The organism is Streptosporangium subroseum, from assembly GCF_900188345.1.
GTDB lineage: Bacteria > Actinomycetota > Actinomycetes > Streptosporangiales > Streptosporangiaceae > Streptosporangium > Streptosporangium subroseum.
The window spans coordinates 1-55,640 of the sequence record NZ_FZOD01000053.1 but is presented as its reverse complement, the minus strand read 5'-3'; the positions used below and the strand labels follow the sequence as shown (position 1 = coordinate 55,640).

Annotated in this window: 55 protein-coding genes (1 of these 55 running past the window's edge); 31 read left to right on the top strand and 24 right to left on the bottom strand. The window is 69.3% G+C overall.

Annotated features, from left to right (window positions below; all coding sequences use genetic code 11):
- Window positions 1-750 carry the 3' portion of a coiled-coil domain-containing protein gene (locus tag CHC08_RS35640; protein ID WP_089211780.1) on the top strand. Its footprint begins 450 nt before the window's first position, so the window shows 750 of its 1,200 coding nt (coding positions 451-1,200); its start codon lies beyond the left edge, outside the window; it ends in the stop codon at window positions 748-750.
- A gap of 70 nt (window positions 751-820) precedes the next feature.
- On the opposite strand, the gene CHC08_RS35635 is transcribed toward CHC08_RS35640, so the two are convergent.
- Window positions 821-1,765: a helix-turn-helix domain-containing protein gene (locus CHC08_RS35635; protein ID WP_089211779.1), complete on the bottom strand. Its 945-nt coding sequence runs from the start codon at window positions 1,763-1,765 to the stop codon at window positions 821-823.
- Between the two features lie 101 nt (window positions 1,766-1,866).
- Here CHC08_RS35635 and CHC08_RS35630 point away from each other — a divergent pair, with 101 nt between their 5' ends.
- Window positions 1,867-2,916, top strand: a complete 1,050-nt coding sequence (locus tag CHC08_RS35630; protein ID WP_089211778.1) for a saccharopine dehydrogenase family protein — start codon at window positions 1,867-1,869, stop codon at window positions 2,914-2,916.
- On the opposite strand, the gene CHC08_RS35625 is transcribed toward CHC08_RS35630, so the two are convergent.
- The gene (locus CHC08_RS35625) at window positions 2,913-3,773 is read right to left on the bottom strand and encodes a helix-turn-helix transcriptional regulator (protein ID WP_089211804.1); all 861 of its coding nucleotides are present in this window, start codon (window positions 3,771-3,773) and stop codon (window positions 2,913-2,915) included. The genes CHC08_RS35630 and CHC08_RS35625 overlap by 4 nt on opposite strands.
- Window positions 3,774-3,875: 102 nt before the next feature.
- Between CHC08_RS35625 and CHC08_RS35620 the strand changes: the two genes are divergently transcribed.
- On the top strand, window positions 3,876-4,796 hold the full coding sequence (locus CHC08_RS35620; RefSeq protein ID WP_089211803.1) for an SDR family NAD(P)-dependent oxidoreductase: 921 nt from the start codon (window positions 3,876-3,878) through the stop codon (window positions 4,794-4,796).
- Window positions 4,797-4,839: 43 nt separating this feature from the next.
- On the opposite strand, the gene CHC08_RS50920 is transcribed toward CHC08_RS35620, so the two are convergent.
- Entirely contained in the window at window positions 4,840-6,309 is a 1,470-nt protein-coding gene (locus CHC08_RS50920; protein ID WP_245878770.1) for a GNAT family N-acetyltransferase, read from the bottom strand.
- Between the two features lie 182 nt (window positions 6,310-6,491).
- Here CHC08_RS50920 and CHC08_RS35605 point away from each other — a divergent pair, with 182 nt between their 5' ends.
- The 5 genes from CHC08_RS35605 to CHC08_RS35585 all read left to right on the top strand — a co-directional run bounded on the left by CHC08_RS35605 (window position 6,492) and on the right by CHC08_RS35585 (window position 10,800).
- Window positions 6,492-7,037, top strand: coding sequence for an EXLDI protein (locus CHC08_RS35605; RefSeq protein WP_089211777.1), 546 nt, complete (start codon window positions 6,492-6,494; stop codon window positions 7,035-7,037).
- A gap of 115 nt (window positions 7,038-7,152) precedes the next feature.
- Window positions 7,153-8,124 (top strand): ATP-binding cassette domain-containing protein, encoded by a 972-nt coding sequence (locus CHC08_RS35600; RefSeq protein ID WP_089211776.1) that lies wholly within the window; start codon window positions 7,153-7,155, stop codon window positions 8,122-8,124.
- A complete protein-coding gene (locus CHC08_RS35595; RefSeq protein WP_089211775.1) occupies window positions 8,121-8,924 on the top strand; it encodes an ABC transporter permease in 804 nt (267 codons plus the stop codon). The genes CHC08_RS35600 and CHC08_RS35595 overlap by 4 nt, the downstream gene beginning before the upstream one ends.
- Window positions 8,925-9,070: 146 nt before the next feature.
- Window positions 9,071-9,982 carry a helix-turn-helix domain-containing protein gene (locus CHC08_RS35590; protein ID WP_089211801.1) on the top strand — a complete coding sequence of 304 codons (912 nt, stop codon included), beginning with the start codon at window positions 9,071-9,073 and terminating at the stop codon, window positions 9,980-9,982.
- An 89-nt stretch (window positions 9,983-10,071) separates the two neighbouring features.
- Window positions 10,072-10,800, top strand: coding sequence for an MOSC domain-containing protein (locus CHC08_RS35585; protein WP_089211774.1), 729 nt, complete (start codon window positions 10,072-10,074; stop codon window positions 10,798-10,800).
- Between the two features lie 27 nt (window positions 10,801-10,827).
- On the opposite strand, the gene CHC08_RS49960 is transcribed toward CHC08_RS35585, so the two are convergent.
- The gene (locus tag CHC08_RS49960) at window positions 10,828-11,250 is read right to left on the bottom strand and encodes an aldo/keto reductase (RefSeq protein ID WP_179282391.1); all 423 of its coding nucleotides are present in this window, start codon (window positions 11,248-11,250) and stop codon (window positions 10,828-10,830) included.
- A gap of 18 nt (window positions 11,251-11,268) precedes the next feature.
- Here CHC08_RS49960 and CHC08_RS49955 point away from each other — a divergent pair, with 18 nt between their 5' ends.
- The gene (locus tag CHC08_RS49955) at window positions 11,269-11,946 is read left to right on the top strand and encodes a helix-turn-helix transcriptional regulator (RefSeq protein ID WP_179282395.1); all 678 of its coding nucleotides are present in this window, start codon (window positions 11,269-11,271) and stop codon (window positions 11,944-11,946) included.
- 113 nt (window positions 11,947-12,059) lie between these two features.
- On the opposite strand, the gene CHC08_RS35575 is transcribed toward CHC08_RS49955, so the two are convergent.
- Window positions 12,060-12,869 (bottom strand): family 1 encapsulin nanocompartment shell protein, encoded by an 810-nt coding sequence (locus CHC08_RS35575; RefSeq protein WP_089211772.1) that lies wholly within the window; start codon window positions 12,867-12,869, stop codon window positions 12,060-12,062.
- Window positions 12,866-13,891 carry a Dyp-type peroxidase gene (locus CHC08_RS35570; protein ID WP_089211771.1) on the bottom strand — a complete coding sequence of 342 codons (1,026 nt, stop codon included), beginning with the start codon at window positions 13,889-13,891 and terminating at the stop codon, window positions 12,866-12,868. Before CHC08_RS35570 ends, CHC08_RS35575 begins: the two co-directional genes overlap by 4 nt.
- A 491-nt stretch (window positions 13,892-14,382) precedes the next feature.
- On the opposite strand from CHC08_RS35570, the gene msrA reads away from it, so the two are divergent.
- Window positions 14,383-14,904 carry a peptide-methionine (S)-S-oxide reductase MsrA gene (gene msrA, locus CHC08_RS35565; RefSeq protein ID WP_089211770.1) on the top strand — a complete coding sequence of 174 codons (522 nt, stop codon included), beginning with the start codon at window positions 14,383-14,385 and terminating at the stop codon, window positions 14,902-14,904.
- Between the two features lie 209 nt (window positions 14,905-15,113).
- Here the strand turns inward: msrA and CHC08_RS35560 are convergent, their stop codons facing one another.
- The 3 genes from CHC08_RS35560 to CHC08_RS35550 all read right to left on the bottom strand — a co-directional run bounded on the left by CHC08_RS35560 (window position 15,114) and on the right by CHC08_RS35550 (window position 17,955).
- Window positions 15,114-16,469: a serine hydrolase domain-containing protein gene (locus CHC08_RS35560; protein WP_089211769.1), complete on the bottom strand. Its 1,356-nt coding sequence runs from the start codon at window positions 16,467-16,469 to the stop codon at window positions 15,114-15,116.
- A 144-nt stretch (window positions 16,470-16,613) separates the two neighbouring features.
- The gene (locus CHC08_RS35555; RefSeq protein WP_089211768.1) at window positions 16,614-17,351 is read right to left on the bottom strand and encodes a sulfite exporter TauE/SafE family protein; all 738 of its coding nucleotides are present in this window, start codon (window positions 17,349-17,351) and stop codon (window positions 16,614-16,616) included.
- A gap of 103 nt (window positions 17,352-17,454) precedes the next feature.
- Window positions 17,455-17,955, bottom strand: coding sequence for a GNAT family N-acetyltransferase (locus tag CHC08_RS35550; RefSeq protein ID WP_089211767.1), 501 nt, complete (start codon window positions 17,953-17,955; stop codon window positions 17,455-17,457).
- Between the two features lie 337 nt (window positions 17,956-18,292).
- On the opposite strand from CHC08_RS35550, the gene CHC08_RS51915 reads away from it, so the two are divergent.
- From CHC08_RS51915 to CHC08_RS35540, 3 genes are all read left to right on the top strand, one after another.
- The gene (locus CHC08_RS51915) at window positions 18,293-19,207 is read left to right on the top strand and encodes a cellulose-binding domain-containing protein (protein WP_245878766.1); all 915 of its coding nucleotides are present in this window, start codon (window positions 18,293-18,295) and stop codon (window positions 19,205-19,207) included.
- Complete coding sequence (locus CHC08_RS51910; protein ID WP_245878765.1) at window positions 19,191-20,174, top strand: rhamnogalacturonan lyase family protein; 984 nt, start codon at window positions 19,191-19,193, stop codon at window positions 20,172-20,174. Before CHC08_RS51915 ends, CHC08_RS51910 begins: the two co-directional genes overlap by 17 nt.
- Before the next feature lie 491 nt (window positions 20,175-20,665).
- Window positions 20,666-21,589 (top strand): sigma factor, encoded by a 924-nt coding sequence (locus tag CHC08_RS35540; protein WP_089211766.1) that lies wholly within the window; start codon window positions 20,666-20,668, stop codon window positions 21,587-21,589.
- A 118-nt stretch (window positions 21,590-21,707) separates the two neighbouring features.
- Here the strand turns inward: CHC08_RS35540 and CHC08_RS35535 are convergent, their stop codons facing one another.
- Window positions 21,708-23,258 (bottom strand): hypothetical protein, encoded by a 1,551-nt coding sequence (locus CHC08_RS35535; RefSeq protein WP_143653470.1) that lies wholly within the window; start codon window positions 23,256-23,258, stop codon window positions 21,708-21,710.
- 146 nt (window positions 23,259-23,404) lie between these two features.
- Between CHC08_RS35535 and CHC08_RS35530 the strand changes: the two genes are divergently transcribed.
- Window positions 23,405-23,686: a hypothetical protein gene (locus CHC08_RS35530; protein WP_143653469.1), complete on the top strand. Its 282-nt coding sequence runs from the start codon at window positions 23,405-23,407 to the stop codon at window positions 23,684-23,686.
- Between the two features lie 24 nt (window positions 23,687-23,710).
- Here CHC08_RS35530 and CHC08_RS35525 read toward each other — a convergent pair whose 3' ends face one another.
- On the bottom strand, window positions 23,711-24,052 hold the full coding sequence (locus tag CHC08_RS35525; RefSeq protein ID WP_089211763.1) for a VOC family protein: 342 nt from the start codon (window positions 24,050-24,052) through the stop codon (window positions 23,711-23,713).
- A 149-nt stretch (window positions 24,053-24,201) separates the two neighbouring features.
- Window positions 24,202-24,624 carry a hypothetical protein gene (locus tag CHC08_RS35520; RefSeq protein ID WP_089211762.1) on the bottom strand — a complete coding sequence of 141 codons (423 nt, stop codon included), beginning with the start codon at window positions 24,622-24,624 and terminating at the stop codon, window positions 24,202-24,204.
- Between the two features lie 230 nt (window positions 24,625-24,854).
- On the opposite strand from CHC08_RS35520, the gene CHC08_RS35515 reads away from it, so the two are divergent.
- The 3 genes from CHC08_RS35515 to CHC08_RS35505 all read left to right on the top strand — a co-directional run bounded on the left by CHC08_RS35515 (window position 24,855) and on the right by CHC08_RS35505 (window position 29,250).
- Complete coding sequence (locus CHC08_RS35515; RefSeq protein ID WP_089211761.1) at window positions 24,855-25,328, top strand: GNAT family N-acetyltransferase; 474 nt, start codon at window positions 24,855-24,857, stop codon at window positions 25,326-25,328.
- A 71-nt stretch (window positions 25,329-25,399) separates the two neighbouring features.
- Window positions 25,400-27,616 (top strand): SF1B family DNA helicase RecD2, encoded by a 2,217-nt coding sequence (gene recD2, locus CHC08_RS35510; protein ID WP_089211760.1) that lies wholly within the window; start codon window positions 25,400-25,402, stop codon window positions 27,614-27,616.
- 431 nt (window positions 27,617-28,047) lie between these two features.
- Complete coding sequence (locus tag CHC08_RS35505; protein ID WP_245878764.1) at window positions 28,048-29,250, top strand: L,D-transpeptidase; 1,203 nt, start codon at window positions 28,048-28,050, stop codon at window positions 29,248-29,250.
- A gap of 65 nt (window positions 29,251-29,315) precedes the next feature.
- On the opposite strand, the gene CHC08_RS35500 is transcribed toward CHC08_RS35505, so the two are convergent.
- Window positions 29,316-30,278, bottom strand: coding sequence for a radical SAM protein (locus CHC08_RS35500; protein ID WP_089211759.1), 963 nt, complete (start codon window positions 30,276-30,278; stop codon window positions 29,316-29,318).
- Window positions 30,279-30,456: 178 nt separating this feature from the next.
- Between CHC08_RS35500 and CHC08_RS35495 the strand changes: the two genes are divergently transcribed.
- The 4 genes from CHC08_RS35495 (at window position 30,457) to CHC08_RS35480 (ending at window position 33,424) form a co-directional block, all read left to right on the top strand.
- Complete coding sequence (locus CHC08_RS35495) at window positions 30,457-30,783, top strand: DMT family transporter (RefSeq protein WP_089211758.1); 327 nt, start codon at window positions 30,457-30,459, stop codon at window positions 30,781-30,783.
- Between the two features lie 204 nt (window positions 30,784-30,987).
- Window positions 30,988-31,548 carry a GNAT family N-acetyltransferase gene (locus tag CHC08_RS35490; protein WP_089211799.1) on the top strand — a complete coding sequence of 187 codons (561 nt, stop codon included), beginning with the start codon at window positions 30,988-30,990 and terminating at the stop codon, window positions 31,546-31,548.
- A 178-nt stretch (window positions 31,549-31,726) separates the two neighbouring features.
- Entirely contained in the window at window positions 31,727-32,044 is a 318-nt protein-coding gene (locus tag CHC08_RS35485) for a DUF952 domain-containing protein (protein ID WP_089211757.1), read from the top strand.
- Window positions 32,045-32,383: 339 nt separating this feature from the next.
- Window positions 32,384-33,424: a helix-turn-helix domain-containing protein gene (locus tag CHC08_RS35480; RefSeq protein WP_089211756.1), complete on the top strand. Its 1,041-nt coding sequence runs from the start codon at window positions 32,384-32,386 to the stop codon at window positions 33,422-33,424.
- 201 nt (window positions 33,425-33,625) lie between these two features.
- On the opposite strand, the gene CHC08_RS35475 is transcribed toward CHC08_RS35480, so the two are convergent.
- Genes CHC08_RS35475 through CHC08_RS35465 form a run of 3 tightly spaced genes read right to left on the bottom strand, consistent with a single transcriptional unit; the run spans window position 33,626 to window position 36,111 of the window.
- The gene (locus CHC08_RS35475) at window positions 33,626-34,429 is read right to left on the bottom strand and encodes an ABC transporter permease (protein WP_089211755.1); all 804 of its coding nucleotides are present in this window, start codon (window positions 34,427-34,429) and stop codon (window positions 33,626-33,628) included.
- A gap of 3 nt (window positions 34,430-34,432) precedes the next feature.
- The gene (locus CHC08_RS35470) at window positions 34,433-35,191 is read right to left on the bottom strand and encodes an ABC transporter permease (protein WP_089211754.1); all 759 of its coding nucleotides are present in this window, start codon (window positions 35,189-35,191) and stop codon (window positions 34,433-34,435) included.
- Window positions 35,191-36,111: an ABC transporter ATP-binding protein gene (locus CHC08_RS35465; protein ID WP_089211753.1), complete on the bottom strand. Its 921-nt coding sequence runs from the start codon at window positions 36,109-36,111 to the stop codon at window positions 35,191-35,193. Before CHC08_RS35465 ends, CHC08_RS35470 begins: the two co-directional genes overlap by 1 nt.
- Before the next feature lie 248 nt (window positions 36,112-36,359).
- Here CHC08_RS35465 and CHC08_RS35460 point away from each other — a divergent pair, with 248 nt between their 5' ends.
- Both CHC08_RS35460 and CHC08_RS35455 read left to right on the top strand, forming a co-directional pair.
- Window positions 36,360-36,908, top strand: coding sequence for an NUDIX domain-containing protein (locus tag CHC08_RS35460; RefSeq protein ID WP_089211752.1), 549 nt, complete (start codon window positions 36,360-36,362; stop codon window positions 36,906-36,908).
- Between the two features lie 390 nt (window positions 36,909-37,298).
- Window positions 37,299-38,339 carry a LacI family DNA-binding transcriptional regulator gene (locus CHC08_RS35455; RefSeq protein WP_245878763.1) on the top strand — a complete coding sequence of 347 codons (1,041 nt, stop codon included), beginning with the start codon at window positions 37,299-37,301 and terminating at the stop codon, window positions 38,337-38,339.
- Between the two features lie 13 nt (window positions 38,340-38,352).
- Here the strand turns inward: CHC08_RS35455 and CHC08_RS35450 are convergent, their stop codons facing one another.
- The 3 genes from CHC08_RS35450 to CHC08_RS35440 all read right to left on the bottom strand — a co-directional run bounded on the left by CHC08_RS35450 (window position 38,353) and on the right by CHC08_RS35440 (window position 40,259).
- The gene (locus tag CHC08_RS35450) at window positions 38,353-39,363 is read right to left on the bottom strand and encodes a tyrosine-type recombinase/integrase (RefSeq protein WP_089211751.1); all 1,011 of its coding nucleotides are present in this window, start codon (window positions 39,361-39,363) and stop codon (window positions 38,353-38,355) included.
- A 219-nt stretch (window positions 39,364-39,582) separates the two neighbouring features.
- Window positions 39,583-40,023 (bottom strand): hypothetical protein, encoded by a 441-nt coding sequence (locus tag CHC08_RS35445; RefSeq protein ID WP_089211750.1) that lies wholly within the window; start codon window positions 40,021-40,023, stop codon window positions 39,583-39,585.
- On the bottom strand, window positions 40,020-40,259 hold the full coding sequence (locus tag CHC08_RS35440) for a hypothetical protein (protein WP_089211749.1): 240 nt from the start codon (window positions 40,257-40,259) through the stop codon (window positions 40,020-40,022). Before CHC08_RS35440 ends, CHC08_RS35445 begins: the two co-directional genes overlap by 4 nt.
- 190 nt (window positions 40,260-40,449) lie before the next feature.
- On the opposite strand from CHC08_RS35440, the gene CHC08_RS35435 reads away from it, so the two are divergent.
- The gene (locus tag CHC08_RS35435) at window positions 40,450-41,433 is read left to right on the top strand and encodes an aldo/keto reductase (protein WP_089211748.1); all 984 of its coding nucleotides are present in this window, start codon (window positions 40,450-40,452) and stop codon (window positions 41,431-41,433) included.
- Between the two features lie 126 nt (window positions 41,434-41,559).
- On the opposite strand, the gene CHC08_RS35430 is transcribed toward CHC08_RS35435, so the two are convergent.
- Window positions 41,560-42,207 carry a hypothetical protein gene (locus CHC08_RS35430; protein WP_245878762.1) on the bottom strand — a complete coding sequence of 216 codons (648 nt, stop codon included), beginning with the start codon at window positions 42,205-42,207 and terminating at the stop codon, window positions 41,560-41,562.
- A 1,792-nt stretch (window positions 42,208-43,999) separates the two neighbouring features.
- On the opposite strand from CHC08_RS35430, the gene CHC08_RS35425 reads away from it, so the two are divergent.
- The 3 genes from CHC08_RS35425 to CHC08_RS35415 all read left to right on the top strand — a co-directional run bounded on the left by CHC08_RS35425 (window position 44,000) and on the right by CHC08_RS35415 (window position 45,490).
- Window positions 44,000-44,344 (top strand): DUF1801 domain-containing protein, encoded by a 345-nt coding sequence (locus CHC08_RS35425; protein WP_089211747.1) that lies wholly within the window; start codon window positions 44,000-44,002, stop codon window positions 44,342-44,344.
- A 145-nt stretch (window positions 44,345-44,489) separates the two neighbouring features.
- The gene (locus tag CHC08_RS35420) at window positions 44,490-44,951 is read left to right on the top strand and encodes a hypothetical protein (protein WP_089211746.1); all 462 of its coding nucleotides are present in this window, start codon (window positions 44,490-44,492) and stop codon (window positions 44,949-44,951) included.
- A 71-nt stretch (window positions 44,952-45,022) separates the two neighbouring features.
- A complete protein-coding gene (locus CHC08_RS35415) occupies window positions 45,023-45,490 on the top strand; it encodes an SRPBCC family protein (protein ID WP_089211745.1) in 468 nt (155 codons plus the stop codon).
- A gap of 87 nt (window positions 45,491-45,577) precedes the next feature.
- Here the strand turns inward: CHC08_RS35415 and CHC08_RS35410 are convergent, their stop codons facing one another.
- From CHC08_RS35410 to CHC08_RS35400, 3 genes are all read right to left on the bottom strand, one after another.
- Window positions 45,578-45,796, bottom strand: coding sequence for a hypothetical protein (locus tag CHC08_RS35410; protein WP_245878761.1), 219 nt, complete (start codon window positions 45,794-45,796; stop codon window positions 45,578-45,580).
- A 259-nt stretch (window positions 45,797-46,055) separates the two neighbouring features.
- Window positions 46,056-46,673, bottom strand: coding sequence for a dihydrofolate reductase family protein (locus CHC08_RS35405; RefSeq protein ID WP_089211744.1), 618 nt, complete (start codon window positions 46,671-46,673; stop codon window positions 46,056-46,058).
- 75 nt (window positions 46,674-46,748) lie between these two features.
- A complete protein-coding gene (locus tag CHC08_RS35400) occupies window positions 46,749-47,591 on the bottom strand; it encodes a helix-turn-helix domain-containing protein (protein ID WP_089211743.1) in 843 nt (280 codons plus the stop codon).
- A 338-nt stretch (window positions 47,592-47,929) separates the two neighbouring features.
- Here CHC08_RS35400 and CHC08_RS51905 point away from each other — a divergent pair, with 338 nt between their 5' ends.
- On the top strand, window positions 47,930-49,612 hold the full coding sequence (locus CHC08_RS51905) for a recombinase family protein (protein WP_245878760.1): 1,683 nt from the start codon (window positions 47,930-47,932) through the stop codon (window positions 49,610-49,612).
- A gap of 147 nt (window positions 49,613-49,759) precedes the next feature.
- On the opposite strand, the gene CHC08_RS35390 is transcribed toward CHC08_RS51905, so the two are convergent.
- Window positions 49,760-52,201: a CehA/McbA family metallohydrolase gene (locus CHC08_RS35390; protein WP_089211742.1), complete on the bottom strand. Its 2,442-nt coding sequence runs from the start codon at window positions 52,199-52,201 to the stop codon at window positions 49,760-49,762.
- Window positions 52,202-52,567: 366 nt separating this feature from the next.
- Here CHC08_RS35390 and CHC08_RS35385 point away from each other — a divergent pair, with 366 nt between their 5' ends.
- From CHC08_RS35385 to CHC08_RS35375, 3 genes are all read left to right on the top strand, one after another.
- Window positions 52,568-53,470, top strand: a complete 903-nt coding sequence (locus CHC08_RS35385; protein WP_089211795.1) for an AraC family transcriptional regulator — start codon at window positions 52,568-52,570, stop codon at window positions 53,468-53,470.
- Between the two features lie 165 nt (window positions 53,471-53,635).
- Window positions 53,636-54,721: a tyrosine-type recombinase/integrase gene (locus tag CHC08_RS35380; RefSeq protein WP_089211741.1), complete on the top strand. Its 1,086-nt coding sequence runs from the start codon at window positions 53,636-53,638 to the stop codon at window positions 54,719-54,721.
- Window positions 54,722-54,883: 162 nt separating this feature from the next.
- Window positions 54,884-55,621, top strand: a complete 738-nt coding sequence (locus CHC08_RS35375; RefSeq protein WP_089209253.1) for a response regulator transcription factor — start codon at window positions 54,884-54,886, stop codon at window positions 55,619-55,621.
- Window positions 55,622-55,640 lie beyond the last annotated feature (19 nt).

Here is a 55,640-nt window from a genome sequence, read left to right as displayed (position 1 = left end):
CTGGCCGACGCCGAAAACGCCAGGGAGCAGGCACTGGCCGCGCTGCACGAGGCGGCCAGCACCGAACGCCTGGCCAGACATGCCGAGCAGGAGGCCACTCGGCGAGCCGAGCGGGCGGAGGCGGCCAGGGACGCGGCGATGCGGGAGAGGGCCGAGAAGGTGGAGGCGGCCGAGACCGAAGCGCGGCAGGCCCGGGCGCAGGCCGTACAGAATCGGCAGCAGGCCGAGCAGGCTCAGGCCGAGCGAGACCAGGCGCGAAGCGCGGCCGAAGCCGACCAGAACGCCAAGGTCGAGGCCGAACGCGCCGCCGCGGCGGCGGCGGCGCGGGCTCAGGCGGCCGAATCCGAGCGAGATCGGGCGCTGGCGCGAGCCAACGCCGAGGCCCATGCGCGAGGTCAGGCCCTGGCCGAGACGGCCGAGGCACGGGCCCGGGCGGCGCGCGTGGAGAAACAGGCGGCCGAGCTCGAAAAGCGCACGGCACGCCAGCTGGCCAGAGCCGAGGAACGGGCCGCGGAGAAGATCTCCGAGGCTCAGGATCGCGCCGCGGAGAAGGTGACCGAGGCCCACGCCGAGCGGGACCAGGCGCGGATGCAGCTGGCAATGGAGCAGATGCGGCTGTCTGACCTGCGTGAACAGGTGGAAGTGCTGCGCGCGGAGGCCGCTCGGCTCCAGGAGCGCGCGATCACCGCGGAGTTGCGGGCGAAGGCGGAGGCGGAAGGGTCCGGGGGGCCGGGAGCAACGCAACGGTGAGCGGGGATGGGTGTCGCCCTCGTCGGATACGGCCAGATGCTCGGATACGGCCAGGTGTGAGGTGGGGAGTTCAGCGGGTCCGTGAGCGGAAGGTGCGGCGGTAGGTGTCCGGGGGTACGCCGACCGTGCGGTTGAAGTGCCGTCGCAGCGTCGTGGCGGTGCCCATGCCGGTGGCCGCCGCGATGGTGTCGACGCTGTCGTCGGTTTTCTCCAGGAGTTCCTGGGCGTGGCGGATCCGCTGGGTCAGCAGCCATTGCAGGGGGGTGGTGCCGGTCGCCGCTCTGAAGTGGCGGCCCAGGTGGCGCGAACTCATCCGTGCCTGGCGAGCCAGGTCCTCCACGGTCAGCGACCGGTCGAGCCGTTCGATGATCCAGGGGAACAGGGCGGCGAGCGGGTGGTCGTCCTGGGCGGGCACCGGGGTGGTGACGAACTGGGCCTGGCCGCCGGCCCGGTGCGGTGGTACGACCAGGCGGCGGGCGACGGCGTTGGCGACCGACGCGCCGTGGTCGAGGCGGACCAGATGCAGGCACAGGTCCAGCGCGGCGGCCTTGCCGGCGGAGGTGAGCACGCTGCCGTTGTCCACGTAGAGCACGTCCGGGTCGACCTCCACCCGGGGGTAGCGGGCGGCCAGCGCCTCGGTGTGCGCCCAGTGCGTGGTCGCGCGCCTGCCGTCCAGCAGGCCGGCCGCGGCCAGCACGAACACGCCCGTGCAGAGGGAGACCACGCGCGCGCCCGCCTCGTGAGCCGCGCGCACCGCGTCGACCAGGTCGGCGGGTGGATCCTCGTCGACGTCGGCCCTTCCGGGGACGATCACGGTGTCGGCGTGCCGGAGCCGGTCGAACCCGTGGTCGGGCTCCAGCCGGAATCGGCCGACCCGCACGGCGACCGGCCCGCAGAGGGTGACGTCGTACCAGGGGACCGTCACGCCGTCCGGGGCAGCGGCGAAGACCTCATGCGCCAGGGACAACTCGAAGTGCAGCATGCCGTCGGTGACGGCCAGCGCGACGGTATCCATGTCCGAAATTGTACGGGACGTGGCGTTCCGGACACTCACGGCTAGACGCCCGCCCCCGCCAGGATGTCCGTAGCGGATCATTCAAGCACAGGGGAGAGCTCATGGGATCAGGGCAGATGGTGGCGGTGTTCGGCGCGTACGGGCACACCGGGCGGTTCGTGGTGGCGGAGCTACGGGAGCGCGGATTCGTCCCGGTTCTCTCCGGCCGCGACGCCGGCAAACTGCGGGCGTTGGCGGCGTCCCATCCCGGGCTCGAGGCCCGGCCGGCGTCGGTCGACGATCCGCTCTCGCTCGACCGCGCGCTGGCCGGGGTGGCGGCCGTGATCAACTGCGCCGGGCCCTTCGCCACGACGGCCGCCCCCGTGATCGAGGCGGCGCTGCGCGCCGGGATCCCGTATGTGGATGTGGCGGCCGAGATCGAGGCCAACGTCGACACGTTCGCGCACTTCACCGATCGCGCCCGCGCCGCGGGAGCGGTGATCGTCCCCGCGATGGCCTTCTACGGCGGCCTCGGCGACCTGCTGACCACCGCCGCGATGGGCGACTGGACGTCGGCCGACGAGGCGCACATCGCGTACGGGCTGAGCGGCTGGCAGCCCACGGACGGGACGCGGGTCGCGGGCGCGGTCTCCCGGCAGCGGCGGGACGGCGCACGCGTCGTGTACAGGAACGGGCGGCTGGACTACCGCCGGGACGACGCGACGACCCTCCAGTGGCCCTTCCCCGAGCCGATGGGCCCCCGGGCGGTCATCGGGGAGTTCACGATGGCCGACGTCGTCACCGTTCCCAGCCACCTGTCCATCCCCGAAGTGCGCACCTACATGACGGTCGAGGCGGCCAGGGACCTGTCGGCCCCGGACACACCGGCGCCGGCCCCGGTCGACGAGCGGGGCCGGTCCGCGCAGACCTTCCTCGTCGACGTCGTCGTGCGCTCCGGCGGCAGTGAACGGCGTGCCGTGGCGAGCGGTCAGGACATCTACGCCGTCACCGCGCCGCTCGCGGTGGAAGCGGTTCACCGCATCCTCACGGGACAGACCAAGACGGTCGGCGTCGCCTCCGCCGGCGAGATCTTCGACGCGCCCGGCTTCCTCCGCGCGCTGTCCTCGCACCTCTCCCTGGAACTGCGTCCGTCGAAGGTTTTCGGCGGCTAGCGCGGCGTGCTCGCCGCGGCGCTCTGGCCGGGAGAGGGCCGCGGGGCCAGGTGCGCGAGAAGCTGAAGCCGTTCATGCGACGGGGATCCGCGCTCGGCGTGGTAGGTGACCAGCATCTGACCGGGTGCGCCGGGGAGCGCCAGTTTCTCGTAATGGAGATCGAGGGAGCCGATCTGCGGATGGAGCATGCGGACGGATCCGCTCGTCTTCTGGCGCACGTCCTGGCGGGCCCAGAGCATCCGGAAGCGTTCGCTGCGCAGGCTGAGCTCGCCGATCAGCTCGGCCAGCCGGGGGTCGTCGACGGCGCCTCCGATGATCGACCGCAGGTAGGCGACGACCTTGGCGGTCATCTCGTCCCAGTCGCGGTAGAGCTCACGCATCTCCGGTTCGAGGAACGCCGCGCGCAGGGTGTTGACGCCCGGCGCGAAGAACGGGCTGAGCGCGACGGCCATCGAGTTGGCGGCCAGTGTGGTCATGTAGCGGCCGTGGACGAGGGCGGGTGTGGTCGTCCAGTTGTCGATCAGGCTCTGCACGCTCGCGCTGACCCGCTCCGGCCGGGAGGGCCGGCGACGGGCGGATCGCGCGGGGCGGGCCAGCTCGCGCAGGTAGGTCTCGGCGTCGGCGTCGAGCTGCAGGGCGCGGGCGATGCTGTCGAGGACCTGGTCCGATGGGTGCTGGTCACGTCCCTGCTCCAGGCGCAGGTAGTACTCCATGCTGATGCCCGCGAGCAGCGCGACCTCCTCTCGCCGCAGGCCGGGCACCCGCCGGCGGGCTCCGGTGGGCAGGCCGACATCGTCGGGGCGCAGCCGCTCACGGCGAACCCGCAGGTAGTCACCGAGTTTGCTTCCCGTCGCCATGGCCTCCATGGTAGGTGCCGGTGAGCGGTGCATCCTGTCCCCGCGAGTACCAGTGTCAGCAGGGACTTACTGTCGGTGACGGTCCGCCGCATCATCGACGCCATGACGCAAACCTTGCAGACACCGTTCGGATTCGCCTCGACCGCGAAGGAGGTCCTGGCCGGCGTGGACCTGTCCGGCACCCGCGCCCTGATCACCGGCGCCTCCTCCGGCGTCGGCATCGAGACCGCGCGCGCCCTGGCCGGCGCCGGAGCCGGTGTTGTGCTGGGCGTGCGCAACGTCGACGCGGGCAAGGAGATCGCCGCCCGGATCTCGGAGTCGACGGGCAACCAGGACGTCGGCGTCGGCTATCTCGACCTCGCCGACCTCGGTTCGGTCCGCGCGTTCGCCGGCTCCTGGCGGGGACCGCTGCACATGCTCGTCAACAACGCCGGGATCATGGCGCTGCCGGAGCTCACCCGCACCCCGCAGGGCCGGGAGACGCAGTTCGCGGTCAACTTTCTCGGGCATTTCGCCCTGACCGTCGGGCTCCACGACGCCCTCGCCCGAGCCGAGGGCGCCCGTGTCGTCTCGCTCAGCTCCAACGCCCACCTGTTCTGCCCGGTGGTCTTCGACGACCTCGACTACCGCTTCCGGTTCTACAACCCCATCGGGGCGTACGGAGAGTCGAAGACGGCCGCGGTGCTGCTGGCGGTCGAGGCCGGCCGGCGATGGTTGGGCGAAGGCATCGTGGCCAACGCGGTCCATCCCGGGGCCATCGCCACCAATCTGCAGAAGCACACCGGCGGGCTGCAGACACCGCCCGAGCGCCGTAAGAACGTCGCCCAGGGCGCGGCGACGTCGGTGCTGCTGGCCGCCTCCCCTCTGTTGGCCGGTGTGAGCGGCCGCTACTTCGAGGACTGCAACGAAGCCCCGCTGCTGAGCGAGAAACCGGCGATGTTCGGCGGCGGGGTCGCTCCCTTCGCCCTGGATCCCGGCAACGCCGAGCGGCTGTGGACCGTCGCGACGAGTCTCGTGTCCTGAGGTCCCCCAGGGCGTCCGCCGACTTTCCGAGGGGGAGAGGGCCTCAGGGGGAGGTGCGGTAGTGGTAGGTGTGTGAGCACGTGAACCCGGCCCGCTCGTACAGCCGGCGGGCCGCTTTGTTGTCCTGTTCCACCTGAAGGTAGAGCCGGTCGGCTCCCTGCCCGGCCGCCCAGCGGGCGCCGGCCCCCAGGAGGGCGGTGGCGATGCCCCGGCGCCGGTGCTCGGGTCGGGTCGCCATGCTGAAGATCCCCGCCCAGCCCTCGTCGGCCACGAACAGTCCCATGCCGGCGACGCGCCCGCGGTCGGAGACGGTCAGGAAAGCGGCGGGTTCGGCGGTGTGGGGGAGGACGGCCCCGCCGACGGCCGCACTGTCGAGGTGATCGTCCAGGTCGGTGAAGATCTTCGGCCATGCGTCGCGGTCGGTCACGGTTTCGACCGTGACGGCGGAGGCTGTGGCGGCGATCACTTCCCCGGTGGAGGCGGTGAGCACCGACGTCTCGCCCTCGATCCGGTAGCCACGGGCGGCCAGGAACGCGTCCAGGTCGCGGTGGTGTTCGGCGGGACTCACGTGGACGCGCAGGGGGGTGTCACGCTCCCGGTAGAACTCCTCCACCCGTTCGACGCCGGTCGCGCGGTGGATCGGGGGCAGCGCGGAGTTCCAGCGCTTCCGTTTCACGCCCGGTGTGTGGCGGAGCAGCCAGCCCTCGTGCTCTTCGACGTTCGACGCCGGCCAGACCCGGGCGGCGCGGCGCTCGACCTGCCGGGCGCCCGAGATCCGGCAGAGTCCCGCCAGCCGGGGAACCAGCGTGGTGAGCAGGTCGTGGTCTTCCGGACGGGCGGGTTCGTACTCGGTGAGGCCCAGCCCGACGATCTCGAACCGCTCGGCGAGGGCGGCGACCTGATCGATGAGCTCTCCGGGGAGCAGGCCTGCGGGCTCCGGTGTGCCGACGGAGCCGAAGGAGCCCGGGTCCAGGACGTCGAGGTCGATGTGGATGTACAGCGCCGTGGCGCTCTCACCGAGCGCGGGCAGGTCGGCGATCCCCGCCACCCGGATGAAGTCGGACTCGGCGGGATCGAGCGCCCGGACCCCGGCCAGGACGACCTGTTCCGGCCGGAGCACCCGATCGGGCATCAGGTCCGGCGGGCCGTCGCCGAGCAGTGTGCGCAGCACCATGCCGTGGAAGGCGCCCGAGGGGGAGGAGGAGGGGGTGTTGAGATCGGCGTGCGCGTCGAACCACACCACCGTCAGCCGCTCGCCGTACCGGCGCAGTACCGCCGCGATCGGTTCGAGTTCCACGCCGCAGTCTCCGCCGACGGTGATCACGAATCTGTCCCGTGCCCGTTCCAACGCCGTACGGGTGCGCTCGGCGGTCTCCTTCAGCGTCCCGGCGACCTGCACCCGCGTCCGTTCGGCGTCGGGAATGAGGGCGGCCAGCAGGGCGGCCCCCTCCGTCAGCCGCGTGGCGGTGGCCGAGCCCGACCCCTGCCACTGCGGCACCTCGATGACCGTCACCTCAGGCAACGTGTGCTCCTCTGGTCGCGAGGTCACAGTCTTGCGTGCTCCCCTCGCCGGGGTCCACTCGAATATGTCCCAGCGCCCGCCACCATACGGACGGGATGGGGGCGGTGCGCGGGTCTTGCCATCCGCTCCGCGCTATACGTATTCTTATACGTATACGGGATGAGGATGGAACGATGCCCAATAAAACGATCTACGTCTCGGACGAGGACCTGCCGCTGTTCCAGCGGGCGCAGGAGCTCGCCGGGGGCAAGCTGTCGACGGCGATCAGCGTGGCGCTGCGGCGCTACGTCGAAACGGAGGAGGGCCGAAAAGAGGGCTACGACGAGATCATCGTGCAGGTCGGCCAGGGCACGGGCCGCAAGCAGCGCTTCTCCGGGGTGCTGCTCGGCGAGTGGGGACGCACGACGGGCAACCGGATGGAGATGTTCCGGGTGTACCGCTCCCGCAAGGACAAGTACGTCCTGCACGTGGACCGCTCGCCCGACTGGACCGACAGCCTGACCTCGGGAGCCGACAACTGGCTGGAGGGCCTCCTGTCCCGCGGCGCGTGGCGGAGCTATCTCGGCCTGGCCGACTCGAGCTGGGGCTTCGTCCAGGGCGAGGCCACGCTTGAGGTCGTGGACACCATCGAGATGCTGCGCGGCAAGGTCCCCGACGAGTTCTACGACCTGATCGCCGAGCTGGCCGAGCGTCCCACCGTGGAGGACCTCGACATCTAACTCCATCCGACGAAATCCGACGAACGCCACCGGACGGCCGACACGCGACCGCCCGCCATCCCGTCATGCCCTCGTTCCCCCTCATCCCCCCGACACGAACGAAGGAGAAGACCGCATGCCCCCAGCGATCATGGCCGAAGGACTGGTCAAGAAGTACGGCGACGTGGTCGCCCTCGACGGGATGGACCTGTCCGTCCCCGAGGGCACGGTGTTCGGCCTGCTCGGCCCCAACGGCGCGGGCAAGACCACCGCCGTGCGGATCCTGACCACCCTGCTGAAACCGGACTCCGGCCGCGCCACGGTCGCCGGGTTCGACGTCGTCGCCGACGCGCGCCGGCTGCGATCCCACATCGGCGCCTCCGGCCAGTACGCCGCCGTCGACGACCACCTCACCGGCGCCGAGAACCTGGAGATGGTCGGCCGCCTCTACCACCTCGGCGTCAAACGCAGCAGGCAGCGGGCCCGCGAGCTGCTGGAACGCTTCGACCTGACCGAGGCGGGCGACCGCCCCGTGCAGGGCTACTCCGGCGGCATGCGCCGCCGCCTGGATCTGGCCGGAGCACTGGTCGCCGCCCCGCCGGTGCTGTTCCTCGACGAGCCCACCACCGGCCTCGACCCCCGGGCTCGCATGAGCCTGTGGGACGTCATCTCCGAGCTCGTCGCCGACGGCACCACCGTGCTGCTCACCACGCAGTATCTGGAGGAGGCCGACCGGCTGGCCAGGGCGATCGCGGTGGTCGACCACGGCCGCGTGATCGCGCTCGGCACCGCCGACGAGCTCAAGGACCAGGTCGGCGGAGACCGCATCGAGCTGACCATGACCAGCGCCGCCGACCTGCACACCGTACGGAGCGCGCTGGCCCCCCTGGCGGTGGGGGACATGCGGGCCGACGCCGCCACCTTCCAGCTGACGATCCCGGTCAGCGACGGCACGGCCTCCCTCACCGCGGCCCTCGGCCACCTGGCCGCCGAACACGTCGTCGTACGCGACGCTGGCCTGCGGCGGCCGACGCTGGACGAGGTGTTTCTGACCCTCACCGAACACCGGACCGGCGAACCGGTCATGACGAAGGAGCCCACCCGATGAACGCCCTGCAGATGGCGGTCGCCGACGGTATGACGATCACCAGGCGCAACGTCCTCAAGATCAAGCGAGCGCCCGACCTGCTGGGCGGCGCGATCATCCTCCCGATCGTGTTCGTGCTGCTGTTCGCGTACGTCTTCGGCAGCATGATCGACCTGCCGGGCATGTCGTACCAGGAGTACATGATTCCGGGGATCTTCGTTCAGACGATCGTGACGAGCGCGCAGATCACCGGCTACACGCTCACCCTGGACCTGCAGAAAGGCATCTTCGACAGGTTCCGCACGCTGCCCATGGCCCCGTCGGCGGTGCTGACCGGCCAGACCTCCAGCGACGTCGTCATGAACGCCGCCAGTGTCGTCGCGATGACCCTCGTCGGGCTGGCCGTCGGCTGGCGCATCCACTCGGAACCGCACCGGGCCGTGCTGGGCTTCCTGCTGCTCCTGCTGTTCGCGTACGCGTTCTCGTGGGTGACCGCGACGGTCGCGCTGGCCCTGCGCAAACCCGAGGTCTTCAACAACATCGCCACCATCGTGTCGATGCCGCTGGTCTTCCTGTCCAACGCCTACGTCGACAGCACCCGCCTGCCCGGGCCGCTGCGGGCCGTCGCCGAGTGGAACCCCGTCTCCACGGTCATCCAGGCCGCTCGCGAGCTCTTCGGCAACACCAACGCGGCCATGCCGGTGCCCGGCGCCTGGCCGCTCCAGCACGCGGTGCCGGCGGCGCTGCTCTGGTCGGCGCTGCTCCTGGCCGTGTTCGTGCCCCTGGCCATCCGGCTGTACAAGAGGGCGGTCAGCCAGTGATCCGGCTCACGCACACCCTCCGCCGTGATCGCCTCGCCTCCTGGCGCGGAGGGCGCGTGGCGGCTCACCCCTGCTGAGCTGCGGGCGGTGTGATCATGGACTCTGCGGCTTGACTCTCGAGTGGCTCGAAGGTGCAGATTCTTCTCGTGAGTGACAGCACAGAGCTTTACACGATCGGCCGGCTCGCTCGCCGTACCGGCCTGTCGGTGCACACGATCCGCTTCTGGTCCGACAGCGGGGTGGTGCCACCCACCGTCCGTTCCACCGGCGGGTACCGCCTGTACGACGCGACGGCCGTCGCCCGGTTCGACCTCGTCCGCACGCTGCGCGAGCTCGGCATCGGCCTGGAGACCATCCAGGAGATCCTGGCGCGGCAGATCACGGTGGCCGAGGTGGCCGAGACGCACGCCCGGGCGCTGGACGCGGAGATCCGGACCCTGAAACTTCGCCGCGCCGTGCTCCGTACGGTCGCCAGACACCGCAGCACGACAGAGGAGACACTGATCATGCACAAATTCGCCCAGTTGTCCGCCCAGGAGCGGCAGCAGGTCATCGACGACTTCGTCGAAGGCCTCTTCGCCGGGATCGACCTCGACGACGACGCCATGATCGTCGCCGGGTGGATGCGGGAGCTGCCCGGTGAGCTGCCCGACGATCCGACGCCGGACCAGGTCGACGCCTGGGTGGAGCTGGCTGAGCTGGTCGCCGACGAGGACTTCCGGCTGCGATTGCGGAAGATCGTGCTCAGCGGATCGTCGGAGCCGCAGGTCGAGGCCGGGTTCGACCTGCGGCGGCTGGTGCTGGAGAAGGCAGGCCGGGCCCTGGCCGACAAGATCGCGCCGGAGTCGGCCGAGGGCGGGCTCATCCTGGGCCGCATCATCGAGCCCCGCCTGTCGGCCGGGGAACGCGCCGAGCTGCGCGAGCGGCTCCGGATACTCGCCGACGCCCAGGTGGAGCGCTACTGGCTGCTGCTGAGCGTCCTCAACGACCGCGAGCCGTTCCCCTCGGTCATTCCCGCCTTCAACTGGGTGATCGCCGCCCTGCGCGCCCACGGCTGACCCTGCGGCCGCGGGCCCGCCGGAGCGGCCGTCCTCATCCACCGGCGGACCCGGCGACGCCCCTCCGATCCGGACCGTAGGATCGGGGCATGTACCGGGGAATCGTCGACAGTCTCTATCGCTGGCCTGTGAAGTCGCTGCGGGGTGAACGCGTCCCCGTGGCTCTTCTCGATCATCGCGGACTGGCCGGCGACCGGGCGTACGCGCTCATCGACGAGCGGCCCAGCCACGCGGGCAGGCGGCTGACCGTACGGCAGTCGCCCGGCATGCTCGCCTGGGAGGCGTCCTACCCCGCCACCTGCGACGGTTCTCCCGAGCCGCCGGGCCTGCCGGTGCTGTACTCCGCCGGCGGCGCGGCGTGGGCGTGGGACGATCCCGATCTGCCCGCCGCGCTCTCGGAGTCCTACGGCATCCCGTTGTCGATGCGCGCGGCCGACGGCCAGCAGGATCGTGGCCCGACCGTGCTGGTGACCTTCGAAGCGTCCCGGCGCGCTCTGGAGGCCGAGCTCGGAGCGGAGGTCGATCTGCTGCGGTTCCGCCCGAACGTGCATCTGGATCTCGATGCGCCCGCGTTCGCGGAGGAGTCCTTCGGCGAGGGGACCACGATCACGGTGGGCGAGGCCGTCCTGGAGGTGACGGGTGATCATTCGGGCCCGTGCATCCGGTGCGCGGTGCCCAGCTGGGATCCCCACGGCCGCGAGCGCTGGCCGCAGCTGCAGAAACATCTCATCGTCGAGCACGACAACAAGTTCGGTGTGATCATGCGGGTGACCGGCCCGGGAGTCGTGCGCGTCGGCGACGCGGCCACGATCGGCTGAGATCGCGCCCCGGCCGTCGCGCCGTCATCACTCCTGGATGCCGATGTCGGCGGGAGCGCGGCGATCTCCCGCGACGGCGTCCGCCGGCACCGCCCGATCCAGATCGCGGAGCGTCTCCTGCCGCAGGCGCAGTGCCGCCGCGGCGACGTTCTCCTCCAGGTGGGTCCGCACGCGCGTGCCGGGGATGGCGACGACGTCGTCACCGCGCGACAGGACCCAGGCGAGGGCGACCTGTCCCGGCGACGCCCCCGTCGCGGCGGCGATCGTCTCGACCTTCTCCAGCAGCGTGAGGTTGCTGTCGAGCGTTCCGTCCTGGAACCGCGGGAAGGCGTGCCGCAGGTCCGTCTCCGGGATCTCGCCGGCCGACCGGACGGTCCCGGTGAGGAACCCACGGCCGAGCGGCGCGTAGGCGACGAAGCCGATGCCCAGCTCCCGGACCGTCGCGAGCACGCCGTTCGTCTCGCCGGGGTGAGCCCCGACTACTACACGCGGCTTGAGCAGGGGCGTCAGCGGACGGCTTCGCGAGCCGTGCTCGACGGCGTGGCGGGGGCGCTGCGCCTGACCGCCGACGAACGGTCACATCCGTACACCCTCGCCGGGATCACCGACGGGACCTCGCCCGGCGCACCCGCACGCAGGACCGTCGACCGCAAAGTGCAGCGTGTACTCGACCTGCTGGACGACACTCCCGCCATTCTGTTCGGCCCGTTCATCGACGTCGTCACCGCGAACAGGGCGGCGGCGTTCCTGTTCGCCGACTTCAACACCATGCCCGCGCGTGAACGCAACGGCCTCAGATGGATGCTCCTCTCGCCGGCGGCGCGCGAACTCTACGGCCGAAGCTGGGAGGAGGCGGCCACCGAAATGATCGGCATGCTGAGAATCGACGCCGGCCGCACCCCGGATCATCCCCGTCTCGCCGAACTCGTCGCGGAGCTGAATGACAGAAGTGCGCTGTTTCGCCGCCTGTGGCAGGAGCACCGGGTCTCCACCTGGCTCCACGAAAGAAAGATCCTGCGACACCCGGGTTTCGGCGACATGGAATTCTTCAACGAACTGATCACACTGCACAGCGCCCCGGGTCAGACCCTTGTCGTGATGATCCCCGCAGACCCGGTCACCTTCCGGAAGGCCCTGCGAGCCTGAACGCGCTCATCCCGGTAAGACGGCGCTCTCGCACTGGAACACGGATGCCGAGACGGCGCCGGGGCATCCGTCCGGGCATCCGAGGCGCTCAGGTCTGTCCGAGAGTCCGAGGGTCAGGCGGAGCCGGGCGAGGTGAGCGCCACGCCGGCCTCACCGGTGTAGTCCAGGAAGGTCAGCGACTCCTGGAGGTAGAGCCGCACCCCGTCGGCGTCGTGTGACAGGTAGCCGATGGAGAGGTCCTGGCCCAGGTGCAGGGCGAAGTCGCCGCCGCGGGCGGACAGCAGGAACGCGCCGTCGATGGCGGGCGCCCAGATGATCTCTCCGTCGATCACCCTGGTGAGGTGCTCGTGGATCGGGTAACCGTGGTCGGAGGTCTCGTTGACGGCGGTGTAGGCGTCGGCGCTGAGCACCAGCGAGTACGGCCCGTCCACTCCGGCCAGCCGCAGGGCGCTCACCGCCCGGCTGACGGTGTTCGGGTAGGCCCGTACGTCCTCGGGCAGGCTGAGCACCGGGTTGGTGGAGGCCTGCCTGATCCCCTCGATCCCGGCCGCGGCGTATCCCTCGAACACCACCCGGTCCTCGGCGAACGCCATCTGCTTGGCGGCGTCCTTCACCGGCTGCCAGTCGGCGTCGCGGGCGCCGCGCTCGACGTCGTCGACGGCCCGCCGGTCCAGGGTGAACGGCACGCGCAGCTCGACGATCGGCATCGAGGTGCGGGAGTGGGAGATCACCCCCTCGGAGGGCGGCTCGATCGGGGCGAGATGGCCGGTGGGGACCGACGACAGGGTGATGCCCCCCGGGTCCGGCACGTCGACGACCCTGCGTCCGGCGAGGTGCCGCTTGAAGGTGCGCCGGGCCTCGTCTTCCAGGTCGGCCCAGGCCGCCGCGGAGATGGGCGCCAGTTCGCGGTGCAGATTGTTCATCGTGCGGGACTCCTCTTCAGGTCGCCGATGCCCAGCGACCCCTCGTACACGGGTGATTCGGGCACCTGGTGTGCCAGTGGCGCGGGGGCTTGGGGAAGGTCGTCGAGGAAGTCGGCGGTGGGCACGAAGAACAGGGTCCCGGTCACCGCGGTGGAGAAGTCCAGGAGCCGGTCGTGGTTGCCCGGCGGGTCGCCGATGAACATGTTCTCCAGCATCCGCTCGGTGACGCTCGGAGTGGCGGAGTAGCCGATGAAGTAGGTGCCGAACTCGCCCCTGCCCACCGAGCCGAAGGCCATGTTGTCGCGCAGGATCTGCCGCTCGGTGCCGTCGGGGTCGATGACGGTGTTCAGCGCCACGTGGGAGTCGGAGGGTTTGAGCTCGTCGGGCAGTTCGATGTTGGACAGTTTGGTGCGCCCGACCGCCCGCTCCTGCGCCTCCACCGGCAGCGTCTCCCAGGCGGTGAGGTCGTGCAGGTATTTCTGCACGATGACGTAGCTGCTCCCGGCGAAGCCGGGATCCTCCGCGCCGATCATGACCGCGGCCTGGGCGGCCGGGCCGGTGGGGTTCTCGCTGCCGTCGACGAAGCCGAGGAGGTCGCGGTCGTCGAAGTAGCGGAATCCGTGCACCTCGTCCCGCACGGTCACCGCGCCCGCCAGCCGGCGGGTGAGCTGGGCCGCCAGCTCGAAACACAGGTCCATCCGGGAGGCCCGGATGTGGAAGAGCAGGTCGCCGGGCGTGGAGACGGCGCGGTGCACGGCCCCCTCCAGCGCGCGGAAGGGGTGCAGCTCCGCCGGGCGCGGCCCGTCGAAGAGCCGGTCCCAGACCGCCGAGCCGATGCCGGTGACACAGGTGAGACCGGCCTCGGGGACCCGGAAACCCACCGACCGCACCAGAGCGGCCACATCGGGCAGCAGTTCTCGCACCACGGGCTCGCCGCCGGCGTCGACGGTCACCACCAGGAAGAGGGCGGCGTTGGTGAGCGGCTTGAGGACCGCCTGCGAGACGACGACCGGTTGCGTCATGCTCTTACCCGCCCCGCCTTTCTGGTGCCGGTGCCCGGAAACTCCGATGGTGATGTCCGGAAAGTGTAGTGCCGCGGGGGTAGGCCGCCCATCGGCGCGTCCTCGCCGGCCACGCGGCCGCACTCACCGGCGGCAGGCCGGTGACGCCGCACGGGGCCGGCCACCCCGGGATCGACGACGCGCCGCCCGCTCTCGCTCCGTGAGGAAGGGACGGCCTTCCCTCGTCTGAGGCGTGCCATGGCCGTGGCCACGGCACCGCCGTCGCCGAGCCGGGGTGCGTTATAGCATGGTTAGTCTCATACTGCGTGGTGGACGACGCGAGCGATCACCGCGTTCAGTACGGCCCGCAGTGAAATGGTATCTCGCCTGGTCTGAGGGAGACCGCAGCGGCCCGGCCACTCCTGGCTCCGTCCGGCTGGGCGGGGGCCGGAGGGCGAAGGCCACGGCGCATACCGCAGACTGTTCGGGCACTCAGACGAAGGAGCACAGTGATGACCGGAACGACTGAAGTCGCGATCCTCGCCGGAGGCTGCTTCTGGGGAATGCAGGACCTCATCCGTAAACGCCCGGGCGTGATCTCCACAAGGGTCGGTTACACGGGCGGGGACGTGCCCAACGCGACCTACAGGAACCACGGGTCCCACGCCGAGTCGATCGAGATCGTCTTCGACCCGGAGACGATCTCCTACCGGGACCTTCTCGAGTTCTTCTTCCAGGTCCACGACCCCACGACGAAGAACCGCCAGGGAAACGACATAGGGCTCAGCTACCGGTCGGCCATCTTCTACACGAACGACGAGCAGAAGAAGGTCGCCGAGGACACGATCGCCGACGTCGACGCCTCCGGTCTCTGGCCGGCCAAGGTCGTCACCGAGGTTGAGCCGGCCGGGCCCTTCTGGGAGGCCGAGCCCGAGCACCAGGACTATCTCGAGCACTACCCCAACGGCTACACGTGCCACTTCGTCCGGCCCAACTGGAAGCTCCCGCACCGGGACGAGAAGGTCAGCCACTAAAACCGCGGCCACCACCGCGGTCCGCGGCGGTGGCCGGAGCGCCCGTCGTGAACGGCTTCGGCGACCGGCGCCGTAGGGCCCATGCCGCGGTCAGGGCGACGGTTCCGGCTCGCCGAGCGCCGGAGCATGGCGGATGGAGACCGTCGCCTTCGCGGCCGCCGGCACGGTCCCTGCGGCGGGCCCGCGGGTCCGGCCGGGGCGCTCGCCGCTCAGCCGCGCCAGCCGCCGGGGTCCACCCCGCCGGGCACCTCGGCCGCGGGGTCGTAGGGGGTCCGGGTGAAGACGAAGGTGTTGAGGTCCAGGTGGCTGAGCGAGCCGTCGGCCCGGCGGACCACGCGCAGGATCTCACCGGCGTAGTAGCCGTCCAGCCCGAGCCAGGTCCCGTCGTCCTGGGCGGCGAACCGGGAGGCGCGGCCGGTGCCGACGACCGGATTGAGGCACACGTCTCCCTGCGGCAGCAGCCGCAGCGCGTACGCGCTGGGCCCCCAGTACCACGGGCCGGTCAGCTCCAGCAGGCCCGCGTCGGCTCCCGCGGGCTCCCATTCGGCGGGCAGGCGCGGCTCGTGCTCATCGAGGATGGCCAGCAGGTCGGTCAGCAGGCCCCGGCTCATCCCCGAGGTGGAGTTGGCCATGAAAAGCACGCCGACCCTGTCGGAGGGGTCGGCCCACACGGTGGCCAGGAAGCCCGGCATGGAGCCGGTGTGCCCGGCCAGGCGGCGGCCACCCGCGCGGGTGAGCTGCAGGCCCAGGCCGTATCCGCCGGTCCAGGCGTCGCCGTCGTCGACGGTCGCGGGCTCGCGCATCTCGGCCACGGTGGCCGGATCGAGGACGCCGCCGGTGTCTCCGGCCACGAACGCCGCCCACCGGGCGAGGTCGGCGGGGGTGGACCAGAGCTGCCCCGCCGGGGCCATGGCGACCGCGTCGTGCTCGGGCTCGGGCAGCAGCACGTCGGCCCACGGGTGCACGGCGTAGCCGGTGGCGTGCGGGGCGCGCGGCCGGGGCGTGGTGTCGTCCATGCCCAGCGGCCGCAGGATCTCCTGCTGTACGGCCTGCGCCCAGTTCATGTCCCTGTGCCGGGCGACCAGCTCTCCCAGCAGGCCGAATCCCAGGTTGGAGTAGTGGTAGCGGCGCCCAGGCCGGTGCCGGGCGGTCTCGGGGCCGAGCCGGCCGATGAGCTCCTCCACCGGCATGCCCGGGGTCCGCTCCCACCACGGGCCGGGCGACTCGGCGCTCAGTCCGGAGGTGTGCGACAGCAGCTGGGCGACGGTCACCTCGCCGACCGGGATGCCGGGGATGTGCTTGGCGATCGGGTCGAGCAGGTCCACGCGGCCCTCGTCGCGCAACCGCATGACCACGGTGGCGACCATGCTCTTGGTGATCGATCCGATCCGGTACTGGGTGGTCTCGGTGGGCGCGGCTCCCTCCACCTGGCCGCGCGAGCCGAACCAGGCGAGCCGCCCGTCACGCACCACGGCCACCGCCAGGGACGGTATCCGCGACTCGGCCTGCTCCACCGCGACCCTGCGCAGCAGCGCGCGAGCCGTACTCTCCAGAACCGGTGACATCAGCTGGCCCCTCCTTGGCACGACAAAGTGCACCCAGGGTAGTACCGCTGGAGTCCTGCCGGCATCGGCGGCCGGGGCCGCACCAGGCCAGGATGGCCGTCGGGCGCCCCGGCGGTGACCTGCCGATCCGTCGGGCCGCCGTTCTCACACCAGCAGGCGCACCGCCGCGACCAGGGTGAGCGCGACCGTGGTCCACTCGAAGAACTTCCGGTCGATCCGGCTGATGATCATGCGGCCGGCCACCGCCCCGGCGAGGACGGCGGGGGCCGTCAGCGCGCCGAACGCGAGCGTGGCCGGGGTGATGAGGCCGAGCGCGACGCTGAAGGGCACCTTGAACGCGTTGAGCGTGAGGAAGAACCACGCGCTGGTCCCGAGGAACCCCAGCATCGGCAGGCCCGCCGCCAGCAGGTAGAGGGCCATGATCGGCCCTGCCGCGTTGGCGGTCATGGTGGCGAAGCCGGCGAAGATCCCCGCGAGGGCGGCGATCAGCCGGTGGTGGGCGAGCGAGGCGTCGGGGCCGCGGCGCCGGTTCCACAGGTGGACGGCGAGGATGGCCAGCAGGATCCCGCCGATGAGCCGTCTCATCTGGGCGTCGTCGGCCCAGCCGACGACGAGGGCGCCGGCGACCACGCCCGCGGCCACCCACGGGGAGAGCCTGAGCAGCCTCGGCCAGTCCGCGTGGCGGCGGTAGACGGCCACGGCGACCACGTCGCCGACGAGCAGCAGCGGCAGCAGGACGCCCGTGGACAGCCTGGTCGGCAGGACAAACGCGAACAGGGCGACCGCCACCGTCCCCGCGCCGGAGACGCCGGTCTTGGAGAAGCCGACGAGGAACAGGGCCAGCAGCGCCACCGCCCACTGCAGGGCGTCGAGAGGGGGCATCAGATGCGCCGCCCACGGGCCGCCCGCGCAGGGAGCCCTTCGCGCCTCATTCCCGTGGATCTCACCCGATGCCCGGTGAGCGACCGACGGCCGTCGCGCGCGATCAGAGCGGCCGATACATGATGTGCAGGCCGACGTAGCCCTCGGCCGGGTGCTTGAAACCCTCCGGCAGGGTCGCCAGCACCTCGAAACCGAGCGAGCGCCACAGCGCCACCGCCCGGGTGTTGGTCTCCACGACGGCGTTGAACTGCATCGCGCGGTAGCCCTCGCCGCGCGCCCAGTCCAGGACGTGCTCGCCCAGGGCCCGGCCGACGCCGCGCCCGGCGTGAGCGGGATCGACCATGAAGCTCGCGCTGGAGATGTGGGAGGCGGGCCCCATGTGGTTGGGATTCATCTTGGCCGTGCCCAGGATCGCCTGGTCGGGGCCGACGGCGACGACCGTGCGGCTCGGAGGCTCCAGGAGCCACATCGCCCGGGCCCGCTCCTCGCTGACGTCGCGGTCCCAGGTGAAGGTCTCACCGGCGGCGACGATCTGGCGGAGGAAGGGCCAGATCGCCGGCCAGTCGTCGGACGTCGCGTCCCTGATCAGCATGACGTCCAGCATGCTGGCCGGGATGGGCGATCGCAAATCGCTTTAACGGGATAAAGGGTGATTCACGGGAGGCGGGTACGGCTCCGCGCGCCCGACGCGGGCGCGCCCACCGGAGGCGCGGGCCCTCCAGCACCCAGGGCGGTGACCGGCTGAAAGTTTCACCTGCGCTCACGCCCACGGGAGGGGCTCTGCGGCCGCGTGGGCGCCGGATCGTCGCAGCCTGCGGGAGCGCGCGCCGGACGCCGGCGCCTTTCGGCGAAAGGACGGCGAACTCCCCGCGATGGCGTGGTGGCCGGATTCCCGATATGTGATGGGAGTCGCGAAAGCGCTTTCCGGCCATCGTGACCAAGTGAAGCGCGCCGATTCGCTCACCATGGGGAAGAGCATGTCCGGATCATCAAGACCGTCCCTTCGCCGCCTACGCGTGATCTGCTCGGCGGCCGTGCTCGCGATCGCCGCGACCGCGACCTCGGTCGTCGTCGCGCAGGCCGCCGCGGCCGGCTGCCGCGTCGCCTACTCCGTCTCCACCCAGTGGGCGGGAGGGTTCAGCGGCACCGTGGCGGTGACCAACCTCGGTGACCCGATCAACGGCTGGAAGCTGGGCTGGGGCTTCACCGCCGGCCAGCAGGTGACCCAGGCCTGGAACTCCGCGATCACCCAGAGCGGCGCCCAGGTGACGGCCGCGGACGCCGGGTACAACGCCGCGCTGGCCACCGACGCCACCGTCTCGTTCGGCTTCAACGCCTCGTGGAACAACACCGCCAATCCCGTCCCGGCGGTGTTCACACTCAACGGCGTGACCTGCACCGGCTCGACAGGACCGACCCCGACGCCGACGCCCACCCCCACGGTGACCCCCACGCCTCCGGCCGGTGACGCCCGGCAGGTGGAGGACCTCGACCGGGGACTGATCAGCGCCCGGGCCGGCAGCGGCAACTTCGTCGCCTGGCGGCTGCTGGGCACCGACCCCGCGGACGTGGCGTTCAACCTGTACCGGGGCGCGACCAAGGTGAACTCCTTACCCCTCACCGCCTCCACCAACCACTTCGACGCGGACGCCGCGGCGGACGCCTCCTACACCGTGCGCCCGGTGGTCGGCGGCGTCGAGCAGGCCGCCTCCGAGTCCTCCCTGCGCTTCACCGGCGGCACCTACCTCGACGTGCCGATCCAGCCCCCGGCGGGCGGGACCACGCCGGACGGCGTCGCCTACACCTACGCCGCCAACGACGTGAGCGTGGGCGACCTCGATGGTGACGGCCGCTAACGGCAACCGGGTCGACCGGTTCCTGGCCGGGACCGCCTACCTCGACGGCCGGCGCCCCAGCCTGATCATGGCCCGCGGCTACTACACCCGGACCGTCGTCGCGGCCTGGGACTTCCGCGACGGCGCCCTGACCCAGCGCTGGAAGTTCGACTCCGCGGCCTCGGGGAACTCCGCCTACGCCGGGCAGGGCAACCATCAGCTCTCGGTCGCCGACGTCGACCGCGACGGCAGGGACGAGATCGTCTACGGGGCCATGGCCCTCGACGAGGGCGGCAGGGGCCTGTGGAACACCGGCCTCGGCCACGGAGACGCGATGCACGTCGGTGACCTGGACCCCTCCAGGACGGGCCTTGAGGTGTTCAAGGTCGACGAGGACGCCTCCAAGCCCAGCTCGTGGATGGCCGATGCCCGCACCGGGCAGATCCTGTGGCAGACCGCCGCCGGCGGCGACAACGGCAGGGGAGTGTCGGCCGACATCTGGTCCGGCAGCGCCGGAGCCGAGTCGTGGTCGGCCTCGGGCGGGGACGGGATCCTCAACACCCGGGGCCAGAACGTGGGCCGCAAGCCGTCCTCGATGAACTTCCTCACCTGGTGGGACGCCGATCCGGTGCGCGAGCTGCTCGACGGCACGCACATCGACAAGTACGGCACCGGCGCCGACAACCGCCTGCTGACCGCGAGCGGGGTGCACTCCAACAACGGCACCAAGTCCACCCCGGCGCTCTCGGGCGACCTGTTGGGCGACTGGCGCGAGGAGGTCGTCTGGGCGACCGCCGACAACACCGCGCTTCGCGTCTACTCCACCACCGCGGTCACCGACCGGCGGATCTTCACTCTCATGCACGACGTCCAGTACCGCACCGCGATCGCCTGGCAGAACACGGCCTACAACCAGCCGCCGCACCCGAGCTTCTTCATCGGCTCCGGCATGGCGGCCCCGGCCCGGCCCAACGTCTACACGCGCTAGCCGCCCTCGCGGGGTTTTCCCGCGAGGGCGCCGAACCGGCACGGTCAGGGTTCGCAGAAGTCTCGCCGGCCGTGCCCGTGCCGGCTCACCCGGGGATCTTGGAGGAGGTCCCCGGGCGAGCCGGTGAGCGGCGCGTCCCTCGCCGGCCCTTGAGGAACAGTGAAGAGAGAACGTACGCCAAGGAATGATCTTGAGGATGGCCGAGATCATCGCTTGGCGAAGCCGACACCGAACAGGACGCATGACGCCGGCCGGGCGCTGTCGGCAGGTTGCCGCCATCTGGAACCGAAAATGGAATGGGGCCTTAAGGCCGACAAGAACTTGATCTTGACTTGTCGAGAACAGGGCGGGCGGCGCGATCCTCTGCGATCAAGGGCAGGAAAAGCTCGCCATAGCAGCCGACCAGCGAATACCGCCGGACTCCCTGCACCGTTATGCGATGGTGAAGGATCCCTCGGGAACTCTGTTGAACATACGGACATAGGCCGGGTGTGGATACAGATCTCGAGTTGTGGTCGCGCGCGGCCGGCGGCGACGGCGGGGCCTTCGGGACCTTGTTCGACCGGCATGCCCGCAGCGTCTACAACCACTGCTTTCGGCGCACTGCGGACTGGTCGGCCGCCGAAGACCTGACCTCGGTGGTGTTCTTGGAGGCGTGGCGACGACGCCGCCAGGTGCGGATCAGCAGTGATTCTCTGCTGCCCTGGCTGCTCGGGGTGGCCAACCGAGAAGCAGTTCCGCAGGTTCGTCGACTGGTGCGCGCGCACGTCCACCTGCGCGCTGCATGGGGAGGATGCGGAAAGGTCTGGCGCAAGCTGCTCAGGGACGCCGACCGCTCACCGATTCCGGTCACGTCGGCGCAGTTCGGTAAGGGGAAGCTGACCGGTTTCCATCTGCAGGTCGCAGTCGGCCTCTCGGCGGCGGACCCCGGGGCTTTCGCCAAGGCCGTGGACAAGGCCCGCCACGGTGACGGCTCAGCGTTCGCCGACAACGTCCTGGGTCTGCTGGCGGTCTACACCCAGCCGATCGTCCTGGCGCTGCGGTGTCCCGACGGTCTGGGCTACACCACCTACGCCGAGCACCGCGAAGCGCTGAGGGAGGCCCGGAGGATCTCGCCGGACATGCCCTACAGCGCCTTCGACGGCCTGGTCTGCTTCGGTTGGAAGATCCCGGTGGCCAACCCGGCCCGGCCATTGCCGGTCAAGGGACTGCCGCCGTTCCTGGGAGCCGGCAGCCAATCCGATTTCCCATGGACCGACAGCCTGACCCGCACCATCCCCGGCTCCACCTCGGTGCTGTACGACGGGCCTGGTCATGTCATGTATCTGACGGGATCCACATGCGTGGTCGAGCACGCCGATCGGTACCTCACCGAGTTGAAGCTGCCCCCGGCCGGAACCGTCTGCCGGGCCTGACCACACCCCGGCACCGCCGCCACATCCACGTCGCCGATCCCCAGACCGGCGACCTCGATCCCTGAGGGCCGATCCCCGCGTCTCGCGGGGATCGGCCCTCAGGTGACAGCGGGCGCGCTCAGGAGACGGGGATCAGGTCGGGGCCGACGACGTGTCCCTGGTGCTGGTCGGGCTCGTTCTGGTCGTGCCGGAAATGCCCGGCGTACCAGACGACGACGTTGGTGGCGCTGACGCTCTCGCCGTTGACGAAGCGGTTCAGCATGGCCTGGTTGTTGGTGCCGGGGTTGCCGTCGTAGAGCTCGGCCGGATGGTGACGCAGGAACCACAGGTCGGCGACGCCGTACGGGTCGGTGGTGTTGTCGTGCTCGCCGGGGTGGATCTGGTATCCGCGCCCGCTGGTCTTGTCGGTGACCTGCCAGAACCGGGCGGGCGCGCGCCGTTTGCGGGCGACCTCCTGCACGATCGGCACCGCCTCGGGAACGGTCGAGCCGGTGTCGTTGAACTGCTCGATCACGTCGTTGGCGGAGCCTTCCACGTCGAAGTCGAGACGCCAGTAGACGTGGTGGCGGTGGCGCATGCAGGTGCGCGGGTTACGCACCCCGGCGAAGCCGAAGCGGGGTTTGATCGTGCCGCCGTCAGTCAGGCGCCATTCCGAGGCGTACCGGTACCAGCCGGCGGCCAGCTCGCTGACGATCCGCAGCTCGCCGTCGGCGTAGTGGAAGGCCACACCCTGGAAGTTGCCCGCGTCGTTGTCGGGGCGCTCCAGGATGGTGCGGGGCGGCTGGGTGCAGATCCGCCAGCCCCAGCCCACCGGGTCGCTGCCGGTCGCCGAGAAACGCGTCTCCTCGTACTGCCAGTCGCGGTAGGTCTCGCCGTCCTCCTCGTACTGGACGTTGAGGATCGGCACGTGGGCCTGGCGCAGGACGATCCGGCCCCGGTAACGCACGTTGCGCAGCTCCACCCCCGAGCCGTCCCCGGGGTTCTGGGGCGCCGAGGCGCGGGGCCGCACCACGATCATGTTCCACAGCTCGGTGTCGCCGTCGACCACGCGCAGCTGTACCTGGTCGGGGCCGCCCCGGTCGCGCAGTTGCTCCACCGGGGCGGGCAGGTGCGACTCGCAGTCGCCGGGATGCATCAGGACGCTGACCCCGGCCGGAGACCAGTCGACGCTGCCCGCGGCGATGTCCACGGCGACGATCCGGTGCTTGGCCTCACCCGAGGGGGAGTAGACGCCGAGGGTGGGGCGGCGGGTGGTGGTGCCGTCGGGGTTCTCCAGGTCGGCCAGGGGCGGCATCGGCTGGTAGATCAGCACGTCGTCTCCGGCGGGGAAGCGCTCGTCGGCCCGCAGGACGGCCGCGGCGGCCTGGAGCTCCTCCGCCCGCGGGTTGGGGCGGTAAGCGCTGGGCAGCACCTGCGCCTCCTCGGGCCGGTCCAGGGTGCCGCGGAGCTCGACTCCCCGGTTGGAGAGCGGGTCGAACACGTTGGCCCGGAACTGCGCCCGCTCGTCCGGGTCGTGCCCGAGGGCCGCCGCGGCGCCGACGACCAGGGTCGCGGCGTCGGCGCTCTGCAGGTGTGCGAGCACGGCGGGATGCGCCCCCGCCACCTCGCGCACCCGTTCCGCTGAGAGCCCCGTTCGGCCCACAGCCTCGATGATCACTCGTACGGTCATGATGGTCTCCCCGTCGCAACGTCCGATGCCGCCCCCGACATATCCGGCGCACACCGTTCATATCGTCTTGTTCCGGCGCTGGGAAGGCCCTTGATCTTCCTGCGGTCTCCGAAGCCCGAAGCCGCCGCCCGGAGTCGTGCGGGAGCGTGGCCGAGGCGGGACGCGGGACGCCCTGGCCATGCGCGGGGTGGCAGGGGAGGTTCGGCCAGGAGTGGCACCGGGCGGCGATCGCGGAGATGAGCCGGGTCTGCCGTGGCGAGGTCCGGATCTTCCCGCTGGTCCGGATGACAGACGCCGAGCCGGTCGCCTTCCTCGACGCGCTACGGGCGGACCTGCGCGCCGAAGGGCTGGTGTGTGAGGTGCGCGAGGTCCCCTATGAGTTCCAGCGCGGCGCCAACCACATGCTCACCGTCGGCCGGCGACCCTAGAAGATCGGTTCTGAGCCAGGCCGGTCACAGCGGGGCTCCGCCGAACCCGATCTCGTTCCCATCCGGATCGCGGTAGGTGGTCTTGCGCACGCCGTTGGAGTAGGTCTCCCGCTCCGCGGGGTCGAGTCCCCGCTCGGTGATCTGCGCGACGATCGCATCGAGGTCGTCGACGAAGATCGTGTGCAGGGCGTGGCCGGCGCGCTCGGGCCGCTGTTCGATGAACACGTACCGATGTTCCGCGAGCTCCCACACGGCCTCCGTGTCGTTCGGGAAGAACGCCGGCGGGGAGCCCAGCAGCCGTTCGTACCACTTCAGGGCCGCCGCGTACTCGGTGACCGGAATTCCTGCGAACAAGTCCAGGGCCATGCCGCGATCATATGAACTTCGCCTCATCCCCGTACCCCCGCGAATCCAGCCGTTTCCGGTCACGGGCTCATCCGCTCGGAAGTCGACGCCACGGGCCCCACCTGGCGGCCGGGTCGGCGCGGGGGCCTGTCGGGCGGCCTCCGACGGCGTCACACCGGGGCCGCGTCCAGCACCTCGCGAAGGTGCACGGGAAGAACATCACCCAGCAGGGGCAGCCCGCTGTGCAGCACGTCGATGCCGTCCCGGCCGAGCAGTACCTTGTAATGCTCGGCGAGCTGCCCGGCAGCCGTGGAAACCTGCGTGGCAGAGGTGAGCAGGGTCCTGCCGGAACGACTGCGCGCCGGGCTGGTCCACCGGAAGGACTCGCCGTCGGTGTAGACCAGCAGCCCGCAGTACACGCTCACCGCCGCTTTACCGGAACGGAGCTCGTGGACGTCGGCGGAGATGCCGTAGACGATGTGCAGCTCGGCGGCCAGTTCCTTCGCGCGGCGCACGGCGGACATCACGGGAGATCGTTCGTGTGTCCGGGTGAGTACGGCGGCCAGTGCCGGGGTGAGGTCGCTGGGGGTCATGAAACAAGTGAACTCCCCCCGGCAAGGGCGGAGCGTGGGAAAGCCTCCCCGTTTGTGCGAGAGGAGGGATTCCTTCCTCCTCAAGGGGGAGAAATCCTCTTCTCCTTGACAATCAGATGGCAGGAATGAGCCCGATTTTGCGCGCCTCACCACTCGCCGGCGCTCCGGCCGGGATGGTTGACCGGGTTATCTGCTGGATTGTGCTTCGGATGTCCCTGTAGGTTCCCGCCGTGAGTGACGACGGCAAGGCAGAGATCCGGCTTGCGACCGCGGCGGACGCGGCGGTGATCGCTCGTATCCACATGACCTCCCGGGTGGCGACCATGCCGTACCTGCCCCCGCAGAAGCGCGATCACGACCAGGTCACCCGGTGGGCCGAGGACGTCCTGCTCACGACATGCCGCGTGTGGGTGGCGGTGCGCGGCGCGGAGATCCTCGGCTATGCCGCCCTTGAGGGTGACATGCTCGAACATCTCTATCTGCGACCGGACGCCCGACGCCGGGGCCTCGGCACACGGCTGCTCGACGAGGTCAGACGACACAGCCCCGGCGGGGTGTCCCTGCACGTCTTTCAGCAGAACACCGACGCCCGCGCGTTCTACGAGCGCCACGGTTTCACCGTTGCCGACACCAGCGACGGCCACCGGAACATGGAGAATCTGCCCGACATGACCCTTCGCTGGACACCGGACAGCGCACGGTGACGATCACCCGGGGCGCGCCGTGCGGCGCTGGCCTAGACTTGCGCAAGTGAATCCGGGCTGAAGGAGGTGGCGTGCAGCAGGGGGAACACGGCGGTTCCGGTACGCATCTGGACGCCGTTCTGGAGCGCATCACCTACGCCAACGAGGAGACCGGCTACACCATCGCCAGGGTGGCCGTCGAGCGCTCCGGCGGCGATCTGCTGACCGTGGTCGGGCCGCTGCTGGGCGCCCAGCCGGGGGAGTCGCTGCGGCTGACCGGCCGGTGGACCTCCCATCCCCGCTACGGCAAGCAGTTCGAGGTGTGGTCCTACGCCACCGTGCTGCCCGCCACCATCCAGGGCATCCAGCGCTATCTCGGCTCCGGGCTGATCAAGGGCATCGGGCCGAAGATGGCCGAGCGGATCGTCGACCACTTCGGCGTCGACACCCTGGAGGTCATCGAGACCGCCCCCGGGCGACTGGTCGAGGTCCCCGGGCTCGGTCCCAAGCGGACCAAGATGATCGGCGTCGCCTGGGAGGAACAGAAGATCATCAAAGAAGTGATGATCTTCCTGCAGGGGGTCGGGGTGTCCACCTCGATCGCGGTGCGGATCTTCAAGCAGTACGGCGACACCTCCATCACGGTCGTCAGGAGCGAGCCGTACCGGCTGGCCGACGACGTGTGGGGCATCGGCTTCAAGACCGCCGACACCATCGCCCAGGCCGTCGGCATCCCCCACGACAGCCCTGAGCGGGTCAAGGCGGGCCTGCGCTACACCCTGTCGCAGGCCGCCGACGACGGCCACTGCTACCTGCCCGCGCCCAACCTCATCGGCGACGCGGTGAAGATCCTGGAGGTCCCCGCCGAGCTGACCGCCCAGTGCCTGGAGGAGCTCGTCGCCGAGGAGGGCGTGGTCCGCGAGGAGATCCCGGCCGGCGACACCATCGTCCCGGCGGTCTACCTGGTCCCCTTCCACCGCGCCGAGCTGTCGCTGGCGGGCGCGTTGCGCTCCCTGCTGAACTCCTCACGCGACCGGCTGGGCGCCTTCGCGGCCGTGGACTGGGAGGTGGCCCTGAAATGGCTGCACGGGCAGACCAACACCGAGCTCGCCGAAGAACAGGCAGCCGCCGTACGGCTGGCGCTGAGCGAGAAGGTCTCGGTGCTGACCGGCGGCCCCGGCTGCGGCAAGAGCTTCACCGTGCGCTCCATCGTCACCCTCGCCCGCGCGAAGAAGGCCAAGGTGATCCTGGCCGCGCCCACCGGCAGGGCCGCCAAGCGCCTGTCGGAGCTGACCGGCCACGAGGCCACCACCGTGCACCGGCTGCTGCAGCTGCGCCCCGGCGGAGACGCCACCTTCGACCGTGACAACCCCCTGGACGCCGACCTGGTCGTGGTCGACGAGTCCTCGATGCTGGACCTGCTGCTGGCCAACAAGCTGGTCAAGGCCGTCGCCCCGGGCACGCACCTGTTGTTCGTGGGAGACGTCGACCAATTGCCCTCGGTCGGCGCGGGCGAGGTGCTGCGGGACCTGCTGGCCGCCGAGGAGGAGATCCCCCGGGTGCGGCTGACCCACATCTTCCGCCAGGCCCAGAAATCGGGGGTGGTCGTCAACGCCCACCGGGTCAACACCGGCCTGCCCCCGGCGCTGGAGGGCATGACCGACTTCTTCCTGTTCCCGTGCGAGGAGCCCGAGGAGATCGCGGCGCTGACCGTGGACGTGGTCGCCAACCGCATCCCGCGCAAGTTCGGCCTCAACCCGCGCCGGGACGTGCAGGTGCTGTCCCCGATGCACCGGGGCGCCGCGGGGGCCGGCAACCTCAACAACGCCCTGCAGGAGGCGCTGACCCCCTCCAGGGAGGGGATGCCCGAGCGCCGCTACGGCGGGCGGGTCTTCCGGGTCGGCGACAAGGTCACCCAGCTGCGCAACAACTACGAAAAGGGCGCGGCCGGGGTCTTCAACGGCACCGTGGGCACGGTGATCGACATCAAGCCCGACGACCACAAGCTGACCGTGCTGACCGACGAGGACGAGAACGTCGACTACGCCTTCGACGAGCTGGACGAGCTCACGCACGCCTACGCGGTGTCCATCCACCGCTCCCAGGGCAGCGAGTATCCGGCGGTGGTCATCCCGCTGGCCACCAGCGCGTGGATGATGCTGCAGCGCAACCTGCTCTACACCGCGATCACCCGGGCCAAGAAACTCGTCGTGATCGTCGGTTCACGCCGGGCACTGGCGCAGGCGGTACGGACCCGCAGCACCGGGCGCCGCCACACCAGCCTCACCCACCGGCTTCGCTCACCCTGAGGGCGTAAAAAGCTCCCGCGGTCATGACGCCGCAGGCCGGCCGCCCCGCCTGGCCGGGCAGGTTCTGGCCGGCCAGATCACGCACCTGGCCGAGTGCGCACCGCCCCGAATTTTCTGGCCCGGTATGTGGCGGGCACGGGAAAATTTCACCGCCCACCGCGGAAAACGCATAAGCCTCCGGCGCCCGGCCGGCCACCTCGCGCGGGCGCGGGTGACGGCGGCGGCGAACAGCCAGGTGGAAGCACCTTTTTCCGTTCCAGGCCGCCGACCTGGCCACCGTCCCTTCCCTTGACTCTCGGTTGGCATGTTATTGACCTTACGAAGTGTCCGAAACGTTACCAAACTGGGCGCAACCATGTGCACTCACTACGCATCTCCTATTAGTGTTTTAAATGCGCTTTGCTGTAGTGGGGGAGAGGGTTGTGCTAAACGTGGAAAGTCGAGGCCTGAGGACACCGCTGGCCGCCGCGGCCATGGCGGTCGTCACCGCATTGGCCACAGCCTGTTCGGGGGGCGCGGCCGCCACGGCACCCCCCGGCTCGGGCGGTTCCGGCGCCGATCCGGGCGCGGAGGCCCAGAGCACGCCGGCCGCACCGGTAATAAAGATCAGCCCCGCCGGGGGCAGCAAGACCGTGCGCCCCGACAAGAAAGTCGTCGTCACCGCGGCCAGCGGGGCCCTTGAGGAAGTCACCGTCGAAAGCGGCGGCCAGGCCGTGGACGGCGACTTCGACGCCATGCGAACCAAATGGGTGTCCAAGGCCCCATTGAGACCCGCCAGTGACTACACCGTCTCGGCGACCACGGTCGACGGAACGACCGTCAACAGCTCGTTCAAGACGTTGAAGCCGAAGCTTGAGCTCGAGGTGGCGGACGTGACCCCGGCGATCAAGGGGGAGAAGGTCGGCGTGGGGGCGCCGATCATCGTTGTCTTCAACCAGCCGATCGCCGAAAAAGCCGCCGTGGAGGAGGCACTGGAGGTCGAGTCGGAAAAGCCCGCCCAGGGCGCGTGGCGGTGGATCAACGACACGACCGTGATCTACCGGACCGCCAAGTACTGGCAGCCCCACCAGAAGGTGACCTTCACCGCCCACCTCAACGGCGTGCAGGGCGGCAAGGACATGTACGGGCTGAAGGACTTCACGAAGGTCATCCAGATCGGCGCGGCCCAGATCGCCACGGTCGACACCCGCAAACACAAGATGATCGTCAAGCGTGACGGCAAGGTCGTGCAGACCATGCTGATCAGCGCGGGCAACGCCAGCACCCGGGAGTACACCACCACCAGCGGTATCCACCTGGCGATGGGCAAGGCCAACCCCGAGCGCATGATCTCCCCGGGCCGCAAGAAGGGCGACCCCGGCTACTACGACCTGATGATCAACCACGCGGTCCGCTTCTCCAACAGCGGCGAGTACGTGCACGCGCTGAACAACGTCTGGGCCCAGGGCCGCCAGAACGTCAGCCACGGCTGCATCAACTCCCGGCCCGACCAGGCCAAGTGGTTCTACAACCAGGTCCAGCGCGGCGACGTGATCAACATCACGGGTACCAACCGCGAGATGGAGTGGAACAACGGCTGGGGTTACTGGCAGATGTCGTTCACCCAGTGGAAGAAGGGCAGCGCCCTGGCGTAGCCCGCACGACCGCCGCCCCCGCCCGCCTCACCGGACATCCCCGATTTTGGAAACCGGGGAGGACGTCACAGGAGAGTGAGCTGCGCCTGCGGGGGCAACGCCAGCGGCAGGGGCTGCTCGGGCCGCGTCGGGCTCATGCCGTAGCGGGCGGCGAGCCGCAGGACCTGGCCGGTGATACCGCCCACGTAGGCGGCATCGGCATCGGCGCTCTTGCCGTACAACTCCAGGTAACGGGCGGCCAGAGCGGGATGGTGCTCACCGATCCAGGCGAGATACCACTCCCGGGCACCGGGCGGAAGACGCAACACGTGCGGGGTGAGGCTGACCGCTCCAGCGTCGGCCACCCGGCGCACGGTGGCGGCGAGCTGGTCGGGGGAATCGGTGAGCAGCGGCAGGATCGGCGCCATCGCCACCCCGCACGGCACACCACGCTCGTTCAGCTCCGCCACCAGCTCCAGGCGTTTCTGCGCGCTCGGCGCGCCGGGCTCCACGGTCCGCCGGATCCGGTCGTCCACGAACGCGATGGAGATGACCGCCCCCGCACCGGGGGCCGCCGCCAGCAGATCGACATCACGCAGGATCAGCCGGCTCTTGGTGTGCACGGTAAACGGCGCACCCACCTCGCGCAGGGCGGCGACAATGCCCGGCATCAGCCGGTAGACGTCCTCGACGCCCTGGTAGCAGTCACCACCCACCCCCACGACGATGGGCTCGCCGTCCCATTTGGACGTCAGTTCCGCACGCAACCGCCGCACGATGTTGGTGCGCACCACGATCCGCGAGTCGAAGTCGCTTCCGGCGTCCAGCCCCAGGTAGCGGTGGCCGCGACGGACCGCGCAGTAGCGGCAGGCCTGGGCACACCCCCGGTAGGGGCTGACGGCCCAGCCTTCGGCGGTGCGGTCCAGCGCGGTGCGCGCCTGGACCTCGTAGCAGGTCAGCCCGTCGTGGACCCGGGTCACCGCGGAGCGCTCGATCCGCGGCCTGGCGTCGGGCGGCGCGGCGAGCAGGGGAGGCGCGTCCCATCGCATACCGATCAGTGGAACACGCTTTCGACACCGCCCGCAACTCGGAGCCCCGGAGCCGCCGCCGCGAGATCAAGAAGACGAATGCGCTGTCTCGGCGCCCACCTCGGGCATGAGCCGCTCGAAGGCTGAAAAGTCACACCCGATAAACTGCTGCACCCCTACCGGTTTTCGGAGAGTGTTCATGGCTTGGCTGTTTCTGGCAGGGGCGATCCTCGCCGAGGTTCTGGCGACCACCGCGCTCAAGCTGAGTGACGGCTTCGCGCACAAGGGATGGACGATCATCGTCGTGGCCGGCTACGTCGCCGCGTTCGTCCTGCTCGCCCGCGCCCTGAAACTGCAGATGGAGGTCGGTACGGCCTACGCGGTGTGGGCGGGAGCCGGCACCGCCGTCATCGCCGCGATCGGCGTGCTGTTCCTCGGCGAGACGATCAACCTGGCCAAGGTCGTCGGCATCGCCCTGATCATCGGCGGGGTCACGGTCCTCAACCTGGCCGGCGGCGCCCACTGACCGGCCCGGACCCCTCCTGCTCACCGTCGGACTCGTCGCCGTACGCGACGAGTCCGACGGCTTCACCGGCGGCCCTCGTTCTCTGCGCGCCGCCCCGCCGGTGAACGGACCGCCCGAGGCCGGCCGGAAAGGCCGGGCCCCGATCGCTCGCATCCGGGCGATAATGTGTGGCCCGCCCCCTTTGAGCTGATCTACGCTGGCCGGGTGCTGAAGCCTTCCTACCCGATCCGCACCGACCGCCTGATCCTGCGCCCCTTCACCCCGGCGGACCTGGACCCCCTGCACGCCATCCAGTCACTGCCGGAGGTGAGCCGTTACCTGTACTGGGGGCCCCGCGACGCCGAGCAGGTCCGCGAGGTCCTCGAAACCAGGATCGGCCAGTCGGCGCTGCTGGAGGAGGGCCAGGCCCTGAGCCTGGCGGTGGAACTGGCCTCCACCGGCGAGCTGATCGGCGACGGCGTGCTGTTCTGGCACAGCCGCCTGCACCGCAGCGGGGAGATCGGCTACGTCTTCCACCCCGCCCACCACGGCAGGGGATACGCCACCGAAGTGGGCCGGGCCCTGCTGAAGCTGGGCTTCGACGGCCTGAACCTGCGCCGGATCACCGGCCGCCTGGACGGCCGCAACGAGGCCTCGGCCCGGGTGCTGGAACGCCTGGGAATGCGCCGCGAAGCCCACCTGGTGGAGAACGAGATGGTCAAGGGCGAATGGACCGACGAGCTGGTCTACGCGATCCTGCAGCGAGAGTGGCGCGCCCGCCGCTGAACCGCCGATCGCCGGCCGCCCGCCGCTCCGCACCCCGCGCCCGCGGCACTAACCTGATGCGCGACGGCCGCGACTCCATGACCCCATCCCGGCCGCCCCCTCGATCCATCCCGGCAGAACAGGAGGAGGGGCCTGGCGCCCGCGACTTCAGCTCGCGGGAACGTGCTCCGCACCCACGATGAACATCCTTCACCTGGCCCTGGCCGCCGACTGGGACGCCGCCCGCCAAGCGGGGGAGTACCGCGTCTCCACCCTCGGCCGCACCCTCGAACAAGAAGGCTTCATCCACGCCTGCGCCGACCAGACTCAGCTCCACGGGGTCGCCCGGCGCTTCTACGCGCAGGTCACCGACCCGCTCGTCCTTCTCACCATCGACCCCGCCGGACTGGACGTACGCCTGGAGACCCCGGACGACTCACCCGAGGCCTTCCCGCACATCTACGGGCCGCTTCCCCTCACCGCGGTGATCTCCGTGACCCCCTTCACGACCCCCTGAACCTCCACATTTAGAACAACGCCCCGACGGCGAACGGCCTGCTCTCCAGCAAGCCGATACCAAGCGAGCATCAATCACTTGAGAGCATCCGCCGGGATACGGTCGCCTGAATCTCGTTATTCGAATCACCGCAAGACACCGGAGAACAGCCGGCCCCGCTCACCGGCGCATACGGGAAAAAAGACCCGCACGAGGACGGAGAAGTCCACAACGGGAATACGGCTGCGGCACTGTGAACCGCACCGCCTCCCAGAGAAGAAGCACCAGGTCAGCTACGACGGGAAAAGACGCCGCCGCTCGCCGACGGCTGCCTGACCGGTGAGGTGAGCAACCGAGGGGATGGAATTGCTCAGTCTGATCAGTACCGACCATGTGGCCGCCCCCGATCGCTCCGACTTCTGGTGGGGGGCGGTAGCCGAATCCATCGTGCCGGTGCACAGATCCAGTGACCAGGCAGCGAACTTCCGCGCGGAGATGCGTTCACTCGATCTGGGCGCCTCACAGCTGACGAGAGGGCGGTGCGTGCCGTTCCAGGCCCGCCGCAGCCCGGCGCTCATCCGCCGATCCGACCCCGGCCTCTACCACCTGTCCATGATCCTGCGGGGCAGGTCCCACATCAGCCAGGCAGACCGCCAGGCCTGCCTGGAACCCACCGACCTCGTGCTGTACGACACCTCCCGCGCCTTCCACGTCCGGATGGAAGCCGGCGACCGGCCGGCGCAGGACACCGCACCCGGCCTCACCGACGGGCTGATCCTGCAGTTCCCCCGAGACCTGCTCCCGCTGCCCGCCGCCATGGTCGAGCGGCTCCTCCTGCGACGGACGTCCGGGCAAGGCGGCATCGGTGGCGTTCTCGCCGCGGTGCTCCGCCAGCTGATGACCCGGCCCGAAGAGCTTTCTCCCCAGGACATCGCCCGCATGTCGACGATCGTCCTCGACCTCGTCGCGGCCTGGATCGCCCATGAGTCCGAGGGGGAGTCGTGGCTGCCCGCGGGCGATCGGGCGGCGGCGCTGTTCGTGCAGATTCAGAGCTTCATCGAGCAACGACTCGCGGAGGCCGACCTCACCCCCTCATCGATCGCCGCCGCACACCACATCTCCACCCGCTATCTGCACAGGCTCTTCCAGCGGCAGGAACTCACCGTGGCGGGATGGATCAGACACCGCCGGCTCGAACGCTGCCGCCGTGACCTGGCCGATCCCGCGATGGACGGCCACCCGGTGAACGCCATCGCCGCCCGGTGGGGCTTCACCGACGATTCGCACTTCAACCGGATCTTTCGCACCGCCTACGAAATGCCGCCCGCCGCCTACCGGCGTGAACACCATGATCGGAACATGCTCTCGGGTGTGCGCGAACGGTCAACGACCGGGCGCTGACCGTCAATGACGGCACGGACGACACCCGACAGGATGGTCCACAGAGGTCGGCCCGACACGGAGCAACCCGGCGCAGGCCTTCCTCAAAGATGGGCCCTGGCCATGCCCGTGAGCCGGGTTGGCGGCAGCTCACCTCACGGACAACGGGCCCACCTGTCGCCACGCACCGCCGGTAGGGGACCACCGGCGGTGCGTGGCCGCCTACACGCAGAGCGTCCTCTGGATCCGCCGAGCCGCGAACGTCAGCCCCAGAGCCATCATGACCAGCAGATACGCCGCGTTCCCCAGCAACCCCCAGCTCAGCTCACCGATCGCCAGCCCCCGCACCAGCTCCACCGCGTGATACAGCGGGGTGAGCCACACCACGATCTCCATCGCCACCGGGTAGTCCTGCACCGGGGAGAACGTCCCGGAGAACAGAAACAGCGCGAACTGGCCCGTGGTCAGCATGTCGAAGTCCTGCCAGCCCCGCATGAGCGTGCTGATCGCCATCCCGACGCCGCCGAACGCCAGCCCCACCAGCAACGTCGCGGGCAACGCCGCCAGCGCCCAACCCGGGCTCGTCAGCCCCAGGGCGACCATCACCATCAGGAACGCGATGGTGTACACCGAACTGCGCACCATCGCCCAGGCCAGCTCACCCAGCGCGATCTCGAACGGCTTGACCGGCGTCGCCAGGATCGCGTCAAAGGTCTTGGAGTACTTCATCTTGAAAAAGAAGTTGAACGTCGTCTCCGACAGCGCCCCCGACATCGCCGAGACCGCGAGCATCGCCGGGGCGACGAACACGGCGTACTCCACCACGCGGCCACTCGGCAGCGTCAGGTCACCGACCAGCGCCCCCACCCCGATGCCGATCGACAACAGATACAGCACCGGCTCAAAAAAGCCCGACAGCAGAACCAGCCAGTAGGAGGGGCCTGAGCGCAGCGCCCCCACATTGCGGTTCATCACCGCGCCCACCCGGGAGGGAGAGACCCGGGCGGCCACCATCGTGGAAATCATGAATCAGTCCTGAAGTCGCTTGCGGAAGGCGGCGATCGCCCAGGTGAGTCCGGCCGCACAGCACAGCAGCAAATATCCCGCGTGTGCCCAGATCGGCCACGGAGCGGCCACCCCCAGCGTCGCGGCCCGGCTCAGCTCCACCCCGTGCCACAGCGGGGAGAGATATGCCAGCGGGCGCACCAGCTGCGGCAGCTGGTCCACCGGGAAGAACACCCCGGCGAACAGCGTCGAGGGGATCATCACGAACCGAAACAGCAGCGCGAAGTAACTGTCGTGCTCGATGCTGGCCGCGAACGCCATCACCGGGGCCGCGGCCGACATGGCCACCAAAGCCGCGATCACCGGGGTCAGCACCGCCCAGGGGGAGTGCAACGCGCCGAACAGCGCCGTGATCCCCAGGAACACGATCGCCGCGATCTCCACCCGGATCAGGATGTACAGCAACCAGCCCGCCACCATGTCGCGGACCTCGACGGGCGTCGCGCGCATCGCGTGATAGGCCCGCACCCACCTGAAGTCGCCCAGCACCGAATAGGTCGACTCGCCGATCGCCATCTGAAACGCCGTCGAGGCCATCACCCCGGGCACGATCCACGCCAGGTAGTCGACGCCGCCGATCGTCCCGACGTATCCCCCCACCCCGATCCCGATGCTGACCAGGAACAACACCGGCAGGACGAAGGAGGAGAACGCCGAGGCCAGCCACAGCCGCCGATACAGGGCGAGGTTACGCTCGAGCACCGCCACCGTCGGATGAACCATCAGTCCACCAACGTCCGGCCGGTCAGCTGCAGGAAGACATCCTCCAGCGAGGAGCGGCGCACCAGCACGCTGGAGGGCGTCAGCCCCCGCCGGTGCACCTCCGACACCGCGGCGTCCCCGTCGTCGGCGTACAGCAGGATCCGGTCCGGCAGCGGATCGACACGCCCGATGCCCTCCAGCTTCCCGGCGTAGTCGACCCCGTCGGCGAAGCGCAACTCCACCACCTCGGGCGTGGAATAGGTCTGGATCAACGACCGGGGAGAGCCCTCCGCCACGATCCGCCCGCCGTCCATCACCACCAGCCGATCGCACAACTGCTCGGCCTCGTCCATGTAATGCGTGGTCAGCACCAGCGTCGTGCCCCGCTGCTTGAGCCGGAACAGCCGCTCCCACAGCAGATGCCGTGCCTGCGGGTCCAGCCCCGTCGTCGGCTCGTCCAGCAGCACGAGGTCCGGCTCGTTGACCAGGGAGCGCGCGATCGTCAGCCGCCGCTTCATGCCCCCCGACAACGGCTCCACCTGACTGCCGGCCTTGTCCTGCAATTGCGCGAACTCCAGCAGCTCATCGGCCCGGCGCCGCGACTCCGCCTTCGACAGGCCGAAGTAGCGGGCATACGTCGTGAGGTTCTCCCGCACGCTCAGGTCCGGGTCCAGGTTGTCCAGCTGCGGGCAGACCCCCAGCCGGGCGCGGATCTTCGGGCCCTCGCGCACCGGGTCCATGCCCAGGATGCGCAGCTCCCCGGAGGTCGGCATCGACACGCAACTGATCATGCGCATCGTGGAGGACTTCCCGGCTCCGTTGGGCCCCAGGAATCCGAACGCCTCACCCGGCGCCACGTCCAGGTCGATCCCGTCAACGGCGGTGAAGTCACCGAACCGTTTGACCAGAGCACGGGCATGGATAAGAGGTTGTTCAGGCACGCCCAGGACGGTAACAGAGCCCTCCGACAGTTCCGCAAAGGGTTATTTCCGCGGCCCTTCCCCGGGACGGGTCCACGCGAGGTCGCTCCGCGCCGGACCGGCCCGGGAGAGCCGCGCGTCTCCGGAACCCTTCCCCAAAGCAGAGCGCTTACGGCGCCGCTCTCCGCGAACGCGCCCCCCGGCGGCCGCGGCGTGAGCTCCCCGGATCGGCCCGCCCGGCCGTGAGCTCGCCGGTAAGCTCCTACGCCATGACCGACGCACAGCCACCGACGATCCGTACCCTCGACTCGACGGTGGTCTACACGAACGCCTGGATGACGGTGCGAGAGGACCGCATCCAGCGCCCCGACGGCTCGCACGGCATCTACGGGGTCATCCAGCAAGGCAGCTTCGCCGTGGTCATCCCCATGGAGAACGGCGGCTTCCACCTGGTGGAGGAGTACCGCTACCCGATCGGCCGCCGCACCTGGAGCTTCCCCCAGGGCAGCGTCGCCGACAGCCCCTCCCCGCAGGCCACCGCCCACACCGAGCTCGCCGAGGAGACCGGTCTGCGGGCGGCGTCGATGACCCATCTCGGCCGCCTGGACAACTCCCACGGCACCAGTGACCAGCGCTTCGACGTCTTTGTGGCCACCGACCTGACCCCCGGCGCCCCCGACCGTGAGCACACCGAGCAGGACATGCGCCAGGGCTGGGTCTCCCAGGCCGAGTTCGAGCAGATGATCCTGCGGGGCTCCATCACCGACAGCAGCTCGATCGCCGCCTACACCCTGCTGCGGCTGCGCGAGCCGAGCTGAAAGGGCGGCCCCTCCCGCCGCCTCCTCCCTCCCGCGACCCCCGTGTCCCGGTCTCGTCGACGCGGGGGCGTCGGCGTTCGTCGGAGGAGACGCCCGGCGGGGTGCGGCGGGCGGGACGACGCGCCCCGGCTCGGAGCCGACGGGGGAGTCAGCGGGGGATCCGGGGGCCGGCACCGGCGGAGCTGGGGTTACGGCCCCGTGAGGCGGGAGCGGCCGATCCGATGCTTGTTAGCGCTATCACCCGATCGGCGTCAAGAGGTCAGCCGAATCTGTATCCGTTTTCCCAGATAACGGCGTTCCAGGGGAGCCTCGCCCCCGTGTCACTTGACATGAAATCTGTTAGCGCAAACACTCGGATATCCTAAGGATAACTTCAACGAGGCGGACAGGTTGACCCAGCACGCACCCGGACCGGACCCCACCAACCGACCCAAAGCCGCCGTCATGGAGGACGTCGCCGAACGAGCAGGCGTCTCGGCGATGACCGTCTCCCGCGTCCTCAACACCCCCGACAAAGTACGCCCCGACACCCGCGCCCGCGTCCTGGACGCCGTGCGCGCCCTCGGCTACCGCCCCAACTTCGCCGCCCGCTCCCTGGTGACCGGCCGCTCCGGAGCACTCGGCGTCGTCAGCTTCGACACCACCCTGTACGGCCCCGCCTCGACCCTCCACGGCATCGAACAGGCCGCCCGGGCCGACGACTACCTCATCACGATCGTCAGCGTCGGCGCCCTCAACCGCCGCTCCATCGGCGAAGCCGTGAACCGCCTGCGCTTCCAGTCCGTCGACGGCGTCATCATCGTCGCCCCCCACGAATCGGCCGCCGACGGCCTGCGCCACCTGCCACCCGACCTGCCCGTCGTCGTGGTCGGCGCCCGCGACAACCTCCCCGTCCCCGTCGCCTCCGTCGACCAGGCCACCGGAGCCGTACGAGCGACCAGACACCTGCTCAGCCTCGGCCACGACACCGTCTGGCACGTCTCGGGACCGCAGGACTGGATCGACGCCCGCGCCCGCATCGAAGGCTGGCGATCGGTCCTGCAATCCGAGGGCCGCCAGATCCCCGAACCCCTGCTCGGCGACTGGAGCGCCCGCTCCGGATTCGAACACGGCAAACTCCTGGCCCGCGACCCCGAAGTCACCGCGATCTTCGCGGCCAACGACCACATGGCCACCGGAGTACTGCGAGCCCTGCGCGAAGCCGGCCGCCGGGTGCCCCAGGACGTCAGCGTCGTCGGCTTCGACGACGTCCCCGAAGCCCCCTACCTGTGGCCACCGCTGAGCACCGTCAGGCAGAACTTCACCGAGGTCGGCCGCCTGTCCTTCCAACTGCTGCTCGACCGGATCGACGGCCGCACCAGCCCGGCCCACCACCTGATCGAACCCGAACTCGTCGTCCGCGAAAGCACCAGCGCCCGCCCGCCCCGCTGACCCCCGGGAAACCTCACCCGTCCCCGCCACCCGCGCCCAGCCGATCCAGCACCCCGTACGCCGGGTTGCCCTGCGCCGCCCGACGCACCTCACGCGCCGTCGAGGCGACATAGGCCTGCCCGGTGACAATGGAGGAGTGCCCGAGCAACTCCATCAACTCGTGCGCCGAGGCCCCCCGCTCGGCCAGCCGGGTGGCGAACTCATGGCGCAACGCGTGCACCAGGGTGCCTTTCTGCACGCGGTCGTGAATACCCGCATACCGGTAACACTGGCGCACCAAATACTGCAGACCACCCCGCTGCAGAGGCTCGTTCGCGGTGTCGACCAGCAGCGCGGCAGAGCGGGGGAGCGCGGTGAGGCCGAACCGGCGCAGACGACTGTCCAGATAACGCTCGATGAGAAACTCGATCGGCGGCTCGATCGGCAGCGAACGGGTCTTGCCGCCCTTACCGACGACCTGGATACGCCGGTCACCGGCCGAACCCCCGATCGAGCCCAGCGTCACCCCCAGCAGCTCCGCCGAGCGCATCCCCGTCACCAACGCCAGCCCCAGCACCACCAGATCGCGCTCGACCCACGGATCACGAGCCTTGCGAGCCCCCGCCGCGATCCGCTCCAGCAGCTCCGCCGACGCCGTCCCGTCACCCAGAAGAGGCTTGGGCGCCTTGACCGGCTGCTTGGGACGAGGCACCGCCGCCATGGGATTGCCCTCCAGCATGCCCTCCGACACGCAGAAGGTGAGCAACCGGTTCCACGCCGACCACGCTCGGTTGATGCTCGCGGCCGACCTCGGATCGGAGAAGACCGCGAACGCGCCCCTGATGAGACGCCCGTTGAGATGACGGACCTCGAGGCCGTCGACCGCCACCCCGGCCAGGCCCGCGGCGATCTCCCCGACGATCCGCAGATCGCTCTCATACCCCGAGACGGTGTGCGGGGAGAGCTTCCTGGCCCGCAGACAGGAGAGAAACTCCTCAATCGCCTCCGGCAGGCACATCAGCACCAGCGGGTCATGACCACCCATGAGGGCCGCCCCATCCGAGTCAACCTGCTCCCGGCGAAACCCCGGCGAACGCAGCAGGACAAACGAAACCGTCCCGCCTCACCGTAGTTGCTCAACGCCCGCCGATCCGTCAGGTACGGACACCGGAACCGAAGAACAAACCGCACCCCTGACGGCCGCGTCGACCTCCGCGCGCGAAGGTCGCGACAACCTCACCCACACCCCGCCCACACCGCGGCGTCAGCGCCAACCCGTCGGCACCGTCGGAGCCACCTTGCGATACACCTCCGGATACTCCGTCACAATCGCCCAGTCATAGAGCGGATCAGGCTGATTACGCCGCTCGAGAGCAGTCCACAGGGCATGACCGATCGACAGATCCTCCACCCCCGCCAACTGACACACCGTGCCGATGTCCCGCGCGGTGGCGCGACTGACCTCATCCGACAGATCCGGCTCGGTGACAACGGAGACCAGGCCGACCAGACGCATCCGGGCAGGACCGGGCACAGCCTCACGGTAGGCCTGGACCAGCACCAACGCGGGAATGACCAGCGGCCGCTCGTACTCCAGCGCCGCCCCGATCATCGCGGCCGTGTAGACGTCTCCCGACAGATGCAACCGCACCGTACTGACATCCAGCACCAGACCCCGGCCCAGCACCGGATCCGGAACGCTCACGCCGACTCGGGCAACTGCAGGAACCCGCGAATGCGCTCCAGCGCCGCCCGATCCTCGGCGGTATCGCCAAGCTCAGGAGCACCACCGATACTGGCGTGATAAGCGCGGATCTTCCGATCCCTGTCCACCCGAGCCCGCACGGCGTCCAAAATGTAGGCGGACATGTTGCCGCCGGCAAGCTCACGGACCTGAGCCTCAAGATCCTCGGGCATCGCCACACTGATGCGATTCGTCATACGATCAGCCTACGTTATGCATACCGGCACGCGCCCAAACTCGGCGAACCAGCGCGACGAACCGACCCCAAGACACGCGACCCGATGCACACAAGCGCGTCCCCAGCGAGGACAATCGCCCCGAAGCCGACGAGCCCGGCAACCGTACGGCAAGCACCGCCCGGATCCGCCGCCCGGTTAGATTGACGCCATGCGCTACGAACGCCTCGGCGACAGCAGCCTCAACGTCCCCGCCCTCATCCTCGGCTGCGGCAACTTCGGCGGAATCGGATCCTCTCCCGAACTATTCGGCCACGGCGACGACAAAAACACAGCCTTCGCCCTCCTCGACCACGCCCTCACCCTCGGAATCACCATGTTCGACACCGCGAACTCCTACGGAGGCGGCCGCTCCGAAGAATGGCTCGGACAATGGGCGGCCGATCGCGGCGTCCGCGACAACACCATCCTGACGACCAAGGTCCGAAACCCCGTCGGCCCACAACCGCAGGACTCCGGACTGTCACGCCGGCACATCCACGAACAGATCGACACCAGCCTGCGACGGCTACGCACCGACCGCATCGACCTCTACCTCGCCCACGCCCCCGACCCCTCAACCCCCATCGAGGAGACCATAAGCGCCTTCGACGAACTCATCCAGGCAGGCAAAATCCTCCACTACGGCCTGAGCAACTTCACCGGCGACACCATCGAGCAGACGGCCACCACCGCCGACCGACTCGGCGCGGCGGGCCCGGCGAACCTGCAGTGCGGCTACAACCTGCTCGACCGCGCGGCCGCCACCGACGCCTTCGACGCCTGCTCCCGGCACACCATCGGCCTCACCCCCTACAGCCCCCTCGCCGGCGGCTGGCTGACCGGCAAATACCGCGCCGACCAGCCGTTTCCCGAAGGCTCACGAATGACACTGCGACCCGACTGGTACGGCCACCTGTCCAACGACGCGACCTTCACCATCCTGAAGAACCTCGAAAACGCCGCCGCCGAACGCGACCTGTCACTGCCGACGATGGCACTGGCATGGGCCCTGACCGACCCGGCCGTCACCGCCCTGGTCATCGGCGCACGCTCACCCCAACAGCTCACCGGCATGTGCGCCGCCCTCGACGTCCCCCTCACCCCACCCGAACGCGCCACGATCACCCGCATAGCCGACGGCCAACCCGGCTGACCACGCCCCGACGCCGGACGGGCGAGCACCGGCGCATCCCACTCGACAGGCACGCAGGTCCGCCGTAGCCGAGAGACCCGGCGTCCGGCGAACGAGTTTGGTTCGCGTCAGGAGCGTGCAACGGGGTCAGTCACCTTCGGGATCCGGTGGTTCCGTGGCCGGTGCGATCTCTCGTGGCGTGGCGATCCCGCCGGTGAGCTGAAGCCCATGAGTGAGCGTGTAGTCGAGCTGCCTGGCCAGACGAGGGACGCTCGTCGCGGGCAGGTAGGCATCGGCGCCGGCATTGAGCAGACGTTGAACCGGGCCCTGGTAACTGACCCCGAGCTCGTGATCCTCGATTTCGGTGATGATGACCCGAGCCTTCGGGAACATCGCTCGGAGACTGGCGATCAGCTGCGGACTGCCTGCCGGTGCCAGCAGCACGTCGGCCGTCGCGGGAGCCGCGCGCATGTCGAGCACGATGTAGTCCGCCCCCAGCTGGGCGGACAGCGACATCCGGGCCGCCTTTGACAGCTTCATCGCGGTGGCGACGACGGTCACACCGTCGTAATCGATCGGCGGTTGGTCACTGGCCTCCTCCGGCGTGTCGCGATCGACGACGGCGCCTTGGAGCACGTCGATGGTGCTGGAGATCGACGCGATCGACTCGCCCTCACGCGTGACGATCAAATTCTCGCCGGGCTCGAGGGCGTCGATGAGCGCCACGACGTCCTCGGGAAGGCGCATCACGTCGACTCGCTGCATGGAGCGTGAGGCGCGCTTGCGAATCACCACGCCCGGAACGCGTTCACGGCTGCGAGGACACCCTGCGTCACGCGCGGCTCCGGCCGCCCATCGAAAAACCCAGCCACCGTGACATGGTCACCTGCCCCAACAGTGCCGTTCAACCAGACGACCACATGAGCCCCCTCCGGTGCTGTGATCTTGTTGGACGCCACCACACGCCCATTGGTTCCAGGAAACGTCCTGCCCCGTCATCAGCGAACCGCATCCGCCGCCAGGAACCCACGAACTGTTCCCCGACCTCCTCGAAGAAGCCGACTCGGCCTTCCTGCGCTTCCCGTTCTTCGTTCTTGATGCCGGCTAACGGTGCCTCGCAACGATCCTCCCATCAGCGGAGATCACCGCCAGGGGAGTGGCTCACCCAACGGCACAGGGGAGCGGCGGACACGATGACCTCCCTGCCCCTGCCGGCGGCGGAGACCACCGGCGAGCGGAGCGGGATCGGAGCTCCAGACAGCCGTTCAACAGCGGGGACGGCACAGACAACTCTCCGTCGCCCTCACCACATGCCACATCGAACCCATGCCGGCCTGTGTCGCCGAGCCCAGGGGAGTGGCACCGCGGACTCGCGACCGTACTCAGATCGGCGACCATACTCGTGAGCCGGAGCTCACGACCAGAGATCGCCAAGTACGGTCGCCGCACACATCACGTCTCGATCCCATCAACCAACCCGGAGAAATGTTCTAGATAGTCCGGTTCGCGCAAAGCTCGCACCGATCGCCCTCCCGACACGGCCGAAACGGTGAAAAGGAGCGAGAGCCGGTGCCGGTGAAGACGGGCCTGCGGATCGGGTCGGTTACGTGAGACGCGAACCAGATCCAACAGGGCAGACAAGCAGGGGAATCCGACAGGAAGGGGACATCCCCCAATGATGCATAAGTGTGATTATGCATGAAACACGCGAAACGGCCAGGTCAGGAAGGCGGCACCCCGAACCATTCATCCAGCTCGGCGCCCACCGTTTTCGCCTACCCGTCACGTCCGATCCCTCCTGCCGCACGCTTCGGATTCCGTACGCCGCGGATCATCTGGTCCGGCAGGCGCCGGATCGGCCAAATTCATGATCGATTGCCGTGGCGGCCGGCTGCGGAGCAATCTTGCCGGGATGTCCGGAAAACGATCTAGATCCGCCATCTGGGTGATCTGGAGGCGTTCCCCCGCACCGGCAAAAAGCACGGCTTGCCGAGGCGGCCCTCCGGGAAGGAACCGTCTCGAGGCGGTGGCCGGACGACGCTCCGGCGACTCCACGGAGCCGCCGGCCCCCACAGGGTATGTTCCGGCAAAGAGATCCTTAACAGTACAGAAGGGTAATTCTGTCTGGTTAAAGATTTATCCATGCGAAAGCCGCCAAAAGGTCGTTTGTCCTGCGGTCGTCCCGTCTCAAGCCACCTGCTCGGCATCTCACTTGATCTGCTCGGTGAAGGCCATCTCGTGAGTGTGAGTCGGGTCTCGCGTCTCACCCGATCTACCCTGTGATCATGGTTTCCTCATAGGGTCTGCGATCAAGGTCGTTCTTGATCGCATTCATGGTGAGGCAACAGGTCGTTCGACGGCAGCGACCGTTGCCGTCCCCAAGTCTTTGTTTGAGATCACCGTCGCCGGCGACAGGCGTGAGCGGACCCGCGCTCCCCTGTCTTCGCTGTGGGACATGTCCCTTGAGTAAGGAGAACCCGCTCGATTGTTTCCGTCGTTTAAGAAGAACTTCACGGGCTTTCTGTCGGCTGGGCGGCTCCGGTCCGCGGAGCCTTATATTGGGAGTCCACGGACGGATGGGGATGACGTGAACGACGAAGTAACGCAATATATAAACGGCAAGCAGCCCTGGCAGATCGCCGTTTTTGAGAAGCTACGCGCGATGATCATGGAAACCGTTCCCACCGTCGAAGAACGGCTTCAGTACGGCAAGCCGCACTATCTCAAGAACGGGCACTACGCGGCGGTCGTCGCGGTCTCCAAGGACAAGGTCTCGTTCATGGTGTTCAATGCGACGGACATTCCCGTGGTGGCCGGATTCATCCGGGCGATGGGCAACGGTGATCGCAAGACCGTCGACATCAAGGAAGAGCAGGAAGTCGATTACAAGGAGCTTGCAGTCATCCTGGAAAAGACCTCGGCCGCTCTGTGATCGCGGCCGGGTGAAGCACGGGTATGGTCTGAGCGGGTGATGCGCCGAATGCCGTCGCCCGCTTTCCCGTGGAGGCCGAAGGCTCGGCGAGCCGGCTGTGCCTGCTCGCCGAAGTTCAATACCCGACCGCCCTGGAGAGCTCGTCATGACCATGCCTGAGCACGTCACGCCCTGGCACGATGCTCGCTACGACATGCCCGTCGGCCGGCAGCTGGAGCGCTACAACGAGTTGGCCGCCAAGGACGCATCGGCTCGCGCCCGGATTGAGCTGGTGGCCCGAGGGATCTATGACCCTGCCCGGCATGGAGCCGATGACCGGCCTGCGCTCACCGTGGGCGAGCACATCGAACTGCTGGCGCTGGCGGAGTGCATCGCGCGCACCGTGCGTCATCCCTCCAATGTTCACCACGCGCTGCTGGCCGGGGTCACCTGGGCTGGTATCGCCCGTGTTGTCGACTCCGATGAGCTCACCGTCCGGCGGGGCTACCAGCTGTGGGCTGATGACCAGCATGACCTCAACCGGCACTACCCCGACCGCGGTATGACCGCCGATGAGCACGCCGCCGCGACCGCCAGAGCCGCGGAGGGCGCTGGAGACCTCTGCTGAGCAGAACACCGGCGATGGGCCACATTCGATCCGAGCGTTTCACCGGCGCGCCGCGACCCTAGGCTTTGTGCATGCCGCGCTTCGAGATCGTCACGCTTGTCATGGCGCCACCGGATCTGGTCTTCGACATCTCGCTGGACGTGGGTGTCCATACCGCCTCGATGGCAGGATCGTCCGAAGAGGCGGTTGGTGGAGTGACCGCAGGTGGCTTGGAGCTCGGTGAGAGCGTCACCTGGCAGGCGCGGCACTTCGGTGTTCGCTGGCGGATGACTTCCACGATCAGTGCTCACGACCGGCCGAGGTATTTTGTCGACGAGCAGGTGTCCGGCCCTTTCAAGCGCTGGCACCACGCTCATCATTTCCAGTCCGACGGTCGCGGCGGCACGGTGATGAGCGATGTTGTCGATTTCGCCGCGCCTTTTGGCCCTTTTGGGACCGCCGCTGAGGTCCTGGCCCTTCGCCGCTACATGCCCATGTTGATCCGGGTCCGGAATCAGCACGTCAAACAGGTTGCCGAAACCGCTTCCGCCGCCGGGTGACGATCCGCCATGGTGCTTTTGTCGGCGGAGGGTCACCGCCTGGGGGGAACGGGTTCGGTGGGACTCCTCATCCGCGTGACCCACGGGTCACGCACGTCGGACTCCTCGGTGCTCTCGGCCAGCATTCGCGCGAACGCCCGATACGTGTTGGCGCGCGAAGACCATCTGCTGCTCCTCGCCGTACAGGGCGAGGCGGTGGTCGAGCAGCTCGGGTCCTTGCTTGCCCCAGTAGCCGGTCCAGCTGCCGCCGGCGGAGCCGTAGCCGTCGAGGCTGGAAAAGACATCGAAGGTGTAGGCAGCGGTCATGATGCCCTCCTGAAGTGCGATTGGTCGCCAGCACATGGGAAGGGTTCATTGCCGCCGTCCATGCTGCGCGGACAGCTAGGACGGCGACCACATGAACAAACCCGCCCGAAAATGCCATGTCACGTCGTCAAGGACGACCCTGTCTAGTTCGTGCGTGCCGCGGTGCTCGACGACGGCGCCGACGAGATCGTCCGGTGTGACGCCACACGCTGCGGGCCGGGCATCGGCATCCGGACCCACCAGATTGCGGGCGGCTTCACTAGCGGCGCACCTTGAACCTCAGGTGCAGCACCCGGTTGCCCTGGATGACCATGTGGGGATCCTCCAGCAGCTGCTGCCCGTCGAAGCTACCGAAAAAGCGCTTGCCCGACCCGAACACCACCGGCGCCACGTCCATCGCCACCTCGTCCACGAGGCCGGCGGCGAGGATCTGGCCGCCTACTTCGCCGGCGCTCACGGCGACGACCCGGTCGCCGGCGAGCTCCTGGGCCTTCTCGATCGCGGCCTTCACGCCATCGACGAAGTGGTACGGAGCCCCGGGGTGCCAGCCCTCGGGCTTGGGCCGGTGGGATACCACGACCACGTGGTCGCCCGCGGGCGGCTGGCCCTCCCAGCCGTTCACCAGGTCGAACTGGTGGCGGCCCATCACGATCACGCCGATCGAGTCCCACACCGGCTGGACGTACGCCGCCGAAACACGCGAGAGCTTGAAGCCGCCTCCACCCTGGGAGTGGTCGTAGTCCCCGCCCCCTGCACCGGTTTTCGTGAGCTGGGTGTCCCCACTGAAGTACCAGTCGTGGAGCGGCCCGACTCCGTCGTTCTTGTCGGCGATGAAGCCGTCCACCGACACCACGTTGTGCATGATCACTACTCCCATGGGGGTCTCCTTAAGTCTTCTGGAATGGTCACCTCCGATTGTGCTGGCCTCGGGAAGGGCTGCGCTTGTAGAAAATCAAGAAGCAGGCATCGGACCGTCGTCCGGCGGGAACTCCCGCTCGGCCGGCATCCGGCGTCTCAGCGCCAGGTACTCCGTCGGGGTGTGGCCGGTGAAGTCCTTGAACTCCTTGCTGAAGTGGGCCTGGTCGAAGTAGCCCGCCATGAGAGCGAGCTCCGACCAGTCGACCGGGCGCAGGGCGTCCACGGACCTGATCAGCTGCGCGAAGCGGTATATCCGAGCCACCTTCTTCGGAGTGACCCCGACGTGCGCCTTGAACTGCGTGGCCAGGGTGGTGCTGCTGACTCCGGCGGCGTCGCTCAGCGCACCGACAGGGATCGCACCATGGGAGGTCTCCAGCCACCCGCCGACGTGCTGGACCAGGTCGAGCCCGCGCGACGGCGCCTCGACCAGGCGCGAGCGCAGCTCCTCCTCCAGGATCCGCAGCGTCTCGGCGGCGGACGTGGTCTCGCCGACCCTGTTGCGGATCCGGTCCACGGACCCTTGCCACACGGCGTCGACGGGCACCCACCGGTCCCGCAGATCGGTCGCCGGCATGTCGACAAACGCCGCCATCCCCCAAGGCTTGAAGTGCACCCCGACGAGCCTTACCCGCGTGGGGTACTCATAAAGGAAACGCCTGGTCCACAGACCCACGAACCACCCGTCCGACACCACTTCCGGAGGCACCGAAGGGTCGGAATCCCACAGGCGGGCAGGTTCGCCCAGGTTGATGACCAGGTGCGCCGACGGCATCGGCGGGACAACCATCCGACGGTGACCAGGCACCCCGGTCAGGCAGTAGATGTCGTCTATGAACCGGTCGAGCGGCGGGGCGGGCACCCGGCCGACATACTCCATGGACCCAGTATCGCCGACGAGGGTTCGGCCCGCCTCAGGCGATTCGCACCCGCCGCAGGCATCAACGACCGGAGGCGCGGGTGAAATTCGTACCTGGGTAGGGGCCCCGGCTGCCGTCCGGTGGGCTCACACCGGCAACTACGGCGCTCAGTGGCCAACAGGAACGCTCAGTCGCACCGAGCGGGCCAGCAGGTAGAAGTAACACCGGCCGCGCATGTTTCATAGGTGGTCGCTCGTGAAACGCCCCGCCGCCCGGCAGCCCACCTGCGGTGATCATGTTTCATGAGTTGTTGCAAATGACTGGACGCCTGAAACACCCTCATGAAACAGTCCGAGGCGTGGCCGACGATTTCAAGCGTGTGGAAGCGCATGACTGCCCGATGTCCACCTGCGCCGCTCCCGCGGGCTCCCCGTGCCGCACCGGCAAGGGCAAGGTGGCCATCCAGTACCACACCGCCCGTTTCCGCCTCGTACCCCAACTCGCCAAGACGCTCAGCGTCCCGATCCCCGCCGTACGCAAGCCGGGCTCGGCCTGGGCCGAGCTGCCCCGGCCCGCGAGCGCCACCGATCCAGTCGGGCACGTCCGCCTCGGCTACGCCCGTGCCTCGGCTGCCGGGCAGTCGCTGGACGCACAGCTCGACTCCCTCGCCGAGGCCGGGGTGACCCGGGTCTTCTCGGAGAAGATTTCTACCCGGGCCGCGCGGCGCCCCGATCTGGAGGCCGCCGTGAAACTCGCCGGGGAGATCCGTTCCTCCGGTGTCGCCGTCACCCTCGTCGTTCACGAGCACAAGCGGCTCGGTCGCGGCATCGAGCTGGCCATGCTCGCCGAGGAGCTGAAGGCCAGCGACGTCGGCCTGGAGTTCCTCACCGGCGAACTCAAGGGATCGCACGACCCCTCCGGCATCGTCTTTACCGTGCTCGCGGCCATGTCCGGCATGGAGCGCGAGTATATCCGCGACCGCACTCTTGAAGGCCACGAGTCCGCCCGCAAGCGCGGCAAGACCATCGGCGGCGCCGGCGTCACCGACCCCGACATGCTGTCCATGGCCCTCCACCTGCGTGACCAGGAGATGAGCCTGCGCGACATCGCCAAGCGGCTCGTCATCACCACCGGCGCAAAGAAGGGGCAGCACCCCTCACCCGCCACCGTCATGCGGATGCTCCGCGAGCACGACGAGCGCATGACCTCGGTCTCTACTTTGCACCGTGGGTCAGGGATAGGAGGCCGGGGCCACGAAGAAGTGTTGACCGGTGGTGGTGTCAATCATGTCGTCAGGGTGGGTGTCACGGTGCGGCGGCCCGTGGGGCGTTGGACGCCGGCCGTTCATGCGCTGCTGGAGCATCTCGCGGCGGTTGGTTTCGCCGGTGCTCCCGCGAGTCACGGGTTGGATGCCGAGGGCCGGGAGGTTTTGGATTTCCTGCCCGGTCAGGTTCCCAACTATCCGTTGCCGGAGTATGCGCGGTCGGATGGCGCTCTGCTCGCCGTTGGTGTGCTGTTGCGGGATTACCACGATGCGACCGTTGGTTTTGTCTCACCGTCGGATGCCGACTGGTATTTTTCCCCGCGGAGTCCGGCTGAGGTGATCTGTCATGGGGATGTCGCCCCTTATAACTGTGTGTTTCGTGATGGGCGTCCGGTCGCGTTCATCGATTTCGACACCGTTCATCCTGGACCGCGCATCTGGGATGTCGCCTATGCGGCGTACCGGTTCGTGCCTCTGAGTGATCCTCAGGGCGAGAAGGGAGCTCCTCCTGTTGGGGAGCAGGCGCGTCGGTTGCGTCTGTTCGCCGATGCCTATCGGCTCGGTGGCTTCGATCGGAGTGTGCTGGCCGCTACCGTGCGGGCCCGGCTGGGGCATCTGGTCCGTCATATGCATGATCAGGCCGATGCGGGTAACGAGGCGTTCGCGGGTCATATCGCGCAGGGGCATGACGCTTTTTACCGGGCTGACGCCGAGTATGTCGCACGGCACCAGGCTCTCTTTCAGGCTGCGCTAACGGCCCCCTCCGCCGGTGAGTAGGGCCCGGTTTCACCGGGTGTGGTCGCGGGTCTGCGGTGCCACTTCCCTGGGCTCGGCGACGCCGGTCGGCGTGAGCCGGAGTGGTGGGGCGGGGGGCGGGGGCGGGGGCGGCCGGAGAGGTGTCGTGCCGCCCCCGCTGTTGGGCGGTTATCTGGGGGTGGGGATCAGGTAGATCTGTTGTGTTCCGTCGCGCTGGGTCCGGGTGGCTGCCCGGTCGCTGGTGAAGACCACGAAGCCGTGGCCGATGGAGGGGAACGTGCCGTTGCCGAGGGTGGTGAGCTGCGCGGGTGGGGTCCATCCCGAGCGGCGGTCGAGGCGGGAGGTGAACACCTTCCATCGCCAGTCGGCCGAGCGGGTGTCGTACCAGACCGCGCGTACGGAGTTGTCGGGGTCCTGGCTCAGGCGTGGCCGCTGGCTCATGGCGTCGGGGTTCAGGCCGACGGGTTCGGGTGCCGACCAGGTCCTGCCGCCGTCGGCCGATCGGCTGGCGCGCAGTGACAGGTTGGCGCCGGAGCTCTTCAGTGCCTTGGTCTCCCACATGACCACGAATGTGCCGTCGCGGTCGGTGGCGACGCTCGGGTGGCGGTCGGCGGCGTCGGTGGCGGCGCTGACCTGTACGGGTTGGGTCCAGCTGTGGCTGTCTGCGGCGCGGGTGCTTGCCAGGATCTGCCAGTTGTCCGGGTCGGTGCCGGTGGGTGTCTGGCCGGGTGCCGGGGTGTGTCCGGTCCAGAGCGGGTCGGGGTCGAATCGGTTGTCCTGCCAGGTCACCATGATGCTGCGGTCGGCTGTGACGGCGATGGCGGGGAACAGCGAGGCCGGGTATTTCGGGGATCTGGCGTCGGTGGCGGGAGTGCCGGGGTCGGTGGTCTTGCCGGGTGCCGACAGGTTGACGGGGGTTTTGTCGAGTCCGATCACTTGCGCGTAGACGTCGAAGGCGCCGGTGCTGTTGTCGGCCCATGCGACGACGGGGTATTTTCCGGCGAGCACCGACAGGGCGGGGTGGATCGCGCGGCCTCTGCCGTTGGTCAGGCGGGTGGCGGGTTCGAACGTGCGTCCTGCGTTGCGGCTGTGGCGCAGGAAGATCTCTGGCTGGTGGGGTTGTTCGCGGCCTTGGGAGTCCTGCCATACGACCCAGACGTCGTCGCCGGATACGGCGATGCGTGGGGAGCAGGCGGTAGATGAGCCCGCTGACAGTTCCACCGTGTGGGTGGTGTGGCCGTGGGGGTCCATGCGGCGGTAGAGGATCGAGGTTTTGTGGTCGCGGTGTGTTTCGGCGACGACGTGGGCGGTGTCGCCCTGTCCTGCGACGTCGGCGAAGCCGGTGAACTGCCCGGTCTCGCCGAGTGCCGGGGTGGCGTGGTCGTTGCGGGTGTCGGCGGGTGGGAGGGCGATCTCGGGTGTGGGTTCCGCGGGTGTGCGCAGGGAGATGAAGATCGGTGAGGTGGCCGCGCGCAGTTGGTCGGGCAGGGTCGGGTCGGCGTCGCGTCCGGACAGTGCTCCGGGTGCGCGGACTTCGGCTCGGTACCAGTTGTGGGCGGCGCCGAGGGTGAAGGGGATGAGGTAGGTCTGGTCGGCGGTGTCGGGGGTGAAGGTCGCGAGGGGGCCTGCCGAGCGTCCGGGTGAGGCGTAGATGAGGACTCTGGTGCCGGCGCCGCGGCGGATTCGTACGCGGAGGCGGGCTTTTTTCGGCAGTTTGCGGTCGCGGACGATCATTTCGTCGCCGCCGATGGCCTCGAATGCGCCGTCACCGTCGACGTCGGCCTCGATCGTGACGAACGGTCCCTGGGGGGTGGCTGAGACGGAGGTGCGTCCGGCGCGGATCGCGTCGAGGATTCCGCGTACGGAGCGCTGGGAGGCGAATACCCAGGTGGTGGGCTGGCCGGGGCTGGCGGTGCCCCACAGTTCGCGGAAGTGGCAGTCGCTGGCTCCGACGGCGCCGAATCGGAAGCCGTTGTTCCATCGGTTCTCGGTGTAGTCGATTTGCGCGTCGGGGTTTGAGGCGACGTTCCATACCTCGACGGTGTTCATTCCCTGGGCGCTGGCGTTGTCGGTGGGTCCGGTGGCGGGGGTGTATTCACCGTCGTCGGGGTGTGCCGTCGACCAGGCGGCGTCTTGGGCGTGGGTGTCCCAGATGGACTGTTGCACGTGCCGGAATGCCGGGGAGCCGGGTGGGTTGGCTCCGTCGACGATGGTGTCGATCGCGCCGAGCACGATGGCGTGGGGGGATCCGTTGGCTTCCTCGCCGGGGATGAGCAGCAGTTTCGAGGATTGCCACTGGGGGTCCCAGTGCTGGTCGTAGGTGCGGTGGTCGGTCAGGGGCAGGAAGTCCAGTCCGATTCGTTCGGCTTCGCCGATCTGGTCGGAGAGGGGAAGGTTTCCGGGGAGGGTCTGCTTGGAGGTCTGGCGTGGGAGGCTGCCGTCGGCGGAGTGGTCGTCGTGTGCGTGGGTCTCCCCTGCCAGCCATTGGCCCTGGGGTGTGGTGTGCTTTCCGGATGTGGTCGCCGGTGCGGGGGTCTGCTCCGTTGCGGAGGCCGACGCCTGTTCCGTGGTCAGTCCGGAGGCCGCGATCACGGTCCCACCGACGATCATGAATTGCCTGCGGTTCAATCCCACTGACGTTCCCTATCTGTTGCCTGTTGGGGGCCGACGGTGCCGGTTGGCGGCAAGGTCGGTGGAACGTTAGCGGGGCCGGTCTTTCGGGGGCTGAACGGCACCGGAAGCCATAATGTCCGGATTGTGAATCAATAAGGCGTTCCGTCCGTGGCGGGTCGCACCGTACGACCCCGCGCGGGGACGATCCGGCTTCGCGGGTGTTCGCGGGCGGCGGAGGCGGGCGCGGGTCGTCATGCGGCGTGAACGCCGTTTTCACCGGATCTGCGGGCGTGATCGGACGCGAACGAGACTCTCCTATAGGTGCTACGCGTGCGGGCATGCGTGATCGTCTACCTTGAGAGGGTGGATGTGATCGGCGATCTCCTGAACGAGGTGCGGGCGCGCGGCGAGGTGTTCGGCCGGTCGCCGGCCTCTCCCCCGTGGTCGCGGCGGTTCGCGGCCCGGGCTCCGCTGTCGCTGGCGACGATGGTTCACGGTGAGGCGTGGGTGGTGCCCGCCGGGGGCGAGGCGCGGCTGCTGCGACCGGGCGATGTGGCACTGGTGCGCGGCGACAGGACGTTCGTGATCTCCGACTCACCCGGCACTCCCCCGCAGCGAATCGTCCACGGCGAGGACCGCGCGGGCGAGGTGGGTGAGCCGGACCAGGGCATCGGAGCCGGCGGCGGGTGCCTGCTGGTGACCGGCGCCTACCAGCTGGGCGGCGAGCTGTCGCAGCGGCTGCTGGACGTACTGCCGCAGGTGCTGGTGGTGCCGGGCGGTGACGTGCTGCTGGGGCCGCCGCTGCAGCTGGTCTGGGCGGAGGTGAGCGGTTCGGCGCCGGGACGGCAGGTGGTGCTGGACCGGCTGCTGGACGTGCTGCTGGTGGTGGCGCTGCGGGCGTGGTTCGCCCGGGAGGAGGCCGATGCGCCCAGCTGGTATGCGGCGCTGAGCGATCCGCGGATCGGCCGGGCGCTGCGGATGATTCATGACGCTCCGGCGGCGGGGTGGACGGTGGCGGCGCTGGCCGATGCGGTGGGGATGTCGCGGGCGGCCTTCGCCCGCAGGTTCACCGCGCTGGTGAGACAGCCTCCGCTGGCGTATGTGACCGAGTGGCGGATGGCGCTGGCGGCGGATCTGCTGGCGCGGCGGGAGACGACGGTGGCGGCGGCGGCCCGCCAGGTGGGTTACGCCGACGCGTTCGGTTTCAGTGCGGCGTTCAAGCGGGTGCGCGGGGTGAGCCCGAGCACGCTGCGGCTGCCCGGATGATCGGCGGCGAGATGTCCGGCCGCGGTGACGCGGTGGGCGGTGGTGCGGTGGGCGGCGCGCTCACGGTGCGGCCGCCGGGTTCGCCGCCGCCTGCGGCGGGTGGCGGGATTGTCGTGGCGCCGGCCGGTGGGGCCGGCGCGTTCGAGGAAGGGTGTTCCTGAGATCATGCGGCCAGCGGATCTGAATCGTCTCACCGTGCAGGAGTCGGCCGATCGTTATGTGGAGCTGGTCCGGGCCAAGACGCTGACGGGCGCCCTGTCCATGGCGACGGCGGAGGTCTACGCGCGCGACGTGGCCACCTTCGTGGCCCTCGCGGGTGAGGAGACGGTCCTGGACGATCTGACGGGTGAGGATGTGGACGCCATCTTGCTGGCGTTCGCGCGCAAACCTGACGGGCGGCGGGCCGTACCGGACGGCGGCCTGCAGTCGGCCTCCTCGCAGTCGAGGTTCCGGCGGTCGATCTCGGCGTTGTTCAAGCACGCGACGCTGACGGGCTGGGTGCAGATCAATCCGATGGCGCTGACGACGGTGACGGCCAAGGAGCGCGGGGGTCTGCGACCGGAGCGGCGGGCGCTGACCCGTGAGCAGGCTCAGGGGCTGATCGGCGCGGCGGTCGATCTCGGCGGCCACGGCGGCGGCCCGGATGACCGTGGCCGTGAGGGGGGCCCGGAGGGCGGCGACGACGGTCCGGCGGTGACCGCGCGGCGCTCCCAGCGTCGTGATCAGCATACGGAGTTGCGGGACGGGCTGATCGTGTTGCTGCTGTCGACGATGGGGCCGCGGGTGTCGGAGCTGGTGCGGGCCAACGTGGAGGATTTCTACACCAACGACGGAGTGCGTTACTGGCGGATCTTCGGCAAGGGCGGCAAGACGCGTGACGTGCCGCTGCCCGGTGACGTGGCCCGGGTGCTGGAGGCGTATCTGGCGCGAGGCAGGCCGGCGACGCAGGACAAGGCGTTGCTGCTGTCGTGGCGGGGCAGGCGTCTGGCGCGGGGCGACGTGCAGGCGGTGATCGACCGGGTGCAGCGGCGGGTGGATCCCGACCGGCGGCGTTCGGTGACCCCGCACGGTCTGCGGCACACCACCGCCACGCATCTGCTGGCCGATGCGGTCGACATGGACGCGGTACGGCGGGTGCTGGGTCACAGCGACCTGGCGACGCTGGGCCGCTACCGCGATGAGCTGCCCGGGGAACTGGAGGTGGCGATGCGCTCCCATCCGTTGCTGCGCAAACCCTCAAGAGGCGAGTGACGCCCGGCCGCCGGCGATGAGGCCTGCTGCGTCGGGGCTCGGCGCCATGCCGGTGGCGCCGGCAGGCCACGGGCACCCGATGCGATCGTGCGCCCGCATTCGCACAGGTGATACACAGGATGTGAAAAGGATGCCGACAGCTTCGCCGCTGATGATCGGGTGATGACGATGGCGAACGCGCAGACCCGCGGGCCGATGCGCCGGCCGGACGGCAGCCCCGTACGGGTGCTGGTGGTCGACGACGAGCCCACGCTGGCGGAGCTGCTGACGATGGCGCTGCGCTACGAGGGCTGGGAGGTGCGCAGCGCCGGCGACGGCCTGAGCGCCGTCCGGACCGCACGCGACTTCCGGCCCGACGCCGTCGTGCTCGACGTGATGCTGCCCGACATCGACGGCCTGGAGGTGCTGCGGCGGCTACGCGCGGAGACCTCGGATGTGCCGGTGCTGTTCCTGACCGCCAAAGACTCCCTGGAAGACCGGATCACCGGCCTGACGGCGGGCGGCGATGACTACGTCACCAAGCCGTTCAGCCTCGAAGAGGTCGTGGCCCGGCTGCGCGGGCTGATGCGCCGCACCGCCCGCTCGGAGCTGAGCCCCGGCTCCCAGCTCGTCATCGGCGGCCTGACCCTGGACGAGGACAGCCACGAGGTCCGGCGAGACGGCGAGCTGATCACTTTGACGGCCACCGAGTTCGAGCTGCTGCGCTTTTTGATGCGCAACCCGCGGCGGGTGCTCAGCAAGGCACAGATCCTGGACCGGGTATGGAACTACGACTTCGGCGGCCAGGCGAACGTGGTGGAGCTGTACATCTCCTACCTGCGAAAGAAGATCGACGCCGGCCGGGCACCGATGATCCACACGTTGCGCGGGGCGGGATATGTCCTCAGACCCGGCGAATAAGCCCCGCATCAGCCGCCGG

Bases quoted from the DNA above. Each gene is read 5' to 3' on its own strand.
- CHC08_RS35635 (WP_089211779.1), bottom strand. From the start codon at position 1,765: ATGGATACCGTCGCGCTGGCCGTCACCGACGGCATGCTGCACTTCGAG.
- CHC08_RS35630 (WP_089211778.1), top strand. From the start codon at position 1,867: ATGGGATCAGGGCAGATGGTGGCGGTGTTCGGCGCGTACGGGCACACC.
- CHC08_RS35625 (WP_089211804.1), bottom strand. From the start codon at position 3,773: ATGGCGACGGGAAGCAAACTCGGTGACTACCTGCGGGTTCGCCGTGAG.
- CHC08_RS35620 (WP_089211803.1), top strand. From the start codon at position 3,876: ATGACGCAAACCTTGCAGACACCGTTCGGATTCGCCTCGACCGCGAAG.
- CHC08_RS35605 (WP_089211777.1), top strand. From the start codon at position 6,492: ATGCCCAATAAAACGATCTACGTCTCGGACGAGGACCTGCCGCTGTTC.
- CHC08_RS35600 (WP_089211776.1), top strand. From the start codon at position 7,153: ATGCCCCCAGCGATCATGGCCGAAGGACTGGTCAAGAAGTACGGCGAC.
- CHC08_RS35595 (WP_089211775.1), top strand. From the start codon at position 8,121: ATGAACGCCCTGCAGATGGCGGTCGCCGACGGTATGACGATCACCAGG.
- CHC08_RS35585 (WP_089211774.1), top strand. From the start codon at position 10,072: ATGTACCGGGGAATCGTCGACAGTCTCTATCGCTGGCCTGTGAAGTCG.
- CHC08_RS35575 (WP_089211772.1), bottom strand. From the start codon at position 12,869: ATGAACAATCTGCACCGCGAACTGGCGCCCATCTCCGCGGCGGCCTGG.
- CHC08_RS35570 (WP_089211771.1), bottom strand. From the start codon at position 13,891: ATGACGCAACCGGTCGTCGTCTCGCAGGCGGTCCTCAAGCCGCTCACC.
- msrA (WP_089211770.1), top strand. From the start codon at position 14,383: ATGACCGGAACGACTGAAGTCGCGATCCTCGCCGGAGGCTGCTTCTGG.
- CHC08_RS35560 (WP_089211769.1), bottom strand. From the start codon at position 16,469: ATGTCACCGGTTCTGGAGAGTACGGCTCGCGCGCTGCTGCGCAGGGTC.
- CHC08_RS35555 (WP_089211768.1), bottom strand. From the start codon at position 17,351: ATGCCCCCTCTCGACGCCCTGCAGTGGGCGGTGGCGCTGCTGGCCCTG.
- CHC08_RS35550 (WP_089211767.1), bottom strand. From the start codon at position 17,955: ATGCTGGACGTCATGCTGATCAGGGACGCGACGTCCGACGACTGGCCG.
- CHC08_RS51910 (WP_245878765.1), top strand. From the start codon at position 19,191: ATGGTGACGGCCGCTAACGGCAACCGGGTCGACCGGTTCCTGGCCGGG.
- CHC08_RS35535 (WP_143653470.1), bottom strand. From the start codon at position 23,258: ATGACCGTACGAGTGATCATCGAGGCTGTGGGCCGAACGGGGCTCTCA.
- CHC08_RS35525 (WP_089211763.1), bottom strand. From the start codon at position 24,052: ATGGCCCTGGACTTGTTCGCAGGAATTCCGGTCACCGAGTACGCGGCG.
- CHC08_RS35520 (WP_089211762.1), bottom strand. From the start codon at position 24,624: ATGACCCCCAGCGACCTCACCCCGGCACTGGCCGCCGTACTCACCCGG.
- CHC08_RS35500 (WP_089211759.1), bottom strand. From the start codon at position 30,278: ATGCGATGGGACGCGCCTCCCCTGCTCGCCGCGCCGCCCGACGCCAGG.
- CHC08_RS35495 (WP_089211758.1), top strand. From the start codon at position 30,457: ATGGCTTGGCTGTTTCTGGCAGGGGCGATCCTCGCCGAGGTTCTGGCG.
- CHC08_RS35485 (WP_089211757.1), top strand. From the start codon at position 31,727: ATGAACATCCTTCACCTGGCCCTGGCCGCCGACTGGGACGCCGCCCGC.
- CHC08_RS35480 (WP_089211756.1), top strand. From the start codon at position 32,384: ATGGAATTGCTCAGTCTGATCAGTACCGACCATGTGGCCGCCCCCGAT.
- CHC08_RS35475 (WP_089211755.1), bottom strand. From the start codon at position 34,429: ATGATTTCCACGATGGTGGCCGCCCGGGTCTCTCCCTCCCGGGTGGGC.
- CHC08_RS35470 (WP_089211754.1), bottom strand. From the start codon at position 35,191: ATGGTTCATCCGACGGTGGCGGTGCTCGAGCGTAACCTCGCCCTGTAT.
- CHC08_RS35460 (WP_089211752.1), top strand. From the start codon at position 36,360: ATGACCGACGCACAGCCACCGACGATCCGTACCCTCGACTCGACGGTG.
- CHC08_RS35450 (WP_089211751.1), bottom strand. From the start codon at position 39,363: ATGGGTGGTCATGACCCGCTGGTGCTGATGTGCCTGCCGGAGGCGATT.
- CHC08_RS35440 (WP_089211749.1), bottom strand. From the start codon at position 40,259: ATGACGAATCGCATCAGTGTGGCGATGCCCGAGGATCTTGAGGCTCAG.
- CHC08_RS35435 (WP_089211748.1), top strand. From the start codon at position 40,450: ATGCGCTACGAACGCCTCGGCGACAGCAGCCTCAACGTCCCCGCCCTC.
- CHC08_RS35420 (WP_089211746.1), top strand. From the start codon at position 44,490: ATGACCATGCCTGAGCACGTCACGCCCTGGCACGATGCTCGCTACGAC.
- CHC08_RS35415 (WP_089211745.1), top strand. From the start codon at position 45,023: ATGCCGCGCTTCGAGATCGTCACGCTTGTCATGGCGCCACCGGATCTG.
- CHC08_RS35410 (WP_245878761.1), bottom strand. From the start codon at position 45,796: ATGACCGCTGCCTACACCTTCGATGTCTTTTCCAGCCTCGACGGCTAC.
- CHC08_RS35405 (WP_089211744.1), bottom strand. From the start codon at position 46,673: ATGGGAGTAGTGATCATGCACAACGTGGTGTCGGTGGACGGCTTCATC.
- CHC08_RS35400 (WP_089211743.1), bottom strand. From the start codon at position 47,591: ATGGAGTATGTCGGCCGGGTGCCCGCCCCGCCGCTCGACCGGTTCATA.
- CHC08_RS35390 (WP_089211742.1), bottom strand. From the start codon at position 52,201: ATGATCGTCGGTGGGACCGTGATCGCGGCCTCCGGACTGACCACGGAA.
- CHC08_RS35380 (WP_089211741.1), top strand. From the start codon at position 53,636: ATGCGGCCAGCGGATCTGAATCGTCTCACCGTGCAGGAGTCGGCCGAT.
- CHC08_RS35375 (WP_089209253.1), top strand. From the start codon at position 54,884: ATGACGATGGCGAACGCGCAGACCCGCGGGCCGATGCGCCGGCCGGAC.